This window comes from Pelagibaculum spongiae, from assembly GCF_003097315.1.
Taxonomy (GTDB): domain Bacteria; phylum Pseudomonadota; class Gammaproteobacteria; order Enterobacterales; family Pelagibaculaceae; genus Pelagibaculum; species Pelagibaculum spongiae.
The window spans coordinates 173,014-230,684 of sequence record NZ_QDDL01000002.1; the positions used below are offsets into that span (position 1 = coordinate 173,014).

At 43.8% G+C, this 57,671-nt stretch carries 51 protein-coding genes, 1 pseudogene and 1 riboswitch (1 of these 53 running past the window's edge); of the genes and pseudogenes, 26 read left to right on the forward strand and 26 right to left on the reverse strand.

Annotated elements, in window-relative coordinates; all coding sequences use genetic code 11:
* Positions 1-225 precede the first annotated feature (225 nt).
* Entirely contained in the window at positions 226-1,320 is a 1,095-nt protein-coding gene (locus DC094_RS06750) for a glycerol dehydrogenase (protein ID WP_116686368.1), read from the forward strand.
* A gap of 151 nt (positions 1,321-1,471) precedes the next feature.
* On the opposite strand, the gene DC094_RS06755 is transcribed toward DC094_RS06750, so the two are convergent.
* A complete protein-coding gene (locus DC094_RS06755; RefSeq protein ID WP_116686369.1) occupies positions 1,472-3,100 on the reverse strand; it encodes a methyl-accepting chemotaxis protein in 1,629 nt (542 codons plus the stop codon).
* A gap of 241 nt (positions 3,101-3,341) precedes the next feature.
* Here DC094_RS06755 and DC094_RS06760 point away from each other — a divergent pair, with 241 nt between their 5' ends.
* Both DC094_RS06760 and DC094_RS06765 read left to right on the forward strand, forming a co-directional pair.
* Positions 3,342-4,862 carry a YifB family Mg chelatase-like AAA ATPase gene (locus tag DC094_RS06760; RefSeq protein WP_116686370.1) on the forward strand — a complete coding sequence of 507 codons (1,521 nt, stop codon included), beginning with the start codon at positions 3,342-3,344 and terminating at the stop codon, positions 4,860-4,862.
* Between the two features lie 97 nt (positions 4,863-4,959).
* The gene (locus DC094_RS06765) at positions 4,960-7,362 is read left to right on the forward strand and encodes an efflux RND transporter permease subunit (protein ID WP_116686371.1); all 2,403 of its coding nucleotides are present in this window, start codon (positions 4,960-4,962) and stop codon (positions 7,360-7,362) included.
* A gap of 129 nt (positions 7,363-7,491) precedes the next feature.
* Here the strand turns inward: DC094_RS06765 and DC094_RS06770 are convergent, their stop codons facing one another.
* On the reverse strand, positions 7,492-8,088 hold the full coding sequence (locus DC094_RS06770; RefSeq protein WP_116686372.1) for a GspH/FimT family pseudopilin: 597 nt from the start codon (positions 8,086-8,088) through the stop codon (positions 7,492-7,494).
* Positions 8,089-8,279: 191 nt separating this feature from the next.
* Positions 8,280-10,439: a tropomyosin gene (locus DC094_RS06775; protein ID WP_116686373.1), complete on the reverse strand. Its 2,160-nt coding sequence runs from the start codon at positions 10,437-10,439 to the stop codon at positions 8,280-8,282.
* A gap of 347 nt (positions 10,440-10,786) precedes the next feature.
* Between DC094_RS06775 and pfkA the strand changes: the two genes are divergently transcribed.
* Entirely contained in the window at positions 10,787-11,764 is a 978-nt protein-coding gene (gene pfkA, locus DC094_RS06780) for a 6-phosphofructokinase (RefSeq protein WP_116686374.1), read from the forward strand.
* 511 nt (positions 11,765-12,275) lie between these two features.
* On the opposite strand, the gene alkB is transcribed toward pfkA, so the two are convergent.
* A complete protein-coding gene (alkB, locus tag DC094_RS06785; RefSeq protein WP_116686375.1) occupies positions 12,276-12,923 on the reverse strand; it encodes a DNA oxidative demethylase AlkB in 648 nt (215 codons plus the stop codon).
* A 257-nt stretch (positions 12,924-13,180) separates the two neighbouring features.
* On the opposite strand from alkB, the gene DC094_RS06790 reads away from it, so the two are divergent.
* Together DC094_RS06790 and DC094_RS06795 are read left to right on the forward strand one after the other, a co-directional pair.
* On the forward strand, positions 13,181-14,755 hold the full coding sequence (locus DC094_RS06790; RefSeq protein WP_116686747.1) for a peptide chain release factor 3: 1,575 nt from the start codon (positions 13,181-13,183) through the stop codon (positions 14,753-14,755).
* Positions 14,756-14,920: 165 nt separating this feature from the next.
* The gene (locus tag DC094_RS06795) at positions 14,921-15,814 is read left to right on the forward strand and encodes a hypothetical protein (RefSeq protein WP_133245487.1); all 894 of its coding nucleotides are present in this window, start codon (positions 14,921-14,923) and stop codon (positions 15,812-15,814) included.
* Positions 15,815-15,877: 63 nt separating this feature from the next.
* Here the strand turns inward: DC094_RS06795 and tnpA (DC094_RS06800) are convergent.
* Positions 15,878-16,306, reverse strand: a pseudogene (gene tnpA / locus DC094_RS06800) (IS200/IS605 family transposase).
* Positions 16,307-16,405: 99 nt separating this feature from the next.
* Positions 16,406-17,365, reverse strand: a complete 960-nt coding sequence (locus DC094_RS06805) for an alpha/beta fold hydrolase (RefSeq protein WP_158527242.1) — start codon at positions 17,363-17,365, stop codon at positions 16,406-16,408.
* A 134-nt stretch (positions 17,366-17,499) separates the two neighbouring features.
* Between DC094_RS06805 and DC094_RS06810 the strand changes: the two genes are divergently transcribed.
* Positions 17,500-18,528, forward strand: a complete 1,029-nt coding sequence (locus DC094_RS06810; protein WP_116686378.1) for an NADP-dependent oxidoreductase — start codon at positions 17,500-17,502, stop codon at positions 18,526-18,528.
* 36 nt (positions 18,529-18,564) lie between these two features.
* On the opposite strand, the gene DC094_RS06815 is transcribed toward DC094_RS06810, so the two are convergent.
* Entirely contained in the window at positions 18,565-19,359 is a 795-nt protein-coding gene (locus DC094_RS06815) for a pseudouridine synthase (protein WP_241503984.1), read from the reverse strand.
* 134 nt (positions 19,360-19,493) lie between these two features.
* On the opposite strand from DC094_RS06815, the gene DC094_RS06820 reads away from it, so the two are divergent.
* Both DC094_RS06820 and DC094_RS06825 read left to right on the forward strand, forming a co-directional pair.
* Positions 19,494-19,751, forward strand: coding sequence for a type II toxin-antitoxin system Phd/YefM family antitoxin (locus DC094_RS06820; protein ID WP_116686379.1), 258 nt, complete (start codon positions 19,494-19,496; stop codon positions 19,749-19,751).
* A complete protein-coding gene (locus tag DC094_RS06825; RefSeq protein ID WP_116686380.1) occupies positions 19,739-20,047 on the forward strand; it encodes a type II toxin-antitoxin system RelE/ParE family toxin in 309 nt (102 codons plus the stop codon). Before DC094_RS06820 ends, DC094_RS06825 begins: the two co-directional genes overlap by 13 nt.
* 595 nt (positions 20,048-20,642) lie before the next feature.
* On the opposite strand, the gene DC094_RS06830 is transcribed toward DC094_RS06825, so the two are convergent.
* The gene (locus tag DC094_RS06830; protein WP_116686381.1) at positions 20,643-22,217 is read right to left on the reverse strand and encodes a Na+/H+ antiporter NhaC family protein; all 1,575 of its coding nucleotides are present in this window, start codon (positions 22,215-22,217) and stop codon (positions 20,643-20,645) included.
* Positions 22,218-22,346: 129 nt separating this feature from the next.
* Positions 22,347-22,554, reverse strand: a riboswitch (Lysine riboswitch).
* Between the two features lie 165 nt (positions 22,555-22,719).
* Here DC094_RS06830 and DC094_RS06835 point away from each other — a divergent pair.
* The 3 genes from DC094_RS06835 to DC094_RS23000 all read left to right on the forward strand — a co-directional run bounded on the left by DC094_RS06835 (position 22,720) and on the right by DC094_RS23000 (position 26,403).
* Positions 22,720-23,829, forward strand: coding sequence for a hypothetical protein (locus tag DC094_RS06835; protein WP_116686382.1), 1,110 nt, complete (start codon positions 22,720-22,722; stop codon positions 23,827-23,829).
* A gap of 93 nt (positions 23,830-23,922) precedes the next feature.
* A complete protein-coding gene (locus DC094_RS06840) occupies positions 23,923-24,390 on the forward strand; it encodes a NifB/NifX family molybdenum-iron cluster-binding protein (RefSeq protein WP_116686383.1) in 468 nt (155 codons plus the stop codon).
* Between the two features lie 135 nt (positions 24,391-24,525).
* Complete coding sequence (locus tag DC094_RS23000; protein ID WP_241503985.1) at positions 24,526-26,403, forward strand: hypothetical protein; 1,878 nt, start codon at positions 24,526-24,528, stop codon at positions 26,401-26,403.
* 54 nt (positions 26,404-26,457) lie between these two features.
* Here the strand turns inward: DC094_RS23000 and DC094_RS06850 are convergent, their stop codons facing one another.
* The 9 genes from DC094_RS06850 to ccoN form a co-directional block, all read right to left on the reverse strand.
* Entirely contained in the window at positions 26,458-26,688 is a 231-nt protein-coding gene (locus DC094_RS06850) for a thioredoxin family protein (protein WP_116686384.1), read from the reverse strand.
* 71 nt (positions 26,689-26,759) lie between these two features.
* Positions 26,760-27,737, reverse strand: a complete 978-nt coding sequence (locus DC094_RS06855) for a permease (RefSeq protein ID WP_116686385.1) — start codon at positions 27,735-27,737, stop codon at positions 26,760-26,762.
* Between the two features lie 97 nt (positions 27,738-27,834).
* A complete protein-coding gene (locus DC094_RS06860) occupies positions 27,835-28,563 on the reverse strand; it encodes a hypothetical protein (RefSeq protein ID WP_116686386.1) in 729 nt (242 codons plus the stop codon).
* A 589-nt stretch (positions 28,564-29,152) separates the two neighbouring features.
* Positions 29,153-29,767: a cold shock domain-containing protein gene (locus tag DC094_RS22555; RefSeq protein WP_116686749.1), complete on the reverse strand. Its 615-nt coding sequence runs from the start codon at positions 29,765-29,767 to the stop codon at positions 29,153-29,155.
* A 257-nt stretch (positions 29,768-30,024) separates the two neighbouring features.
* Positions 30,025-31,017: an Abi family protein gene (locus DC094_RS06870; protein WP_116686387.1), complete on the reverse strand. Its 993-nt coding sequence runs from the start codon at positions 31,015-31,017 to the stop codon at positions 30,025-30,027.
* Between the two features lie 442 nt (positions 31,018-31,459).
* Positions 31,460-32,338: a cytochrome-c oxidase, cbb3-type subunit III gene (gene ccoP, locus DC094_RS06875; RefSeq protein ID WP_116686388.1), complete on the reverse strand. Its 879-nt coding sequence runs from the start codon at positions 32,336-32,338 to the stop codon at positions 31,460-31,462.
* Positions 32,319-32,534 carry a cbb3-type cytochrome c oxidase subunit 3 gene (locus tag DC094_RS06880; RefSeq protein ID WP_116686389.1) on the reverse strand — a complete coding sequence of 72 codons (216 nt, stop codon included), beginning with the start codon at positions 32,532-32,534 and terminating at the stop codon, positions 32,319-32,321. Before DC094_RS06880 ends, ccoP begins: the two co-directional genes overlap by 20 nt.
* On the reverse strand, positions 32,527-33,216 hold the full coding sequence (gene ccoO / locus DC094_RS06885; RefSeq protein ID WP_116686390.1) for a cytochrome-c oxidase, cbb3-type subunit II: 690 nt from the start codon (positions 33,214-33,216) through the stop codon (positions 32,527-32,529). The genes DC094_RS06880 and ccoO overlap by 8 nt, the downstream gene beginning before the upstream one ends.
* Before the next feature lie 16 nt (positions 33,217-33,232).
* On the reverse strand, positions 33,233-34,633 hold the full coding sequence (gene ccoN / locus DC094_RS06890; RefSeq protein ID WP_241504001.1) for a cytochrome-c oxidase, cbb3-type subunit I: 1,401 nt from the start codon (positions 34,631-34,633) through the stop codon (positions 33,233-33,235).
* Positions 34,634-35,244: 611 nt separating this feature from the next.
* Here ccoN and hisB point away from each other — a divergent pair.
* The 4 genes from hisB (at position 35,245) to hisF (ending at position 38,165) form a co-directional block, all read left to right on the forward strand.
* A complete protein-coding gene (gene hisB, locus DC094_RS06895) occupies positions 35,245-35,838 on the forward strand; it encodes an imidazoleglycerol-phosphate dehydratase HisB (protein WP_116686392.1) in 594 nt (197 codons plus the stop codon).
* Between the two features lie 47 nt (positions 35,839-35,885).
* Entirely contained in the window at positions 35,886-36,545 is a 660-nt protein-coding gene (hisH, locus tag DC094_RS06900; RefSeq protein WP_116686393.1) for an imidazole glycerol phosphate synthase subunit HisH, read from the forward strand.
* A 94-nt stretch (positions 36,546-36,639) separates the two neighbouring features.
* Positions 36,640-37,389 (forward strand): 1-(5-phosphoribosyl)-5-[(5-phosphoribosylamino)methylideneamino]imidazole-4-carboxamide isomerase, encoded by a 750-nt coding sequence (gene hisA / locus DC094_RS06905; RefSeq protein WP_116686394.1) that lies wholly within the window; start codon positions 36,640-36,642, stop codon positions 37,387-37,389.
* Positions 37,389-38,165 carry an imidazole glycerol phosphate synthase subunit HisF gene (hisF, locus tag DC094_RS06910; RefSeq protein WP_116686395.1) on the forward strand — a complete coding sequence of 259 codons (777 nt, stop codon included), beginning with the start codon at positions 37,389-37,391 and terminating at the stop codon, positions 38,163-38,165. Before hisA ends, hisF begins: the two co-directional genes overlap by 1 nt.
* A 122-nt stretch (positions 38,166-38,287) precedes the next feature.
* Here the strand turns inward: hisF and DC094_RS06915 are convergent, their stop codons facing one another.
* Entirely contained in the window at positions 38,288-38,602 is a 315-nt protein-coding gene (locus DC094_RS06915) for a hypothetical protein (protein ID WP_116686396.1), read from the reverse strand.
* Positions 38,603-38,739: 137 nt separating this feature from the next.
* Between DC094_RS06915 and DC094_RS06920 the strand changes: the two genes are divergently transcribed.
* Both DC094_RS06920 and DC094_RS06925 read left to right on the forward strand, forming a co-directional pair.
* Positions 38,740-39,270 carry a transcription elongation factor gene (locus DC094_RS06920; protein WP_116686397.1) on the forward strand — a complete coding sequence of 177 codons (531 nt, stop codon included), beginning with the start codon at positions 38,740-38,742 and terminating at the stop codon, positions 39,268-39,270.
* A gap of 88 nt (positions 39,271-39,358) precedes the next feature.
* The gene (locus tag DC094_RS06925) at positions 39,359-39,610 is read left to right on the forward strand and encodes a hypothetical protein (RefSeq protein WP_116686398.1); all 252 of its coding nucleotides are present in this window, start codon (positions 39,359-39,361) and stop codon (positions 39,608-39,610) included.
* Between the two features lie 42 nt (positions 39,611-39,652).
* Here DC094_RS06925 and DC094_RS06930 read toward each other — a convergent pair whose 3' ends face one another.
* The 5 genes from DC094_RS06930 to argH all read right to left on the reverse strand — a co-directional run bounded on the left by DC094_RS06930 (position 39,653) and on the right by argH (position 44,565).
* A complete protein-coding gene (locus DC094_RS06930; protein ID WP_116686399.1) occupies positions 39,653-40,237 on the reverse strand; it encodes a GNAT family N-acetyltransferase in 585 nt (194 codons plus the stop codon).
* A gap of 308 nt (positions 40,238-40,545) precedes the next feature.
* Positions 40,546-41,289: an amino acid ABC transporter ATP-binding protein gene (locus DC094_RS06935; RefSeq protein ID WP_116686400.1), complete on the reverse strand. Its 744-nt coding sequence runs from the start codon at positions 41,287-41,289 to the stop codon at positions 40,546-40,548.
* Positions 41,289-41,957, reverse strand: a complete 669-nt coding sequence (locus tag DC094_RS06940) for an amino acid ABC transporter permease (RefSeq protein WP_116686401.1) — start codon at positions 41,955-41,957, stop codon at positions 41,289-41,291. Before DC094_RS06940 ends, DC094_RS06935 begins: the two co-directional genes overlap by 1 nt.
* Before the next feature lie 5 nt (positions 41,958-41,962).
* Positions 41,963-42,763, reverse strand: coding sequence for an amino acid ABC transporter substrate-binding protein (locus tag DC094_RS06945; RefSeq protein WP_178030883.1), 801 nt, complete (start codon positions 42,761-42,763; stop codon positions 41,963-41,965).
* 413 nt (positions 42,764-43,176) lie between these two features.
* Entirely contained in the window at positions 43,177-44,565 is a 1,389-nt protein-coding gene (gene argH, locus DC094_RS06950) for an argininosuccinate lyase (protein WP_116686402.1), read from the reverse strand.
* Positions 44,566-44,996: 431 nt separating this feature from the next.
* On the opposite strand from argH, the gene DC094_RS06955 reads away from it, so the two are divergent.
* The 7 genes from DC094_RS06955 to pepT all read left to right on the forward strand — a co-directional run bounded on the left by DC094_RS06955 (position 44,997) and on the right by pepT (position 54,084).
* Complete coding sequence (locus tag DC094_RS06955) at positions 44,997-46,052, forward strand: sensor histidine kinase (protein WP_116686403.1); 1,056 nt, start codon at positions 44,997-44,999, stop codon at positions 46,050-46,052.
* A complete protein-coding gene (locus tag DC094_RS06960) occupies positions 46,052-46,780 on the forward strand; it encodes a LytR/AlgR family response regulator transcription factor (RefSeq protein WP_116686404.1) in 729 nt (242 codons plus the stop codon). Before DC094_RS06955 ends, DC094_RS06960 begins: the two co-directional genes overlap by 1 nt.
* A 258-nt stretch (positions 46,781-47,038) precedes the next feature.
* A complete protein-coding gene (gene hemC / locus DC094_RS06965; protein WP_116686751.1) occupies positions 47,039-47,983 on the forward strand; it encodes a hydroxymethylbilane synthase in 945 nt (314 codons plus the stop codon).
* Positions 47,980-50,424 carry a uroporphyrinogen-III C-methyltransferase gene (locus tag DC094_RS06970; protein ID WP_116686405.1) on the forward strand — a complete coding sequence of 815 codons (2,445 nt, stop codon included), beginning with the start codon at positions 47,980-47,982 and terminating at the stop codon, positions 50,422-50,424. The genes hemC and DC094_RS06970 overlap by 4 nt, the downstream gene beginning before the upstream one ends.
* Before the next feature lie 11 nt (positions 50,425-50,435).
* Positions 50,436-51,662, forward strand: a complete 1,227-nt coding sequence (locus DC094_RS06975) for a heme biosynthesis HemY N-terminal domain-containing protein (protein ID WP_116686406.1) — start codon at positions 50,436-50,438, stop codon at positions 51,660-51,662.
* 125 nt (positions 51,663-51,787) lie between these two features.
* Positions 51,788-52,747: a GtrA domain-containing protein gene (locus DC094_RS06980; RefSeq protein ID WP_133245488.1), complete on the forward strand. Its 960-nt coding sequence runs from the start codon at positions 51,788-51,790 to the stop codon at positions 52,745-52,747.
* A 98-nt stretch (positions 52,748-52,845) separates the two neighbouring features.
* A complete protein-coding gene (gene pepT / locus DC094_RS06985) occupies positions 52,846-54,084 on the forward strand; it encodes a peptidase T (protein WP_116686408.1) in 1,239 nt (412 codons plus the stop codon).
* Between the two features lie 147 nt (positions 54,085-54,231).
* Here pepT and tnpA (DC094_RS06990) read toward each other — a convergent pair whose 3' ends face one another.
* The gene (gene tnpA, locus DC094_RS06990) at positions 54,232-54,675 is read right to left on the reverse strand and encodes an IS200/IS605 family transposase (protein WP_116686409.1); all 444 of its coding nucleotides are present in this window, start codon (positions 54,673-54,675) and stop codon (positions 54,232-54,234) included.
* 165 nt (positions 54,676-54,840) lie between these two features.
* On the opposite strand from tnpA (DC094_RS06990), the gene DC094_RS06995 reads away from it, so the two are divergent.
* The gene (locus DC094_RS06995) at positions 54,841-55,809 is read left to right on the forward strand and encodes a hypothetical protein (protein ID WP_116686410.1); all 969 of its coding nucleotides are present in this window, start codon (positions 54,841-54,843) and stop codon (positions 55,807-55,809) included.
* Between the two features lie 49 nt (positions 55,810-55,858).
* Here DC094_RS06995 and DC094_RS07000 read toward each other — a convergent pair whose 3' ends face one another.
* Entirely contained in the window at positions 55,859-56,497 is a 639-nt protein-coding gene (locus DC094_RS07000) for a papain-like cysteine protease family protein (RefSeq protein WP_133245489.1), read from the reverse strand.
* Between the two features lie 137 nt (positions 56,498-56,634).
* Positions 56,635-57,671, reverse strand: the 3' portion of a protein-coding gene (gene hisD, locus DC094_RS07005; RefSeq protein WP_116686752.1) for a histidinol dehydrogenase. The gene runs 268 nt beyond the window's last position; the window shows 1,037 of its 1,305 coding nt (coding positions 269-1,305); its start codon lies off the right edge, out of view — the gene reads right to left on this strand; it ends in the stop codon at positions 56,635-56,637.

Consider the following 57,671-nt stretch of genomic DNA (forward strand, 5'->3'; position numbering starts at 1 on the left):
TTGCATCGCTTGCTTATTTCTGTTGATGGTTGCCGATATTTTTGTCGACAACCATTTGATACATATCAAACGCATTTATTTTACTTCTGCCAATCTGCATCTAATCTATTTATACCCAAGCCACCCTAAAATGCAGAATTCAGCTGCAATTAGCTTGGCTATGCAACTGAATTCCCCCCTATCACTCCATAGTGTTGTTCATTTGACACTGTTTCAGGAGGCTTCATGCTCGCAACTGCTATTTTCCCTGGTCGTTATGTTCAGGGTGATAACGCATTATCCGCACTCGGCGAAGAAGCGGCCCGCCAGGGACATAGAGCATTAATCATTGCCGATTCATGGGTTCACCTTCACTTAATGCCAGAAATCAGCGAAGGTCTGTCTGATTACATGCCGTGGCTGGTTGAAACTTTTAGCGGTGAATGTAGTGATGAAGAAATTGACCGACTAGTTATCCAAGCCGAAGACGCTGACTGTGATGTCATTATTGGAATAGGTGGCGGCAAAACCCTCGACACTGCCAAAGTTGTTGCTTTCATGCACGGCTGTCGACTGGTTGTCGTTCCAACGCTCGCTTCTAACGATTCTCCTTGTAGCTCGCTGTCGATCATTTACTACAAAGACGGCCGCTTTAAACGATATCTGCAACTGCCAAGAAATCCCGATGCCGTGATTGTCGATACCGGTGTTATTGCCAGAGCGCCCCTTCGCAGTTTGGTCGCAGGTATGGGCGATGCGCTAGCGACGCTTTATGAAACCGAGGACTGTCGCCAGTCAGGTAAATCTAATCAAGCCGGGCGACGGCCACCATTAATTGCCACCGCGATTGCCAAGCTATGCCATGAGACTTTAATGGAATGGGGAGAGTTAGCCGTCGACGCGGCAAAGATTCAAGTCGTAACACCGGCATTGGAACACATCGTTGAAACCAATATTTTACTGAGTGGTTTAGGTTATGAAAGTGGCGGTTTAGCAGCAGCACATGCCATTGGCAATGGGCTGACAGCACTACCTCAAACCCGCCAGTCGATGCATGGTGAGAAGGTTGCATTCGGCGTGCAGGCAATGATGTTTTTAACCGGTCGCAGTCGAGATGAAATAGATCGTGTTTATAGTTTTTGTCACCGGATAAAGCTGCCAATGACTTTGGAATCACTCGGCTTGGCTGACCCGTCAACAACAGAATTACAAATGATTGCCGAAGCTGCCTGTAGTAAAGGCGAATCGATGGACCATGAACCCTTTGCAGTATCAGTTAAGCAAGTTATTGACGCGCTTAAAATGGCCGATAGCGAAGGTAGAAAATGGCTGAAAAAATAGCTATCGCGTTTAAAGTAACAATATCCGCACTGGCATCCATGCCTCTTTGCGGTATACATTCCGTCCTTGGAAATAAAAACCTCGATAATTAATTATTGAGGTTTTTTTCGATTTAACAACTTTCCAAATCCGCTATTTTAAAGCCTATTTCCTAACAGCGATACCTACTAATTTCCTTGCGTAATTTTTCAGCCAAATCAGCTACCTGATGACAGCTATTTAATGTTTGATCGCAGCCAGACAAATTCTCTCGAGACATTCCGCTGATATTTACCAGATTACGGCTAATTTCTTCAGCAACTGCCGTTTGTTCAGTCGCCGATGCTGATATTTGCTGGCCTAAACCTGAAGTAAACGACAACTTTTTCAACACTTGCTGCAGTTGCTGGCTACTTTCGGCCACTACCTCAACAGATTCACGAGTAGATGTTGAGCTGGTTTGCATTACCTCAGCAGCCTGATTAGCCTGACTCTGCAATTGTTCAATGATCCCTTGAATTTCTGTAGTCGACTGGCGAGTATTTTGCGCCAACACACGCACTTCATCGGCAACCACCGCAAAGCCCCGACCAGATTCACCTGCTCGCGCTGCTTCAATTGCAGCATTTAATGCTAATAAATTAGTTTGTTCAGAAATCTGATTAATCACCGACAGCACTTCGTTAATTTTTTCAGTGCCTTCTCGTAACGCCAAAACCACTGTTTCCGCCTGACCAATTTGCTGCGATGCCAAACTGATTGAATCACTGGCTTTATCTAGTTTTTGCCCGGTTTGTAACCCAAGCTGATTACAGGTTTCTGTTGCATCCGCAGATTGAGTAATATTTCTATCAACTTCTGCAATCGCCGCTGCCATTTCTTCTACCGCACTGGCAATATTATCTACTTCTTGTGATTCATTTCTAGCATTGCGATTAGTTTGCTCTGCAACTGCTGTCACATCTGAAATAGTGCTATCCAGATCATTGGTCGAATGACCCAGCTGCTTCACCAGTGCTGACATACTCTCTAACATAGAATTAAACGCATCGGCCAACTGACATAATTCACTCTTACCACAGCTATTTAAACGATGAGTTAAGTCACCCGCAGCAGATTTTTGAGCCAGACCAACCATCATTTGCAATGGCATGGTAATCGATTTGGCAATCGCCAGACTTACCGCAATAAAAGCTATTGCCAGTAGTCCAATAATTAGCAATGTAGTTCGTAGTTTCGAATAAAATAGCGCATCAATATCATCGATATAAACACCGGTTGCTAAGACCATATCTAGCTTAGGAAGATATTTTAGCAAGGTCGCTTTTGGGTGAGGTTCGCCACCCGAATTCTTTGGATAATAATATTCAATATAATTTTCACCATTATCAACCAAACCCCACATATCTTTAAAAATTCGTCTGCCATGGGAGTCTTGCCAATTAGCAACATTGGTTCCTAATAAAGTTGAATCATCTCGCGTGGCACGAAGCTGATAGTTCCTGTCAAGAATAATGAAATATCCAGAGCCTTTTGAATATCGATATTTACTCACCTGACCAAAAGTCATATTTAGCGATTTATCAATAGGTATACCCGATGCCTGCATACTTTTTAATTGCTGGTCAATTACGCCGTCCATAGTTTCTAATTGCGTTGCTAGTAAACCAATTCGTTCCTGCCTCATTAAGTTTTTTTGATCAACTAGCGCAGAAACAGATAGCCCAGCCATCATAGCTAAAGCTATAAAAACTAAGCCAAACAGTCGTTTCTTTACTGTCATCGTCATCAGAACCCGCATGATTCACTCCAAGATATCCAGATGCCACATTGTTATAAATGCTGACTTTCTGATAAATTTATTTTGTTACTCATGTAACAAATAGCGCCCAGTCAAATGATGAAAAAGCAAATATTACTTTTAAATTTACTGGCTAAGCATTTATCGGCATTCACCAACAAATGTTTAGGCAAGAATGTCGCCTTTTAAAATACTAGCCGGGGTCTAAACTTGAAGCTCATACCCTTAAAGTTTTTTTCTTATGAGCCTCGCCCAAGTTACCAGCAGAGCAGCTGGTCTTGATGCACCGTCGGTATTAGTTGAAGTTCACCTCAGCGGTGGCTTGCCCGGCTTTACATTGGTTGGCCTTCCAGAGACAGCAGTCAAAGAAAGTAAAGAGCGCGTTAGAGCGGCCTTGCTTTCATGTGGCTATGAATATCCTTCCGAGCAACGAATCACCATTAACCTTGCACCTGCCGATTTACCCAAGGATGGTGGTCGTTTTGACCTGCCGATTGCCGTGGCACTTTTGCTAGCAACCAAACAGCTTTATGTGCCCCAACTAGAACATTGGGTATTAATTGGTGAGTTGGGGTTATCGGGTGAAGTTCGCTCGGTTGATAGTGTTTTGCCTACCGCTTTAATGTGTAAAAAGAAACAACAGGCACTGATGCTGCCATCAGCTAATGCGGCAGAAGCAGCACTGGCCAACGGTGAAAATTTCGCCGCTTCTAATAATTTGTTGCAAGTATGCGCTCACTTATCCCAGCAACAATTACTGCCACCTTTATGGAGCGAACAGTTATCCAGTCAGCAATCTTTGGCGCGCCACCACAAGCAACTACCTGACATGGCCGACATTCAAGGGCAGTTTCAAGCCAGAAGAGTGTTAGAAATTGCTGCTGCCGGCAATCACCATCTCCTAATGTCAGGCCCTCCCGGTAGCGGAAAAACCATGTTGGCGAGCCGACTAGCAGGAATTTTACCGGCAATGACCGAACGAGAAGCACTGGAATCTGCGGCGGTTCATTCGCTGCGAAATCCTTTTAATGCTGATTTGTGGGGTATTCGGCCTTTTCGCAGCCCACATCACACTAGTTCTGCAGTGGCTCTAATTGGCGGCGGTAGTAAGCCCTTACCCGGCGAGATTTCTCTGGCTCATCACGGGGTATTATTTCTCGATGAACTGGCAGAATTTCCAAGAAAAATTCTCGATACATTGCGCCAACCATTAGAAGCCGGTGCGGTAGAAATATCTCGCGCCAGCCAGCAAAAACGCTACCCAGCTCGCTTTCAGTTAGTCGGCGCAATGAACCCATGCCCTTGTGGCATGCTCGGCCACCCCAAACAAGCTTGCCAATGTAGCCAGGAAAACATTCAGCGTTATCAATCTCGAATATCTGGCCCACTACTCGATCGATTTGATTTATCAATTGAAGTACCGGCTCAGCCACTACAACAAATTAGCCAGACCAGCCTCGGCGAAGCAAGCGAGCTAGTTCGACAGCGAGTAATCGCATCTCGGCAAATTCAGCAACAGCGGCAAAATATTCCAAATGCACGGCTGTCGGTAAAACAGATCAAACAATTCTGTCAATTAACTACTGAGGACTATGATTTCCTATGCCAATCACTGGATAAATTAGGGCAATCTGGCCGAGCCCTTCACCGCACCTTACGGGTGGCAAGAACCTTGGCGGATATGCAACAGCTGGCGCAAATAGAACGACCGCATCTATTAGAAGCGTTGAGTTATCGGCTTAGCCTTAAAAGTAATCACTAACTCATCCCAATTTTTGAAAAATTCAACATCGCCAAAAGACTGCTCAATCGGTAGAATCTTTGGTCACAGCTAAAAATAACAAAAACAAAGGCTGGCTATGTTGCAGCGTTATACCGATTGGCTTCTACAGCGGCATAAACTGATTGTGCTGTTTTCACTTCTAATTATTCTGGGTTTGTCCTCCGGGCTGGCTCTACTAAGCATCAGTTCTGACTTGCGTATCTATTTCGACAAAGACAATCCATGGCTGATGGATCTTGAGCGGATGGAGCAAGATTTCACCGGTCAACATAGCTTGGTTTTTTACGTCGAGGCCGATAATGAAAAGTTTCCACAGGGTATATTCAACCCGCAAACGCTGGAGCTGGTTTATCAACTGACCGAAGCGAGTTGGCAGTTACCCTTCGCCCAACGCGCATTCTCTTTATCCAATTACCAGCATACGGTGGTTGAGCAAGATGATTTACTGATTAATCCGCTGATTGAAGACCCGTCGGACTTATCAGTAGAGAAAGTCGCATATATTCGAAAAACATTGCTACAAGAACCAGAACTCAATGGCGCATTGGCTAAAGATAATGGCAAAGCCACCGTGGTATTGGTGACCTTTGTATTGCCAGAAGAAGACAGTGAAGGCGCAACCACCAAACAAGTGGTGGATGCTGGCCGGGCACTGCGCGACCAAATGCTAGCGCAGTTTCCAGGTAATAAAATTCTACTGGCTGGCACCACCATTTCTAACCAGAGCATGAAAGAAGCGATCGAGCAAGATTTACAACAACTCACTGGGCTTAGCTCATTAGTGATTATTTCCATGCTGTTTTTACTACTGCGTAGCCCTTCTGGAGTTATTTTAACCTTGGCAATTATTGCTAGCTCAGTCGGCTTGGCAATGGGAATTTGGGGTTTAATTGGTGGAAAACTAACCCCAGTTTCTGGCTTTGTCCCTACGGCAATTATGACCATTGCAGTGGCCGATGCAGTTCACCTGCTAGTAAGCTATTACCAGAGCTTGCAGCAGCAAAATATTCGGCTATTAAGACGGGCATCCGAATGGTCATCACAACAAATTAAATTCGCTGCGATTAAAGAAACATTACGACTTAATTTCAGCCCAGTAGTTATTACCAGCATAACTACTATTATCGGCTTGCTGTGTTTAAATACTTCAGATTCACCACCCTATCGGGATATGGGCAACCTAATCGCAATGGGGGTGTTTATGGCAATGGTGTTATCACTATTTTTATTGCCAGCATTACTTGCTTGGTTACCACTTCCAAAAGGCAAACTAGCAACCAGTGCTAATGCATCGAACACCACCAATCAGCAAGTGCATATTATGTCACGCTTCGCCGATATAGTGATTCGCTGGCGTAAAGGTTTAATGCTGGCAACTATTGTTGTGGTGCTAGGACTCGGTAGTTTTGTACCGCAAAATACTCTGACCGAAAACTGGCACCTCTATTTCGATGAAACCTTCGAAGCCAGACAATCCATTGAAGCAATGAATCAAAACCTGGGCACTGGCCACCGCATTCATAAAATTGTCGATTCTGGCAAAGAAAATGGCATTAATGACCCTCAATATTTGCAGCAGTTGGAAGAACTTGCCAATTGGTACCGTCAGCAGCCTGAAGTGAGTCATGTTGAAAGCTTGGCGGATATTATCAAACGGCTAAATCGGAATATGAATGCCGATGACCCCAAGCTATATCAGATACCAGAAAACCGACAATTAACCGCTCAGTATTTATTGCTGTACGAATTATCGCTGCCAATGGGTTTAGGGCTGGATAATTTATTAACCATGGATCGCGCCGCCAGCCGAATGGCCATTGTACTGAAAATGACCGATTCAGAAACCTTGCTTAATCTCGATCAGCGATCGCAAATTTGGGCAAAAGCAAACCTACCATCGGTTATCGTCTCCGATGCTACTGGACTGGAAATGGTCTTCGCCCGATTAATGCGTACTAACATTCAAGGCTTGGTACAAGGCACCGGGCTGGCGTTGCTTATGATTTGTATCGTCATGGCATTTGCACTTAAATCGGTAAAAATGGGCTTAATTACTTTGGTGCCGAATATTTTCCCAGCATTATTGGCTTATGGTGTTTGGGGAATTGTCGCTGGATATGTCGATACTGCAGTCGCGGTGGTGATCTGCATATCGCTTGGCATAGTAGTCGATGATACAGTGCATTTTTTGAGTAAATACCTGCGCGCTAGAAACGAACAAAACCTCGATGCTGCCGATGCGATTCGCTATGCATTTAAAACAGTCGGGGTAGCTTTGATTATTACATCTAGTGTTTTAATTGCCGGATTTTTAGTGATGCTAACCTCTCACCTTAATCCGACTCGCGATTTAGGTATTTTACTTTCAATTACCATCGGTTTTGCATTGATGGTTGATTTATTATTCCTACCGCCGCTATTAATTTGGCTAGATAGAAATAAAGCAGTAAAAGTAGACGCGTTTCAGAAGGCTGCTTGAACAAGAGACACGATAGGTTTCTTTGAGCTAAGGCGAAGCGTGGCAGTTATATCTTGTCGCGTTTCGCTGCGTGAAAAATGACCTGTATTCTTTTGAATATCAATACCTACCAAGAGATTGCAAAAAAAATCACTTACACGCTATTGCCGCCCCACTAGAAAAATATTCCTGAACACCGTCACCATCTCCATCGATAGTTTCTCTGGCACGGCCACCTTTGTTAATACTCAAGCCTTTAAATTTATCTGCAGCGACCGATTCGGCACAAAAAACAAAGGTGCCGTTCATATCATTACTGCGACCCAGAGCTGAATATTGAAAATAATTGGATGATGGAAAACCACGATAATCTAGTTTGTCTGATCGACTTAAACTATCTCGAATGAGAAAAATAGAATCATTAGCATCAACTTGCCTATTTGAATTCCTATCTAAAAAGGCAATCCTACCGACACTCCAACTTCCTCGGCTTCCATTACAGCTGGCACCATCACTACTAGAGCAAATCGTCACAACAGAAGCATTTTTCATTGCTTCAGAACGTGCTAGACGGAAATCAGTTTTTAGATCAGAAACGGTAGTTTTGATTCGGTTACCCACCATAAAGCTTTGAAAAGAAGGAATCGCTACACCGGCCAAAATACCCACCAAGGCAATAACAATCATCAATTCAATTAGGGTGAAACCATTTTTGAAAGGGTGTGGAACGATTTTTTGCAGCGCCATAACAGATCAAACCTGATTCAAATTATTATTTAAAAACAGCATAGACCAAGCTAGAATACATGGCGGTTCATTTCAAAATACAAGACCTTAAATACCTGTATTGTAACAATAAACAAAACCCAAAACACTCTCTGGCACTAATTAGCCAGAGGGTGCTAGGAATTTTATTTTTTGAGCTTACATCTGATTAATCAGATATTAATTCGGATAATCAAAAAGCCAATCCTTACCAACGCACTTAAACTCAGCGCTTCACCATAAGCGGCTTGCTCAGCTTCCAATGTCAGTGCATCGATGCCAGCCATGCTCAGAGTTATATCCAAGTTCAAGTGATCAATCATCTGCACCATTTGCTGACTATCTTGCGGCGAAAGCTGGCTTGATAGCGTTGCATTACCTTGAATATCTAACTGGGCATTCGGTAGAACTAACTGGCCATTAATAGAAAATGCATTGCTCTTCCAACTGTCAGAAACTTTCTGTGCCGAGATTTGTAAACTAGCTTCAAGAGTCGAACCATTGGTTGCGGCAAAATCTAGCTCACTAGCTGTTAATCGATCTGCACCTTTAGTTACCTGAATAAAATAGTTTTCCACCGACTGTCCAGCAGCTGGCGTTAATTCTAGATAATTCAAACTGGCTTGCTGTGTAACGACACCCTCAGTTTCTAAAGACATTTTCAGCAGCGCAAAATCACCGTTAAAAATACTCTGGCTACCTTGTAACAATTCACCGTCAAGCTGCAATCCAGAAAACTTATCCCACACTCCCAGAGGTAGACTATCGGTTGCACCGAGTAAATCTTCAATTGCTGGCAAGCTATCTAATCGACTAATTAATTGAGAATCAGCGAGCAAATTCCCCTGGTCACTTTGCACCTTGAGGTTCCAGCCACCACTCCAACTTAGAGGATTTTGTTGACCAAGTTGGCTGATAGTTGCCTGGGCCGACATTTGATATTGGCCGCTGGCAATAAAAGTTAAATCACCTGAATCAAACACCACCGACAAATCATTAGTCGTCAGTTGATTATTAATATTTTCGCTTTGCTCTAATTGCCAATTTCCAATGCCATCTTGAAGTGCTTGCAATGAATCACCTAACAAACTCATTTCAATATTGGTAGTAGAACCAGAAACCGTAATCGAGCCATTAATAATTAATCTTGTGTTATCACCAGCAACAGCTGCAGTAATAGTGCCGTCGGCCGATGCATTGGGTAACCCTAGACTAGTTAATAAATCCGCTAAATTAACCGTAACTGCATTATTTACCAGATCAACACTCGATACCGCAGCCAACAGTTGTAACAATAAAGAAGCTTGCTGCTCAGCACCGGTTAAAGGCTGCATTTTCTCTCGCCAATCTGCTTGGCGCTGATCTTCCGCTTGGCTACCTTGCTGTAGCTGCTCGGCAATAGATTGTTTTAAATTGCTCGAACTATCTCTTACCTGATTGACCGCCGAACGTGAAGTAACCCGCGTAGCATCGCCATTCCAATTCGTTGAATCTGACTGACGCGCTTGATCACGCATTTGCTGTAAACGATTGGTCGCCGCATGGTTAGTCGGCAAAATTTGCATTGCCGCTTCGGATAACTCAGCAATCGAGTGGCCATCATCTGAATCTGCAGGTAATTGGCCGTCAGCTGAAAAATCATTTTTCATTTGCTGTAAATAAACACTCAGAGATAATTCTTGCTCCGCAGCTGCTCGAGCAAACGCGGCCATTAACGCCATTTCTCTTGCTTGATCCGCTTGTGCAGAAAGTAGCCCAGCAAACCCTGGCAGCATTTCTGCTTCGGGAGGTAAATCAAAATATAATCGGGCTTGCTGATTTTGCTGACGGATATCGTCAGCCGAGAATACCGCTTGTTGCTCAATTCTAGCGGCTGCCATATCGCTGATGGGGGTAATCAGTTGGAAATCATCGGCAGATGCCATATAAGCTTTTAACTGAAAACTGGCTTGGTGAAAGTTAAAAAATTCACCCATAGCAACTTGGCTATTTCCACCATTATTGTCACTCTCACTTTCACTACAGCCAAGAGATAATTCACATTGCATAAGAGTGTTTGCAGTGGTGCTTAAAATCAGAAGTACCGGCCCGCTCCAATCTGACAACGGTAATGAATAGTTTCCAGTGATATCGGTAGTAGTGCTAGCAAGTGCGGTGCTATCTACTTGTCCATCGCGAATTGCATAAGCTGCAACCTGCGCATTATGCAATATGCCTTTAACGGCCTGACCTTGAATAATGCCAGGTGTAAATTGACTACTATTTGAGCCACCACAACCAGCAAGCATAATTGCCAGTGCAAGGGTGATTGAGAATCCAGCAAGCCGCAACATCATTACATCTCCATCAGCGGAAAAATCATTCCTGATCAGAGCCTAAAAGCAACAGTTGCGACTTGCTTGATCTTCGACAGCAAACTGAGAGGACAAAACCTGACAAAATAACTAACTGTGAGACAGCGCCCATGATTCATATCCATTCGCCAAAATGTGAGTTCTGCACTTTGAAGTGGTTTGGGTATCGCTGGATCTGGTAAACTCGCTGTAAGAAAATTCATTTACTTTAGATTTTTAGTAGCAAGCAACGGTATCTGAGCTAAGACTTGGTAGCTGATTGCGCGCAAATATATGACATCTAGCTGAATTCAGCGGTGCCAAACCACATTAGATTAGAGGCAACAATGGCTAAACCTTCTATTGCAATATTAACTTCTGGCGGTGATGCTCCAGGTATGAACGCAGCAGTTCGTGCAGCGGTTCGTGCTGGTCTAAATGCTGACGTCGACGTATACGGCGTTCGTTGCGGTTATCAAGGATTGATCGATGATGACTTCATTCCAATGGATGCTAAATCTGTCTCGCACATCATCAACCAAGGCGGCACTACTTTACTGTCAGCCCGCTGTGAAGATTTCCGTACCGAAGCTGGCCGAGCCACCGCAGCTGAAAACCTAAAAAAACGAAATATTAAAGGTCTGGTTGTAATCGGTGGTGATGGCTCTTTTACCGGCGCCTTAAAAATCGCTCAAGAACACGGCATTTCAGTAGTCGGTGTTCCAGCTACTATCGATAACGATATTTACGGCACTGACTTCACTATTGGCTTTGATACCGCGGTTAACACGGTAATGGAAGCGGTGGATAAAATTGACGACACCGCAGAATCCCATAACCGTTTATTTTTTATCGAAGTCATGGGCCGAGATGCGGGCTTTATTGCATTGCACGCTGGTATGGCTTCTGGCTGCAGCGAAATTCTGATTCCAGAAGAAGAAACCGATGTGAAATATCTGGTTTCTCGTTTGAATGATCTTCACTCACGCGGCAAACGTTCAATGATTGTGATGGTTGCCGAAGGCGATCAGTGTGGCGGCGTATTCAAACTGGCTCGCCAAACTGAAGATGCATTAAAAGATATGCAGGTTCGAGTTACTGTATTAGGTCACTTGCAGCGCGGCGGTTCACCGACTTGTGCCGATCGAGTTTTAGCTTGTCGATTAGGTGTGGCCGCAGTAGAAAAATTATTGCAAGGCGTAGGTGGTGTAATGGTCGGCACTCGGAACCAGCAAGTAGTGACGACGTCTTTAGCAGAAGCGATCGAGAAAAAATCTAAGCCGGATGAAGATATGATTCGTGTGGCTCACACCATTACTTACTAGTTTTACTAAGTAAGCATTTTAAAATACCTGCTCCCGAGCGGGTATTTTTTTGTCTGGTGGCTTCCGCAACTGAGATTTTTGTTTTACTTGTCATTTAACTCGCGTCGCTGATTCATCTCTCACTTGTTATTCGCCGCCAGTCCGGTAGTTATAAAATAGCGCAATAAAAAAACTCCGATGCGTCACAGATAATTCAGGCTCAAGCGAAATTAGTTAATTGTTGGAACTAGTCCGATAAAAACTTTGGCTCTGAATAAGATAAAAGAAGTTTGGACTCAGTTTTAATCGAATTATTATTTAGTAACTTTATTCGACAACAGACCATTGCAGACTAGTCAAATCTGAATAACCCAGCAGATTCAATTCAGCGAGACAAAGCTTTACCTTGGGCCGATGCCATAGCTAAAAGCACCTTCGACAGCGCAGCCAATTACTAGGCTGCCTGCAGTTTGTTATTTTATCTATTTCCTCAGCTCGAAATTACTCCGCCAAGCAAAAGAATAAAATTAATTCAATTTGATTTTCTAAACGTCAAATTAATTCTCTGCCCCCCGACTAAAGGATGCTGTGCTTGCTTTACAGTGAGCACGCCATGATAACGCAATCGATCTTCGCCACCCCAAACCAGTACATCTCCATGGGCCAAAGGCACCTTCAGCTTTGGGCCAGTTCGAGTAAATCCGCCTAATTGAAATACTGCATCAATTCCCAGCGAGACAGAAACAATCGGCGCTGTCATGTCTTGCTCATCTTTATCTTGGTGCAATGACATTTTACAGCCAGTTAAATAACGATTAATCAAGCAAGCATCCGGTAGAAACGAATCAAACCCTGCAGCTTTTGCTGCACTCACTGCTAAGTCGAATAATGATTCCGGAATCGCAGGCCATGAACTGCCAGTCTGAGGATCTGTTGCTGAGTAACGATAACCGCTACGATCACTGACCCAACCATAATCACCACAATTGGTCATCGCTACCGACATAGTTTTGCCACCCGGTATTTGCATTTGTCGCAGCGCTGCTTGAGCAATCACCGTTTGAATATCAGCCCACAACTGCTGGTCAACCGAGCAAGCAAAAGCGGGCAATAACCAAGCTTGTGCTTGTAACTGGATCGCTGGTTGAGGCTGTGAGGCAAAGAGATCATCGGTCAACATGATTTTTCCGTTAGAAAATGGCTGGCACAAGCTTGATATACCGCATCTCAAGGGTTTAATTCTTCACAGTTTATAGCGATTGGCCAACCACTTGCGATATGAGATTTGTTTCGCGCGGCAAGATCAGCGAAAATGGCCGCCGTTTATAGATTCGACCAATGTTCACGGCCTAGGCAGAACCACTGCCGCACCGTTCGGTCATGGTTTGAGCCAGATAGAAGGCAGACATGTCACAACCCACTTCAAATACTCAAGTGATGCCAGAAGAAATCGCCCAGCGACGAACCTTTGCCATCATCTCTCACCCAGATGCTGGTAAAACCACCATGACTGAAAAATTGCTGTTACACGGCAAGGCAATTCAGGTGGCAGGTACCGTAAAAGGACGTAAAAACACCAAGCATGCCACATCCGACTGGATGGAAATGGAAAAGCAGCGTGGTATTTCTGTAACCACTTCGGTGATGCAGTTCCCTTACCATGACTGCACAGTTAATTTGCTCGACACCCCCGGTCACGAAGATTTCTCAGAAGATACTTACCGGACTTTGACCGCAGTTGACTCAGCTTTAATGATGATCGATGCGGCAAAGGGTGTAGAAGCACGAACCATCAAACTTTTAGATGTATGTCGGTTGCGCACCACACCGATTCTGACATTTATAAATAAACTCGATCGAGATACACGAGATCCTATCGAGCTGTTAGATGAAGTCGAAGACGTTCTCAAGATTAAATGTGCCCCTGTGACTTGGCCAATTGGCATGGGTAAATATTTTAAGGGTGTTTATCACCTGTTAAATGACGAAATCATTTTGTATGAAGGTGGCCACGGCCATGAACGTCATGACTACCGTCGTATCAAAGGGCTCGATAGCGCCGAATCGCGTGAAGCCATTGGTAGTGAAACGGTTGATGAAATCATCGACGAGATCGAATTGGTTCAAGGCGCTAGCCACGAATTCGACTTAGACATGTTCCTTAAAGGTGAGCTAACGCCAGTATATTTCGGCACGGCAATGGGCAATTTTGGTATTGACCATTTCTTGGATGATTTTGTAAAAATTGCGCCACCACCTCAGCCCCGTGAAACAGAAGATCGAATGGTTCAAGCCGGCGAACAAACCATGACCGGCTTTGTGTTTAAGATTCAGGCAAACATGGATCCTCAGCACCGAGACCGTATCGCTTTTATGCGCATTTGTTCTGGCCAGTACACTAAAAGCCTTAAAATGCGACATGTGCGGTTAAAGCGTGATATTCAAATTGCTAACGCATTAACCTTCATGGCTGGCGACCGTCAACATCTAGAAGAAGCTTGGGCTGGCGACATTATCGGCTTGCATAACCATGGCAATATTCAAATTGGCGATACCTTTACCGTCGGTGAAGATCTCAAATTCAAAGGCATTCCAAACTTTGCACCAGAATTGTTTAAGCGAATCCGTCTACGTGATCCACTGAAAAACAAAGCATTGCAAAAAGGTTTGATCGAGCTATCTGAAGAAGGGGCAACTCAAGTATTCCGCCCGTTAAACAGCAACGAACTAATCGTTGGTGCGGTTGGTGTATTGCAGTTTGATGTGGTTGCTCACCGCTTGAAGGCTGAATATAAAGCAGAAGCAATTTATGAAGGTGTTAACGTTGCCACTGCTCGCTGGGTAGAGTGTGATGACCCAAAGAAATTCGAAGAATTTAAAAAGAAATGCTTCGATAACCTAGCACTCGACGGCGCAGATAATTTAGCCTATATCGCACCCACCCGAGTTAATTTGAGCCTGACTGAAGAACGTTGGCCTGAAGTAAGATTCTTCGCAACTCGCGAGCATTAACAAAGAATGCCTATCAGCATCAGGGCCTTTTTGTAGCACCTGATGCTGATTGAGTACTGCCTACTACGGATAGCACCAAGCAATACTTTTTCCTTTCCCTTGCAGCATATGATAATCATCCACTAAAGTTCACTTACTTACCTTTTCTATTTAAAAATGATTTTCATGGATGATAATTATTCTGTAGCTGGTGCTCCTGAAGCCATTTACAGCTCACAGCCCATACAATCAGAATACAATGCAGCTGAAATGAGTAAGGGTGATCTCCCTATCCTTCCCAAAAAATTGATTTTAGGTGGCTGCGATGCAATACACAGAAAGATATCTATCCATCTAAACGCCTTATGTGACCAAAAGTTAGACCCTTTTATGTCAGCAACTCTTGCATGCGCATGTTTTATTTCTGCCAAAGGAGAAATCGATACTGTATTTAGCACCATACAAGGGGGTGCACATAAACATTTGACCCAAGATAGAATAAAATCAGCTGGAGCACTCATCGCAAGTTGCAAAGCTGACAAAGCTGTTGCTTACATCGGAAATGTTTGGGCAAATACAGGGTTACTCTTAAATCGTGTGTCAGGTGGTGAGTTTAATATTAACCCCGAACACATCGTCATTAACGGATCAATCAATGGTTCTATGTTCTCCCCTGAAATGTCTGGCTCATATAGTGATAGCGGAGCAGGCGCCAGTACTCTTTCTTTTGAGCAATTAACCCATCAGCAAGATTGTGCAGTCTTCTTTTTTCTCCACAATGAGCAAAAAAACAAGGTACTTAGTATTGCAACTACTTTCTTCAGGAAACAATTTCGGATCATCGTCCCTGATCAAGTGATCGCGACTATCAGAAGCCTCAAATCAGCGCAGATTGGCAGAGTTATACCTATCGCACTATCAAGTGTATATTCTGATTTAGATAAATTTACAGCATTTATTTTTAAAGCAAACTCCAAGTCCCCTATGCTTCCACCAGGAATGTCCTCCCCCCCCTTAAGCACCAGAGCTCCCGCACCTCCAGTTGCACCTAAACCAAAAAACTCAACAACCACCGGCTAAAGCCGGTGGGTTCGTCTTACGGACTGAAAGTCCGGATACGGGTCCAAGACCCGTTGCTGGCGATTAACATTCCGTTCGGAAATTATCTGCTACTTTTGGCTCGAAATGATGCTCTAAATATTCCTTTATCATTTCTTCCGTCACATCACCTGAAGTCACACAAAAATAACCCCTCGCCCAAAAATGCCGACCCCAGTATCTTTTCTTCAAATCAGGAAAACTCTCAAAAAGCTTTGTTGAGCTTCTTCCTTTGATTCGACGCATGATTTCGCTTGCAGCTATATTGGGTGGCGCAGACACAAAAAGATGGACGTGATCTTTACTAATCACACCTTTCAAAATTTCTATTTCAAAAGCTTGGCAAGTTTCTCTTATCAACTCTCTAGCTCTTAAACCTACATCACCTTTGAGTACCTAATAACGATATTTCGTTACAAATACAAAGTGATATTGAATTTTAAACGCAGTATGACTTCCGTAGCGATATTCCAAAACACTGCCCACCCAGCCCTTCAAACGAAACGCTAAATTATCATAGCTAAAGCTGACCGGCTAAAGCCGGTGGTTTTAACCTTCTCATTGGAGAATAAACTAATCATTCTTCTCAATAAAACCCATTGCTGCCTGTGCCGATTTTTTCGGCACTTCCAGTTGAGGCATATGCCCTACCCCTTCAAAAATCACCAAATCGATATAGGGTAAATCTTTTTTCCACATAGCCGTTTCAATATCTGCCGGGAACCATGGATCTTTTTCACCCCATTGTAATTGCACCGGCACTTGAATATTGGGAATTTGCTTAAGCATTGCTTCGCGTTCTTCGAGCATTTTTGTTAAATAACGAAACACATCGACATAAGCAGAGCGATTACCCTGCAAAGTACTTAAATCAACAAAACGCTCTACATCTGCCGGATTAATATTATCTGGATTTCCAAAAACCTGTTTTACTCCCTGACGGAATATAAATGGTGGCGTGCTATAGCGCATCACTGAACCAATTAATGGCGTAGAAGCTAAAGTAACGGGCCATGGTGTGCCGTCAACTGCATAACCTGCCGGGTCGATCATAACAATGGTTTTGACACGTTCGGGCCGGGCAACTGCCAACTGCCAAGCAAAACCGCCACCCAAAGAATTACCCACCACATGAATTGGTTGATCAATACCGATTTTGTTTAGGAACTGGTCAAAGAAGGCCAGCCAACGCTCTTTTGAATATTCACCATCTTGCCAGCCGCCAGTTAAACCAAAACCAGGGTAATCGAGGCGAACGATTCGATAGCCTTCACCAAATTCTTCGATCCATTTGTCCCAAGTGTGAAGTGAATCCAATATGCCATGCAGCAGCAACAAAACTGGCCCTTCGCCCTGATCCCGGTAATGCACCTGCAAACCATCAATCTCAATAAAGCGCGAGCCGGTGGTTTGGTCTGCATACTTTTGATTCATTTCCTGCTGGGTAACGCTGTTCATCCCCAAAGTAGAACAACCTTGTAGCAGCATAATCATTGATAGAAGCAAGCTGATCGCAAGTTTTTTCAGTAACATAGCGTGACCTTTATTTTTATTAGTTCTTGTCATATTCAGCCGACTGGCCAACAAGTCGCTTACCGAGCAGGCAAACCAAACAATCTGTGCATAGAATATTCTTAATAGTCATTAGATTAAATCGGAGATTAATCATGCAGAGCCAGGAATTTCACCTGACCAGCTATCCACAGGGTAAACCTTCCCCGAATAATTTCCGTTTGTGTACTAAAGAACTACCACCGCTAAAACAGGGCCAGCTGTTAATAGAAAACCAATGGCTATCGGTTGATCCTTACATGCGTAGCCGCATGGTCAAAACCGCTGCGGCTAGCCCAAACAATCTAATCGGTGCCGGGGCAATTGCGCCTTTTTCGCTGAATCAACCAATGGAAGGCGGTGCGATTGGTAAAGTGATTGAGTCACAACATACAGACTTTCAAGTCGGTGACCTGGTCAATAGTTTTCATGGCTGGCGAAACGCTTTTGTCAGTGACGGTCGGGGCTTGCACCGTTTGCCAGAAAGCAACTTACCGACTCAAAGTTATCTCGGTGCAGCAGGTTTATCTGGATTAACTGCATGGGCAGGCTTGTACTGGATTGGCGGCTTGCGAGAAGGAGAAACTGTTTTAATCTCCGCAGCTTCCGGCGCAGTCGGCAGCATGGCTTGCCAGCTCGCCAAGTTGCATGGCTGTACTGTAATTGCAACCGTAGGCAGTGACGACAAAGTACAATGGCTAGAACAAGAACTTGGGGTCGATAAGGCGATCAATTATAAAGACACAATCAATCTAGGCGCGGCTTTAACTGATGCATGCGAAAACGGTATTGATGTTTGTTTTGAAAATGTTGGTGGCGATCATTTACAAGCCGCAATTAATTTAATGAACCGACATGGTCGAATTGTCCTTTGTGGCCTGCTTAGCCAGTACAATAGTGAAACACCTGCGGCTGGCCCAAACAATTTAAATCAATTAATTAATAAAAGCCTGCGCATGGAAGGGTTTGTTGCTTCAGATTTTTGGCACATGTACCCACAATACATCACCGAACTCAACCAATGGAAAGCCAGAGATGAAATTCAATGGCAAGAAACTATTGTTGAGGGTTTAGAAAATGCACCGCAGGCGTTTATTGATTTGTTCGACGGAAAAAACATCGGAAAAATGCTGATTAAAATCTAATAAATAAAGATTTATGACACTTAAAAAATGCCCAATTCAATTAGGAATTTTTATATTTAAACCTGCCAAAGCCTTTGTGAATCTTTCATCTAATCCTGCAGTAATTTCTAACCGCTCACCAGTTATGGGATGATCAAACGCCATCATCTGGCAATGCAATAGCAAACGATCAACTGCCAAGTTTTCTGCAAACCACCGGTTATAATTACCCTTTCCATAATTAGCATCACCAATAATTGGCTGGGCAATATGCTTTAGATGTCGGCGGATTTGATGTTTTCGACCAGTTTTCGGAGCAATTTCCAGCAGCGAAAAACGACTTTGTGGATAACGATCAATCTCGGCTTCTAACGTTCCCTGAGCCAGTGAACGATAAAACGACAGTGCCGGTTTTACTTCAGCTGGCTGACTTTTATCTTTATCAGCAATCGAGTCAGCTTTATCGGCAAACGGATGATCAATTTCAATCCAACCCTTGCTATCGGCGGCATCGAGCTTTTGCTGCTGCACCCAACCACGAACAATCGCTAGATATTTTTTTTCCAGCTGATGCTCAGTGGCATTTTCACGAAACCTTTGCCCCATCATGCTGGCTACTTCTGCCGACAAGCCAAATACCAAGACGCCTGAAGTTGGTTTATCTAACCGATGCAATGGCCAAACATATTGGCCAATCTGATCTCGAACCATCTGCAGGGCAAACTGATGTTCATGACGATCAATCGGCGACCGATGCACCAATAAATCGGCAGGTTTGTTTATCGCAACTAGATATTGATCCTGATACAGAATCTCTAGCGGCTGATCAAATTGGCAAATTTTGCTGTTCAAATGTAGTTTCCGGCGGACGATAAAGAAGCATATCGCGGCTATTGTAATCAGTAGTAGCAAACACACCAGAGAGAATTGACTGAGTGGTTGTAACTAGCTAGTATCACTTAAGTATCACTTGCAAGGCAGTCACCATGAAAGTCGAATTAGTCACCACACTTAAGCGCCACGCCACTAGAATTTTATCTGAACTTCGACACTCCAAAGAACCCATTTTAATTACAGAGCACGGCCAACCTTCTGCTTACCTGGTGGATGTCGACGATTACCTATTGATGCAACAACGACTGCAAATTCTGGAAGGTATCGCCAAAGGGGAACGCGCCATTGAGGAAGGGCGAGTAGTCACCCAGCAGCAAGCCAAGCAGCAAATGTCTAAATGGCTCAGTTAACTCAAATAATCTGGACCAATCCAGCGCTTGATCAACTGAATGACTTAGCAGAATATATTGCTCTAAATAATCCACTAGCCGCAAAAAAACTGGTAGCAACAATCTTTGATAGCGTGAAACATCTTGAGCAATTTCCGTTATCTGGAAGAAAAATTCCTGAGTTTTCCAGCCCATCATATCGAGAGCTAATAGTTAATCCTTGCAGAATTTTTTACAAAATAGATTCAAGCAAGGTTTACATCGTTCATATCATGCGGCAAGAACAGCAGTTAAAGCGATATACTATTGATTCATAAGTGCAGCAAAGCTCACCCACTTCAACACGCCGACACAAATCATTCATTCTGAAAATACCCATCGGCTATATAAAGAAATCAATATTTTGCCGTATGCAGCAATCATCACCAAAGATGGGAACATAGATTATCTGTCACGATTAAACATTCCAGCTTTAGAGGCAGAAATTCAAAAAATACTATCACAAGGGAAATTTATTCTAATAAGCGGTATATGCATAAAAAAAAACACTCGGGAAACTTGAATTAAAGCCAACTTTTTAAAACCTATATTAAAAAACAAAAGCAATAATCTGTGATTTCGATAACAATCATATTACTAACCTTTGGCTCGATGGCTTACATATTGATGATTATAAAAAACAGACCGGATCTTGCAATACATACTCATTAGAGCCTTATAAAAGCGAAATGTTTTACCACATCAGCTTTGAACCCCATAAAAGCGCAAATATTATTTTTGAGCGAATTGATGATCAATAAAAAAACCCGACTCCCTTTTCAGGAAGCCGGGCCGCTTGCTCTCCGGATTTTATTTTTTAACCCGACCGTCATGGTGTCGGTGCTCTGCATTACATTTTGTAATTTACAGCACTTAAGCCTTGGCGATTGTATCGGTGTTAGTTCCGGAATTTTTCGATTTGATGATCAAAGCGATCACCAACATCAGTACTAGCCCAGCCACCCCGCTGAGTAGAACAGATCCGCTATAACCCAGTATCAAATAACCGACCAAAGCACATGCAGCAACCAGCAATGCATAAGGCAGCTGTGTCACAACGTGGTCAATATGGTGGCAAGAGGCACCGGTTGAAGAAAGAATCGTAGTATCTGAAATTGGAGAACAATGGTCGCCGAATACTGCACCTGCCAGTACTGCGCCCATCATCGGTAAGATCAGACTAATTTGAGTTCCGGCAGCTAAATCACCAGCAATTGGCAACATAATGCCAAAGGTGCCCCAGCTAGTGCCGGTAGCAAATGCCATCGCGCCAGACAAAATAAACAAAATAGCTGGCAGCAAGCGTGGGTCAATATTGCCGTTAGCCAAGGTAGATAAATACTTACCAGTTTCCAAAGAACCAATCGTGGTACTTAACATCCAGGCCAGTGTCAGAATGTAAATGGCTGGCAACATCGACTTAACGCCGGTTAAAGTGCTGCTCCATAAATCTGAGCTAGCAGGCTTACGACGCAACAACATTAACAAGGTCACCGCCAAACCTACCGCACCACCATAAACCAGTGCTTTTGCCGCGTCGGTATTTTCAAAAGCGCCTAATAAAGTAAACGGCCCTTCTAATGCTTGAGCACCCACCCAAACAATCGCCGTTACCGTTGCAGCAACTAACGCAATAATTGGCACCAATAAATCTGCAACGGATCCGCCAGATAATGCTTTCATATCGCCAGCACCAGGAGGTGTGCCACGCGACATATCATAAAGCTCACCCATTTCAGCTCGCTGGGAATGCTTTTTCATTGCACCAATATCAAGACCGGTCGCTGCAACAAAAAACACCATAACTAACGCCAAAACTGCATATAAATTCATTGGTACAACTTGCAAGAAAGCGCTGAATGCAGAAACGTCAGTTACATTATGCGTCACTAAAATACCGCCAATCAAAGCGATGATATAAGCGCCCCAACTGGAAATTGGTGTGATAACACACATAGGTGCCGCGGTAGAATCAATTAGATAAGCCAGTTTGGCGCGAGATACACCATGACGATCCGTTAACGGGCGACTAATACTGCCCACTGCCAGACTGTTGAAATAATCATCGATAAAAATAATCACACCTAGCAAAACGGTGACTAATTGAGAACCTTGCTTGGTTTTGACTCGCTTACGCGCCCACTCGCCAAAAGCTTGCGCACCACCGGCTAGAGAAATCCAGCTGGTCATAACACCGAGAATAAGCAAGAAAAACAGAATGTTGGTATTCCAGCTATTTAATCCGCCGTCATCCCAAAAAACACCCGCTAAGGTATTCCAAGTATGTACCACTGCATCAACCGGGTTACCGCCAGTGAGCAATAAAATTCCGGTTAAGATTCCGGCAAATAATGAAGGTAAGACTTTTTTAGTCGCAATCGCCAATCCAATGGCAACTAATGGCGCTAATAGAGAAAGCGCTGAATCGTTATAAGCTATGAGTTCCATACTACACACTTGGTGTTATTGCCGAGCCACTAAAAAAAAGCGAAAACCCTTTTGCTTAAATTAGTTAACTAGGCGAGAAATGACGGAAAACATGGAGACGGAATCGAAGCTGGCAATTGCCAAAAGAAGGATTCCGGTAGCGCTCCATGGTGAGCCAAGATGACTCCCGTAAACATTCCAATCGTTTACGGCCATGACAGTGTGAGGCCTATTCGGCGACACCCCAGCAGCAAGAGCTGACAACTCATCACTACTTCGGCGCTATTTCCTTTCACTTGTCTTCAACGGAGTCACCCTCGGACAAACTACTTTTAAACAGCGCACCTCTACCTGATAGCCGCATTGTTGCAGACATTGTTCTGCATTAAAACCCTAACTTGTCATTTATTTATTCAGATCAAGTTTTCTTTTTTGCGGCCGATATAAATAGCCAAGTCACTGCAAGATCTTAAATGCGTATTTTGAAGTGGTTTGGCTATTATTTGGGGAGAATTTTCATACCATGCGCTTGTTAGCTTTCTGTTTATTATTTTTTGGACTATTGGTAAAACCAGTATTTGCCGGTGATTATTTAGGCTACACCCGAACTGCATCGGGCGACCTTCCCCTGCCTCAAAACATTACCTACCTAGCACCACAGCTACAGCTCAACCTTCGCTGGGGAAGGCATGAAGGCTGGAAGCAGCCAATTGAAGTCATGCCGGTTAAATTTATTGACGCCAGTCAAAAAAATACCGTTACACCCGTTACTCAACAAAATATTAATCAGCAACTTAATTTTTCATTAACCCGCAGCCAGCGCTTAAATACTCGGCAGAAAAAAATCGCTCGCTGGCAGTTATTCACTGAAATAGTTTACGACCCTGCCGTTAAAAAAACATGGTTCTGCAGTTCATTCAATTGCCAAAACAACAATTACCAAAACATCAATAAAAAACAACCGGCAGAATTAATTGCTCGCTTTAAGTTAATTGAAAAAAATAGCGATTCTCACAGCATGGTTTCATCCAATGAAATGCTATTTGAAAAGCAATATCGGATTGGCCGCCATGATGGCTTACAGCTTCTAATCAACAGCGATCCCGAGCAATATCAATGGCTACACAGTGCCCGCGGCTTGCAATACCAACTGCTATTCAACCGAATGAGCTGGGATCTGTTACAGGCCATGGCTCCGGTCGGCGATTACATTCCTGTTTATATGGTCAAGAACGACACCATTTATTTAGATGTTGCGCCAAAACGCTATCAAACCGGGCAAATGCTCACCGCACTTCACCAGCCAAGTGATATCGGCTTGGACAGCCAAGTAGTTAACACCGGCCCGCTTCGTTCGATTGGTTATGTACAAGTAATTGCTTCTGGCCGAGAGATTATTGCAGAGCCATTAGATTTTCGAGCCGATATGATGCGCCCCGGTGATTTAGTGATGGACCCTGGCCCTTGGTTAAAACCGCTCTTTGCTAGAGCGGGTGTTATGCAGCCTTCTAACCGACTACCGAAAGCTCAGATGAAATTTCGACCAAAAGCGGTCACCGGTGATATTCAATTATTAAGCTTTAACCAACCTACTCCAGCAGAACGGTGGCTAACTCAAAGTAGTCGCAAGTAAATAAGCTTTTATTTGCCTGCATCAGGGCAAGCAATCGCACTTCAATCCACAATGGGCGGGTCGAAGAATTATCGAATTTAGCGTTATAGCAAAATGAAAAAAATTGCCGTTTGTAGTCAAAACCGCCGTGGCGTTACCGGCTATGCTGCTCGCTGCCGCAACTTTATGATGTTTGTGGTACAGACAGAGCGAAAGCGGATTATTAGCCGCGAACCCTATTCACTGTATAAAGAAGAAACCTTCTTTATGACCGAAGACGACAAAGCGCATCCGCTAGATGAAGTCGATGTGTTGATTAGCGGTGGCATGGGCAGTGGTTTACAGCAGTCGTTAGCCAAGCGAGAAATCACTGGCCTGGTCACCAACGAAATCGACCCTACCAAAGCGGTCAAACTCTATTTAAAAGGTCAGCTGCCTTTAGTCGAAATTGAAGATTTTCATGACAGCGATGAATACATCGAAGATCTTTCTAAACTGCCACCCGAAATTCGCAACAAATGCTGTGGCAACACCGATGCCAGCGGTGGCTGTTGTGGCAAGGGATTGAAGGGGTTAGTTTAAAATAGTCAGCACGGAAGGTAAGTAAAACAGATCTTCAAAAAGATATATATCTACCCAAAAATATTTTGCCTAGCTTTACTGTTCACGACATAATGCTACACATTGTCAACTTTAAAAGGTTAGAGCAGAACACACATGGCATTTGATTACGGATCAATCGACCTGGGCTTGAAAAACCCATTCAAAAAGGAAGGCTGGGCAGTTGTTGTGCGAGGCACTTTAATTAGCTGCCTTGCCTTATTTTTACTCGTAAAAGCCGCCGCAATTGTAAAGGGAAATGCTGGGGTTGGGTGGATTCTAGCTGTTTTTGGAGTATTACTTTTATCTAACGGTATTTCATCGCTAGCATCAGGAATAATGGCACTGCTGCGCTATTTTGTTGGTCGAAACCATCCAACCTCGCTGGCTAAAAACTTTAGTCGGTCTGAATCGAGCACCGCCCAGGAAGAGGCTCAGCATGTAGCTTATAGTCGACAAACATTAATCGAAATGCTGGTCGGCAGAAAAAATGCCACCTTTATAGAGCCGAGAGGATTTTTAACACGTTTCGTGCATACCCTTTTTCCTCGGCTCACTTATATGCCCTATCCCATTCGCAACTTGGCCCAAATGGTTTTTAGCACATGGATAAAAACCATCACCGCATTGGTTGCATATGCATTGGTTGCTTTTGTTTCTCTAGCTGGGTTTGCTGGCCAGCTCGGTACAATAGCTTTTCCTGCCTATTCAGTCGTATTGGTTCTCTATTTATTAACTACTTGGCGGTCAGTAGCCAATCGAGCTGAAAATACTGCACAGGCGACTATTTCATCCCTTGGAAAAAAAGATCTGGTAAAATTAATATCCGGTGCTTTTATTTTTCCTATTTTAATTAGCTTTGGCTTAAGTGCCATAGTTCAAAGGATTGGACTGACAACATCTGAATTGAATGAACTCATCGCATTGCTTCCAAATAGTTATGCATTTGTATACATTATCAGTATTTTAATTTTCTCTGCGCTAGCAACCGGGATTATTTCATTCCTACTCAGAAGTCGATTGCAACACACCGACCCCAAGGTAGAAGTTTCTGAATTAAGAGAAAACTGGCAAGAGTCAGTTCATCCAAATGAAATTTTCATAAATCTTGACAACCTGGTAATGGCAAATCGACGGTTTAAAGAAGTTCCTAACCGCGTGTACCAGGAGTTAGAACCAAAACTTCAAGAACAAACAGAAGGAAAAGGTTCATTTTTTGGAGAAATCATTCAGGAGGTCCAACCAAAGTTTCGGGAAATGAAATTTGGGAAAACTTTCAATATTGTAAGACTGGTTTCTTTGGCGGCAGGCAATGCAATGCTGGTGATAGCAGCACTCCTCACCACGCTACTTGCATTTCAGGTGGGTGATTTATACCAATTTGCCAGCCTATTAAAAACAGCCTCCCTAAGCATCAACAACATAGATCTGTTAACACGTTTTTCTGCAGAGTTAGAGCCTGTAATTCATCTGATTTTGTTTGGTTTCCTGATTAAGTCCATAGCCAAACTACTGAGCAATACTGCACATATTTTCTTTGCAGAAATGCAGTTTGAATCATCTCTTATTTATTTTAAATGTGAAGGGACATTCACAGAATCGACCATTTCAACAGGTTCTGGCATTTATGATTCTACTCGCTCAGAAAATACATTAGTTCGGTCCAGCATTACCCCATGGATCATTGTTACAAAAGTCATATCAAGTACTTTTGCATCAACAGGAATGAAAAACCTTGAACACCCACGATTCATTTTGGAAATGCACAAAGACGATACCGAGCTGGCATCTATCAGGCGTGATGTAGTTAGTTTCCTAAAAGATCGTGAGTCAATTGCATCAATCACCAGTGAGCGAGATCTGGGGAATGCTGCACAAATTTATGAGATTAACCAACAGTCCCGAGCGGCGCCTGTTCAACAAGAAAAATTAGCAAATCATGATGTCGAGGCAGCAGCTCGAATTCAGCAAGAAGCCCCTGAACCCAGCACATAACACTAATAAATAAGACTCAATGCACACCCCTTTTTGGAGGTGTGCATTGCATTATTAAAACCAGCTTTTAATCTGATCTACCGTTGGCATTCCGCCACTCCAAACTACCTTGCCATCGATAACCACACCCGGCGTTTTCATTACCTTGTGCTCAACCAATGCCATCGGGCTGGTTTCTTTGCTGACTACTGCTTGCACACCCATATCAGTGACCAGCTTGCGAACCAGTAGCTCTAAATCATTACAGCGCGCACAACCTGGGCCCAATACCAAAATCTTTTTCATTATATTTCTCCCACTACTAATTAATAATCTGACTGGCAACGCAGGTTATCAACCTGCGCCACATAATTCATTTAAATCACAAACCCTATGCCGTTAAACAACCAGCCCACCAAGGTAAATGTGGTCAATAGCATGAAGAACAGCATAATCAGCAAAGGCAATTTCATGACTTGTTTGAGCAGAATAAACTCTGGGAAACTAGCACCGACAATACTCATGCAAAATGCCAATGTAGTGCCTACCGGCAAGCCTTTTAACAACAAGCTTTCCATTACTGGAATCACGCCGGTGGCATTGGCGTACAGCGGAATACCCATCACAACAGCGACCGGAACCGACCACCATTGACCAGAACCTAATTGTTCTTCCACCCATTGCTCTGGCACATAACCGTGCAGTAAGGCACCAACACCTACGCCAATAAACACCCACTTCCACACGCGAGAAAAAATCGCTTTTAATTCATAACTGGCAAACTGGTGGCGGGCTTTTAAATCCCAATCTTTACTTTGTGCTCGTGCACCGGCATTTTGGCCGAATGCATCTTTAACAAATGGCTGTACATATCGCTCAGCCTTAATCGCATCCATAAATGCGCCGCCAATAATACCAACCACCAAGCCAACCAACACATAGACCAAAGTAAACTTCCAGCCTAACAATCCCCATAGCAAAACAACCGCTACTTCATTAATCAGTGGTGATGTCAGCAAGAAAGAAAGCGTAATACCAAACGGAATGCCGGCGGTGGTAAAGCCAAGGAATAGTGGAATGCTTGAACAGGAACAAAACGGCGTGACCGCACCAAACATGCTGCCAGCGAAGTAGCCAAAGAAGCGGTTCTTCCGTGCCAGAATATCGCGAACTTTTTCGGTGTCTAGCGACGCTCGAACAATCGCCAACAGGTAAATCATCACCACCAACAACGCCAAAATCTTAGTGGTATCTTCAATAAAAAAATGAATCGCAGAACCCGCTTTGGTTTGCGGGTCTAGCCCCATCAACTGGTACGTCAGCAGATCGGCCAGCCAACTGAATACTTCTAGCATGATGACAACCTTATCTGATATTGGCTCAGACTTTATTTAATATACTAACATTGTATTCGCTTGTTCATATATACGGAATGCCGTATATCAAATTAACTTAAACTTCAGTTTCAAAACCCGTCCTACCAATTGAACCCACATAGTCACCAGGATACAAACTATCAGCTACGTGGAAATTTTTATTAACTTCCAATCGCCCTCCTTCAATCCACTCCCCCAAAATATGGGAGCCTGGAATACTATGAAGATAATTAACTTCATCATATGGAGGGTTTTGACGCCCGGTAAACCATTCTTTCCACGAGGCAGGTCGCTCGACTGTATTAACTACGTCAATAATAACGCCATAAAATTCCCTTGCATCGATCAAATAAACATGTCCATCTCGCTTTGCAAACAACTTAGCAATATAAAGCTTTGTAGTTGTAGATATTCCATAAGATAAGGTGAAGTGGCCTGAAGGATCTGCTCCGGTTGCAAGAGCAATCTGTTTACTGGACTTTTCTATATCATCTCGATATCGATTAGCTTTTTTTAATTTTTCAATTTCTTCATTATTTAAATCGTGAAATTTATTTGCTTCTTTTATTAAAAAACCATCTTCGAATACTTCTTCTTTACTACGCCTATCTGCTCGCAAGACAAACCCTCTAAAGTATCGGCGCGGACTAAATAAATAAGGGCGTATAATGTTTGGATATCGTTGCATTTCCACCATACTAGGAGCACTGAAGTCTTCAGTACCATAAATCACTGCTGGATTATATGTGCTTGGCATTATGCAGGTGTTTTGAAAAAATATACTTGGTAGTTTAATAACAGTCATTAAATACAGCATTCCATTGCTAAGAGGAGAGTTATCTAACACAGAGAATACAAACCATCTCTGCACACACATTGATACTTTAGTTGAAACGAAGACCAGAAACTCAGTCAACCTAATATTTATAGCATGTGATCAACCTTACCTGATATTGGCTCAGTCTTTATTTAATATATCTACACTGTATTCGATTGTTCATATATACGGAATGCCGTATATCAAGCAAAAGAACATACAACCGGCGTAACTTGCAGCAAAGCGCAAACCACTGATGCATCAACAAAGGTAACCTTCGCTTTAAAAAGAAATTTTTACCATGAAGAAAATCAAGGGTTGAGTGAACGTGGTATCAGTTTCAGAACTCGGAATCTATAAATTATTCTGAGCTCTGTAGGTTGTATCGCGGCTACGATGAGCCACATTTAAAATAAAAGCACACATTGTAGCTCACAGATATTGATGAGAGGCGTTGTGGTTCGCTGACGCTCAGCACAACCTACGACAGACTTAATCTGGGTGATTATTAAATCCTAAGAAGAGTCTCAATCAACTAGATTCTGCTTAGGATTAAAAAACATTAGCCATATATTAATCACCCGCCACAAAACTGCCTCTCACAGGGAATGCCATCGCCATCACCGTCGATTTTTACACCGGGGCAATTGCTTAAATAAAACATCGCTTCCGAGCAAGAGTTCATTTGAGAGCAATGAACCTTACCTGAACAGCTATAGCCAGATGCTGTTTCTTGACTGTCAAATGATGAAAATGACGAAGATGAAGACGAAAAACTTGAACTGTCTTTCACTGGCCGATAGAGATCGGTCATCGGCTTTCGTTGGGGATAAGCTTTTTCAGCTACTTCAACAACCGCATCTGGTTGCTTTAAATCAAGCACTTTATAGCCAATACCTACTGCGATCACTAGCAGCAACAAGACCGACTTAATACTGACACCTGTCGACTTAGGAGCCCGATTCACTTTCGGTGATGAGCTAGCAACCCCTTGCAAATAACAGTTCACTGCCCGCTCTTTTCCATCATCCAGTCGATGAATTTCAAATTGGATCAAATCACCAACAATTGGTTTTCTCACATGATGCTTGAGCGCTGAAATATGAATAAAAATATCTGCAGCACCCGAATCTTGCTTAATAAATCCAAAACCTCTCTCGTTGTTCCAGATTTTTATTGTTCCTTTAGGCATGTAATTTTTTAACTTAATCCATTAATGCCGACATTCTATGGCAATGCATCACTTCTAGCAAAAGACTTCATATACACAAGCATCTTCAAGGTGTGCGCTCAGGATCTCTGAACGAATCATGATCGAGACGCATCTTTTTATTTCCAAGGATGGAATGTATGCAGCAGGAAGCATGGATGTTGGTGCGGATATTCATGACTGTTCCCTTAAAAAAGAGAAGCAACGAAGCGCATGATTTGTCGTTTTCTGCTATTGAATCAGGCTATAAAGTGATCGATATTACAACCTTCAGCAGGAATTCCCATTGAGGATTTGTAGCATATTGGAAGATTAGGAAAAGAGTCCATCTCTTGGATAATATGTTGAATCCAATCTGAATTAGGCCCTATCTTCTGCACCAAGTACCAGATAATAACAATTAAACTAAATATTTTTTTCTTATTATCCTGTGCAAAAGGGAATCGAGAGAAATATTGAGCATCTTCAGCATTTCCAGTCGGTATTCCTATTGGATTGTTAGCTGTTTGATTCCAGATTCTAGTATGATGAGCACATCTATTTCGAAGAATATTCATTTCTTGAAGCCAGCGAACTAAGAGTGCTGGGTTACTGACACCGAGTCTATTTGCAATTTTATTTTGGTGCGTTCTTTTTAATAGCTCGAAATACTTTGATAAGGTGCCAAATGACCAAGCTTCAACAACAACCCAAATAGGCATTTCCCGACCTGAGTTCTTGTGCCACATGATGCTATCTTCTTTGCTACGTGATAGCTCAGAACCTTGTCGGCGACTCCATTCATCCCACGCATTTTTTCTCTGATTATTCCGGAAATAATCTTTTAATTGATTGGGATTGATAAAGTCTGAATTTTGGTAGGCTAATTCATCTATTCTACCGAGTTCGTGAGCTAAAACTGTTTTCAAGTTAATTTCTATTCGTTCGATTGCATCTAGAAATAACAATCTCAGCCTTTTATCGAAGAGATATAGCTTAAACACTTCATCAAAATCTGTTTGAGGTAAAAACTTTTCGAGCCTTTTAGGCTTGCGATGAAATATGACTACATCACCGTTTTGATCGCGCTCGATCTCTCGACAGGAGTACCAGAAACCACTCAGTCGATAGTACCCAACTTGGGAGAGTTTACGAGATGCCCTCTCATGATCAATGATAAACATTCCTCTACTATCTAAGGAATTGACTAACTCACGATATTCCTTGAATGGTTTCGCAACAGTGAGAGCCAAGCTTTCAGACCTCTAGAAACAAGAAGGCCCAGCCGTAAAACCAACTTGTACTTCACAGTTAAGGAAGTCTTTGTTGATAACAGAGGACTGGGCGCGATTGCTTTCAATCTTAACTTTCATAACACCGTTGTCAAGACTCAAGGGCATGTAGTTCATAGTTATATGAAGCAATGCTCATACAGATCCATTTCACACGCTTAGTATGCTAATTAGCAGTTCAGTCACCAACCTTTAATCATCCACGCAACATATTGGATGTGCCGTAGACTGGATAAGCAGAGCGCAATCCAACAATCTATCCACGCCCATAAAAAAACCCCGACCACTTTTCAGTGATCGAGGTTTTATGTCCATGGATGGACTGTTTTTCACAAGGCGCACCACTCAAAACAAGCCATGGCAATGTGACTATTAACCCGCTATCGCAGGTTAATATCGGTACTTACGCACCACCCAAGCTCTTGACGTAAACCGCCAGCTTTCGGATTTCTTTTTCGGTCAACTTCTCACCAAAGGCAGGCATTACCGCGTTGCGGCTTCCTTCACCTGTGTTCACACCGTATTTAATGGTGTACTTGGCAGATTCAACCAACTGCTCGCGGTAGTTGTCACCGTCGCCTGGCTGGAAGCGCCAGATGGCGTCAGTCAGGTTGGCACTACCTAAAGCAGCGATACCTTTTCCATTCATGCCGTGGCATGCAAAGCAGGCTTTTTCCTGGAACAGGTTGGCACCCTCAGCGTTTGCTTTGCCTTCGGACAGATCAACTACATAGTTAGCCAGCAGGGTGATTTCTTGCTCAGTCATGATGGCTTCATGAGCGGTCATCACACCTTGGCGACCATAAGTTAAGCTGTGCTCGATGGCAGCAACGTCGGCACCGTACAACCAATCATCATCGGCCAGAACCGGGAAGTTAGGCCCACCGGCTCCGCCTTTACCATGACACGCTGCACAGTTATCACCGAAGATCACTCGGGCCGAAGCCAGGGTGTATTCCTTCAGTTCAGGGTTTGCCAAAATCTCTTCGGCAGTTTTGCCTTCAAGCTTGGCTTCCCAAGGGCCACGTATTTCTTCTAGCTCTGCTAATGACGCTCGATATTCTTTAATCGAGCTCCATTCTGTTACTGCCTTTGCACCACCGGGCAATGGAACTGCCGGATAGATGATGAAATAGGCCACGGCAAAGATCCACGAAGCATGGAAACAAATGATCCACCAAGTGGGCGGACTATTGATCAGCTCACGGATTGCGCCATCGTCCCAAGAGTGCCCAGTGTCGGGCACCTCCGTGACGTCAATTTTATTGCCTTGCTGACTCATGGTTTTCTCCGTCAGATTCTTCATCAAAGAGCATGAATTTATGCTGCTCGTTTTCTTCCCTGTTTTTTGGATTTAAGTAGCGAATCCATGCCCATGTAATCAGAACAAAGGTAATAATTGTCCAGATCAGGCCAACCCAGTCTTGCCCAGTCATTGCAGCCCAGTCTGTTGAGAAGTATTCGGCTAGCTTATTCACGATAATCCTTGCCCTCGTCAAACTTCACCAAAGTGCCCAGCATTTGCAGGTAGGCCACCATCGCTTCCATTTCAGTCTTGCCATCAAATGCTTCAAACGCTGCGTCGATTTCTTCGTCGGTGTATGGAACACCAACTGCACGCATTGCTTGCATTGATTTAGTTACATCTTTGCCATCGATGGTATTGGTGGCAAACCATGGGTAACGCGGCATGACTGATTCAGGCACAACTGAGCGTGGATCCATCAAATGCTGAATTTGCCACTCATCTGAGTACTTACCACCAACACGCGCCAGGTCAGGACCGGTACGCTTGGAGCCCCACTGGAATGGGTGGTCATACTGAGACTCTGCTGCCAGAGAATAGTGACCATAGCGCTCTTTTTCGTCACGGAATGGACGAATCATTTGTGAGTGACAGGTATAGCAGCCTTCGCGTAAATAGATATCACGCCCCGCCAGCTCAAGGCCGGTGTAAGGACGAATACCCTGCAGCTCAGGATTCTTTAACGTGCCATCAGGATTCTTCTGACGATCTTCTAGTGTGTCTTCGAGGTAGAACAGTGGAACGATTTCCACGATGCCACCAATTGAAACCACCAAACCCGTCATCAGAATCAGCGCGAAAATATTCCGCTCTAAAAAATCTTGTAAGCGGGTGGAGTAAATTTTACCTGCCATTTTTTATCTCCTCGCTTTACGCAGTGGCCAGTTCAGATTCTTCAGTGCCCTGGCGTGCTCTTTCAAGCCCACCTTCGCGAACGCCCTGACGAATCGTCATGATGATATTAAACAAGCCAATGACTGCACCGCTCAAGAATATAAAGCCACCTACTGCACGCATTGCATAGTAAGGATGCATTGCCGCAACCGATTCAGCAAAGCTGTAAACCAGCGTGCCGAACTGGTCGTATGCACGCCACATCAAGCCTTGTTGAATACCAGAAATCCACATCGCCAAGATGTAAATAAGGGTACCGAAAGTTGCCAGCCAGAAGTGCCATGATACTAAGCTGTTGCTCCACATCTGACCGCCTTTAACGTGCCATAAACGTGGCACTAGGTGATAGATTGCGCCCAGCGATACCATCGCTACCCAACCTAACGCGCCAGAGTGAACGTGGCCGATAGTCCAGTCGGTGTAGTGAGATAATGCGTTAACTGTTTTCAGTGACATGACCGGACCTTCAAAGGTCGACATGGCATAGAAAGCCAACGAAATAATCAGGAATCGTAAAGTTGGGTCAGTACGCAACTTGTCCCATGCACCCGATAAGGTCAGCATTCCGTTCAATGCACCACCCCATGAAGGAATGATCATCGCCATTGAAATACCTGCGCCTAAAGAGCCGGTCCAATCTGGCAATGCGGTGTAGTGTAAGTGGTGAGCACCCAACCATACATAACCAAACATCAGTGCCCAAAAGTGCAGAACTGATAAGCGATAGGAGAAGATCGGACGACCCGATTGCTTAGGAATGAAGTAATACATGATAGCTAGGAAACCAGCAGTCAGGAAGAATCCTACCGCGTTGTGTCCCCACCACCATTGAATCATCGCATCCTGAACACCGGCAAAAATCGAGTAAGACTTAAACAAGCCCACTGGAATTGCCAAAGAGTTCACTACGTGCAAGTAGGTGATCATGATCATCATGCCAAGGAAGAACCAATTCGACACATAAATGTGCGAGCTCTTACGGACATGAATCGTCATGACAAAGTTATAGAAGTAAGACAACCAGACCACCGCAATTGCGATATCGATTGGCCACTCCAGCTCTGCGTACTCTTTAGCTTGGGTGAAACCCAGTGGCAGAGTGATAACAGCAGCTACAATAATCAGGTTCCAGCCCCAGAAGGTGAACCATGCCAGCTTGTTACTCCACAGGCGAACGCCGCAGGTACGCTGAACCGTATAAAATGCAGTGGCCATTAAAGTAGAGCCACCAAAACCAAAAATCACCGCATTGGTGTGCAACGGACGCAAACGTCCGAAACTGAGTTCAGGAATGTCGAAGTTTAGAAATGGCCATGCCAGTTCTGAAGCGATGTAAACACCTACTCCAGCACCAACGACCAAATAAACTGCCGCCATGACTGCAAACCAACGCACAACATCAAAGTCGTACTTGCGTTCCAGCGAAGCTTCCACTGACTGTCTCCTCTGTCTATTTTCTGATTACCCGGCTGGAGATTGACCAGGCCTGATAAAGCTAGAATTGCTTGCAGCGGTTATATCCTTAGCATTTGAAATTACAGGGTGTTGGCTTCATTTGCTTGCCAACTACCTGCACATCCAATTACTTTTTACATAAGACCGATATCGTTTCCCTAACGATTAGATGCAAAACAACCACACGATTAATGGTGTCTATATCTCAGATTCAAATATTGACTTAAGTCAACATGTTTTCTGTTAAAGAAGAATTAGCAATATAGATATGCGTCTAGCGTCGTTTACACACTGTAAGCGCGCGACATTCTAACCATCAGAGCGCGTTTATGCCATAAAAGATCTGCCGAAAAAGGGTCATATACCCCAAAATAGGTAGGGTTTTTTATCTGAGGAGTTGACGCACATCTATCTGCGACCCTTGATCTGGGTTCGTTGAGTACTCTGTTAAATTGATTCGAATCAGCGATAAAAAGTGCACAACCTATCTGTCTGCTTATGGTTATAATGCTTTTCTTAACAAGGAGAAAAAGATGTCCGAGCGTAAGGCGAGTGTGCAAAGAGACACTCTGGAAACCAAAATCCATGTCTCAATTAATCTAGATGGTACCGGCCAGTCAAAACTGAATACTGGCGTGCCATTTCTTGATCACATGTTGGATCAAATAGCCCGCCATGGCTTGATTGATCTAGAAGTTCACGCCGACGGCGATACTGAAATCGATGACCACCACACGGTCGAAGATACCGGCATTACGCTGGGCATGGCTTTGAAAGAAGCGCTGGGCGATCGTAAAGGCATCTATCGATATGGCCATGCTTATGTGCCATTAGATGAAGCGCTCTCGCGAGTCGTTCTCGATTTTTCTGGTCGCCCTGGCATGTTTATTAATGTTGAATATTCGCGAGCCAGAATCGGCAGTTTCGATGTCGACTTGTTTAATGAGTTCTTCCGAGGACTAGTTAACCATGGTCAACTGACGCTGCATATCGATAATCTCAAAGGCACCAACGCACACCACCAGGCTGAAACGATTTTCAAAGCGCTAGGTAAAGCATTGAGAATGGCCGCTGAGCGGGATCCTCGCATGGCCGGGCAGATGCCTTCTACCAAAGGCTGCCTCTAATCGATTATCTTTTTCAAACAGGGTGCTAAAAGAAAAAGGTTCTAAATATGAAACTGATTGCTGTTATCGATTACGGCATGGGCAATCTTCACTCGGTAGCCAAGGCAGTAGAACATGTTGCCGAACATGCCCGAGTTGAGATTACCCGCGATGCCAACACCATTCTTGAAGCCGATCGGGTGATTTTACCCGGCGTCGGTGCCATTCGAGATTGCATGGGCGAGCTTTGCCGACTGGGTTTAAATCAAACCGTCTACAAAGCCATCGAACAAGGCCAGCCATTATTGGGCATTTGTGTTGGCATGCAGATTTTACTTTCCCACAGCGAAGAAAACGGTGGCGTAGATTGCCTAAACCAGCTGCACGGAAAGGTAAAACGATTCGATGAACATATGAAAAACTCCCAAGAGCAGCAATTAAAAGTGCCGCACATGGGCTGGAACCAAGTACAACAAATCCAGCGTGAAGATGAAGTGCATCCTTTATGGCACAACATCGAAGACCAGAGCCGCTTCTATTTTGTTCACAGCTACTACGCCGAGATGGAAAACCCGGCCGACGTGATTGGTCGCTGTGACTACGGTATTGGCTTTGATGCAGTGCTGGCCAGAAAAAACTTGGCTGCGGTGCAATTCCACCCAGAAAAAAGCCACGACGCTGGCTTGCAACTATTAAAGAATTTCCTGCAATGGGATGGTCAGGCATAAGCCGCCTCCCTTGTTTTTGCATGATTTAATGGCACAAAAAAGTTGAATCATCGATGTTCAGGCGAGTCATTCGATGATTCAAAAGAGGTGAAGTATGCTGATTATCCCCGCGATTGATCTGAAAGACGGTCAATGCGTTCGACTCCGTCAGGGCCTGATGGAAGATGCCACTGTATTCTCTGATGACCCTGTCGCCATGGCAGATCAATGGGTAGAACAAGGTTGTCGCCGACTGCATCTAGTCGATTTAAACGGCGCCTTTGAAGGCAAACCTGTGCATGCTGGTGTGGTGCAAGCCATTACCAAAAACCACCCAGATCTAGAGATTCAAATTGGCGGCGGCATTCGCACCATCGAATCAGCACGTACTTATATTGATGCCGGCGTCAGCTTTATTATCATCGGCTCAAAAGCGGTTTCTGACCCTGAATTTATTTATGACTTATGTCGCGAATTCCCCGGAAAAATCATCGTTGGCCTCGATGCTAAATCTGGCATGGTCGCCACCGACGGTTGGGCAGAAGTCTCTGACCTACATGTAATCGATCTGGCAAAGAAATTTGAATCAGCCGGCGTTAGTGCGATTGTTTATACCGACATCGCTCGTGACGGCATGATGCAAGGCCTCAACTTAGAAGGCACCGCAGAATTGGCCCGCGCCATTTCTATTCCGGTAATCGCTTCTGGTGGCGTCACCAATAATGATGATGTTCACGGCCTGTGCAAATTAGGCGACAGCGGCATTGTTGGCGCAATTACTGGCCGTGCTATTTATGAAGGCACTTTAGATTTAGCTGAAGCCCAGGCATTGGCAGATCAATTAATTTTGTCCGGAGCGAAGTAATGGGACTGGCCAAACGTATTATCCCTTGTCTTGATGTTGAAAATGGCCGAGTGGTAAAAGGGGTTAATTTTGTCGATATTCGGGATGCTGGCGACCCGGTAGAAGTCGCCCGCAGATATAACGCCGAAGGCGCAGACGAAATTACCTTTCTCGATATTACTGCCAGCCATGAAGACCGCGATACTACGGCTGAGATGGTCGAGCGTATCGCTTCAGAAGTCTTTATTCCTTTAACAGTAGGCGGCGGAATCCGCAAACTGGAAGATATTCGAAAAATGCTCAATGCTGGTGCCGATAAAGTTGGTATTAATACCGCTGCAGTATTTAATCCGGATTTTGTTCGCGAAGCCGCCGAGCGTTTTGGTTCACAATGTATTGTGGTCGCGATTGATGCCAAGCAGGTAGAACCGAATGCCGATGGTTCATCTCGCTGGGAGATCTTTACCCACGGCGGGCGGAAACCAACCGGACTAGATGCCATTGAATGGGCCAAAAAAATGGTCGATTACGGCGCCGGAGAAATCCTGCTCACTAGCATGGATCGCGACGGCACTAAAAATGGCTTTGATTTAAAACTGACTCGCGCTATTTCTGATGCCGTTAACGTGCCGGTAATTGCATCAGGCGGTGTCGGTACCTTGCAGCATTTAGTCGATGGTGCAAAAGAAGGTCGAGCAGATGCCGTTCTTGCAGCCAGTATTTTCCATTTTCAGCAACATACCATTGGTGAAGCCAAACAAGTGATGGCGGATGCCGGGTTGGAAATGCGGTTGTAATTGAAAAAGTTTGTTTAAAAAACCATCGCTAGAAAGCGGTGGTTTTTTTTGGCCTAAGTGACACTAAAATCTGGCAGCGGCTTTAAGCTAAATATGTAGCTTACATCAAAATTTAAATCCTGCTATTGAATATTACCTTTATCAATTTCTTGCATCACAACATTAAAACTATCACGTACTTCAGTCAGCCAAAACAAAACCTCTTCTGGCGCGTCAGTTTGACTGGCAATATTTTCAATTAACAATAGTGTGGTTTTCATCCGCTGAAAATTACGCACTGATTCCCAACTCATCGCTTCGTGTATATGAAAAATAAGCTTGTCGCAGTCTGTAAATGAAAAATCATCAGCGACTGCTTGTTTTAAGTTTTCCCATGCGCCTTGCAAGTCAGAAACAGCTGTTTTTATATAACCGGTTGGCTCGGTATTAAAACTCATATTCATTTGCCTTTATTGGCTAATTCAGTACTTTGGTTAATATGACTAAAAGCAGCTGCAATTACTGACATGCATACAAATCAAGCGAGCAAGGTATAATCCCTCCATCGCCGTCATTCATCAGCACCCCACTCCATATGTTAAAGATTGATAAGTCAAAGTTATTACAGAAAATCATCGTCCAACTACAGCAGGTACAGAAAACTGCAGCGCAAGCAGCCGAGCAGGCACATTCTACGGCGACCCATGGCGAGTCCGTTGCCAAGAGCAAGTACGAAACCTTTGGCTTGGAAGCTTCCTATCTGGCCCAAGGCCAATCACAACGGGTCACTGAGTGTGAGCAGGACTTACAAGCAGTCAGTAAGCTGGTGATCAAAGATTTCAGTGATGAGCAGCCAATTGCCCTTGGTGCGTTGGTGAAAATTGAAACATTAGATACACCTGAAACAACGAGCCAATGGCTGTTTGTTTCGCCCGGCGCCGGCGGCGGCGGTATTTTAGTTGACTACTGGGTTAACGACCTTCTGCAGCAAACCAGCTTAACTATTACTCTAGTTACTCCTCAGGCGCCGCTGGGAAAGTCATTGCTCGGTTTATATTGTGATGATGAGTTTTCAATCAACCTAGCAGGCCAGCAAAAAAGCTATCAGATAACTGCTGTAATTTAGCTATTTTTGCCGCTTTAGCTTTGCAAAACTTGCCGCTTATGGCACATTTTCCGCAGCAAGCAGAATAATGATAAGCAAGGAGTAATGCATGGTCGATACAACAAAAGAAAGCAGAGACTATCTGGAAATGGCATTCCGCAGTGTTCACTGCTTTGCCGATGATGGAAAACTGTTGATCGATGAGCTGGAAGAGCTGATATCGATTGCCACTCGAGATGGCGTAGTTGATAACAATGAAAAACGAGTGTTGAGAAATATTTTTAGCCGCTTATCTCCAGCAGAATTAACACCAGAAATGCTAGAAAGAATTCAACAGCTACGCTTAGAATATAAAATATGACTTTAAATTTGGCATGGCAGCTTGTCTTGCCAAATTAATCCATCAAAAACTACGCCTAGTTAATACTAATATTGTAACTTCAGCTGCAGGATATAAATCTGGTCGCTGCAACCCTAACTGCTGGCAGCTGTTCATTCCCAGCTTTTCTAACACCCTGAGTGAATTTATATTTTCGCTGCGTGCTACACCGAAAATATAGCTATCACGCCCTAATGCAAAGGCAAAGTCGATGCAGGCTTTCCCAGCTTCTGTTGCAAAGCCATAACCAGAAAACTCTGGCAATAAAGCAAAGTGTAATTCAACGTATTGGGTGTTTCCTGCGACTACCTCAACAGCAACATAACCGATTTTTCTTTGCGAGCCTTTTTGCACTAGAGTAAATGCACCAAAACCGTAGCGCTGCCAGTGCGACAATCTTTGTTCCAGTGTTGCTATGATTTCTTGCTCTGAAAAGACTGACTGGTTGATCAAATATCGAGTAGCCTGCTCCGATTGAAACAGCTGCTGGTAAAAATCCAAATCCTCTGACATCACTCGACTAAGCAACAGCCTTGATGTTTCCAAAACATAAGGTCGACCTGGAGCGCAGATAATTTGATGCGATGGCAGCAAAGCAGTATTTTTCAAAGTTGTCAGACTTGCCGTTATTGAAAACCTGATAAAATTACATTTATATTTAGTTAATTTTCACGACACGGGTCAAGTCTAGGTTGGTTTTCCTTAAATATTTCCGACCAATTCCTAGCATTCATACACGCTTGATAGCAGGGCATACATCTAACACGAAGTTATTTTGCTGCTATACACCCCAAATAATTGGCGATATTGGTGAACAGCAAAGTAGCCGGCACTCGCGAACATTCCAGCACCACAGCTATGGATGCAAAAAAAAGCCCGAGCTAACTAATGTTAATCCGAGCTATTTTACTTTGAACTTATGACAGAACTCGACGCAGAAAATCTTTGGTACGAGGGTCTTGCGGGTTATCTAGTACTTGCTCTGGTGTGCCCTGCTCAACGATTCGACCACCATCCATAAACAGGATCCGGTCAGCGACCTTTCGAGCGAAGGGGATCTCGTGGGTGACTACAATCATAGTGCGACGCTGCTCAGCTAGTTGCTGCATCAGATCCAGCACCTCATGAACCTTTTCTGGGTCCAGTGCTGAGGTTGGTTCGTCGAATAGCATTAAATCAGCATCTAATGCCATGGCGCGACCAATACCAATTCGCTGTTGCTGGCCACCTGAAAGTGCCGAAGGCCAAGCGTTTTCTTTATCTGAAAGCCCAACATCGGCCAGAATTTTCTTGGCGCGTTCGGTGGCCTTAGATTTATTAATACCTTTTACAACAATCAATGCTTCGGTAATGTTTTCCAATGCCGTCTTGTTTTTAAACAAGGCATAGTTTTGGAAAACAAATGCTGTTTTACGACGCAGTTTTAAAATTTCCTTTTGAGAAATCTTTTCAACATTGACTTGCTGGTCGGCAATTCGGATTTTGCCTTTTTCTGGCATTTCCAGAAAATTCAAACAACGCAATAAAGTTGACTTGCCACTGCCCGAAGGCCCTAGCACTACCACAATTTCGCCCTGCTCAATTGATAAATCAATTCGGTCCAGAATCAACAAATCATCAAACGACTTACTAAGATCTTTTACTTCAGCTAAAACGCTCATTAGTAAGCAGCTCCCAGTCGCTTTTCTGCGTATTTTTGCAGCCAAGTCATCATCACTACCAGCACCCAATACACCAGCGCCAATACTAAATAGCTTTCAAGAAAGCGAAAGCTCGAAGCAGCCTCAAGCTGTGTTCTAGCCATGATTTCAGCAACACCAAGGGTGAATGCTAACGAAGTGCTTTTTAACAGGTCGATAAAACTGTTCATTAAACCGGGTATCGCAATTCGCGATGCCTGGGGCAAAACAATCCGTTTCATCGCCGTTAAGCGATCCATACCAATGCTCAGCGCAGCTTCCATTTGGCTTTTATCAATACCTAAAATAGCGGCACGAATGGTTTCGGCCATGTAGGCAGCAAAGTGAAAACCGAGTCCAAGGGTTGCCGCCTGAAATGCGGTCATGGCAGTTAAACTGGGAAATATTTGTGGTAAACCGTAATAGAGCAAAAACAGTTGAACCAGCAGCGGTGTACCTCGAAAAAATGAGATATATAAATCAGTTAATTGGCGAAACACTGGTAATTTGAAAACTTGGGTTAATGCAAGCACAAGCCCCAGTGACAGCGATAGCAATAACGCCAGACCTGACATGCCCAGCGTAATTGGCAAAGCACCGACCAGCTGAGACAGCAGGCCGGTGCTAAAATCGAGATCAAACCCATTCATTTAGATTAATCTTTTTTGGTGATATCGCTGCCAAACCATTTGACTGCGATTTTGGCCAGAGTGCCATCTTGACGAATTTCAGCCAGTTTTTGATTCACTTCGCTGCGTAACGCATCAGATTGCTCATTTTTCAAAAATGGCCAAGCATTTTCTATCACTTCAAATGGTTTGCCAGCTGCTTTTAATGGCAGACCTGATTTTTTAACCAATTCCGCTGCTGATAAACGATCCATGATAAATGCATCAGCACGACCTAAAGCTACTTCCTGCTCGATACCGGTATCGTAGGTAGTGATTTGAATTTCACCGTTGACGTCGTGTTTACGCAACAATTCTTCAAAGTTTGAACCTAAGTTCACTGCAACTTTTTTACCCTTCAGATCTTCCAGGGTGTTAATTGTATTAGTTTTGTTATTGACGGTAATCTGCGCACCGTCATAAACATATGGATTGGCAAAATTGTACTTTTCCAATCGTGCATCGGTAATCGTAATCTGATTAGAAATGGTATCGATACGGTTACTTTCCAACATGCCAAACAGGCCTGAGAAAGGTGCCGTAACATACTCAACTTTACGATCGAGACGCTTGCCAATTTCATTCCACAGATCGACTTCAAAACCCTGCAGCTTGCCATTTTCTACATAAGTAAATGGATAGTAGCTACCCGACATACCGATACGAACTGAAGCTTGTTCAGCTGCTGGCTGTGCAGTTTCTGAAGCAGCTGGATCTTGGCTGGAGCAAGCCAACAGAGCGGCGGACATGACAACAGCCAAACTTGCTGTAACAAAACGACGTAACATGGGAATTATGCCTCTAGGTGCAACATTGGCTGCACTGGTTCGATGAAGGAAATCTGTTTCTAAAATCAGATAATAAATAGCCAAGCTAGAGGTTTATTTGGGGGAAGCAATAAACAACATAATAAGCTTTTTGGCGAATCGCTAACATAGTCGCTGTTATATAGATTGAAAAGGAATATTTATTTATTTTTATATATCTAAAACGAATAAGAGATTTGCTTTCTTTAGCGATTACTTATAAGCAGCTGAATTCAAATACCACTATTCAAATGACAATCAAATCACTAGCCTGCAATTTCATTATCAAATTAATTTTTAGTCACAAAAAACGCGCCCAGCCGAAGCAAAAGCGCGTGGTTTATTAGTAAAACACTAACTGGTAAAGCCAGTCGTTTGATCAGCCAATTAAGGGATCATTCTTGCAACCGTTTCTGTCCACGAATCACCGCAGCACGAACTTGTGCTGGTGCGGTGCCACCAATATGGTTTCTGGCGGCAACTGAACCTTCAAGGGTCAGCACATCAAAAATATCTTCACTGATTTCGTCAGAGAACTGTTGTAGCTCTTGCAGACTCATTTCAGATAAATCTTTGTTTTGCTCGATACCATAAGCAACTGACTTACCAACAATTTCATGGCTATCGCGGAAGGCAACGCCCTTACGCACCAAATAATCAGCTAGGTCAGTTGCGGTGGAATAACCGCGACGCGCCGCTTCGTACATTGATTCTTTCTTTACCTGCAGTGCTGGCACCATATCGGCATAAGCTCGCAAAGAACCCCGCAAGGTATCAACTGTGTCGAACAGCGGCTCTTTGTCTTCCTGGTTGTCTTTGTTGTAAGCCAGACATTGCGCTTTCATCAGGGTCAACATGCTGATCAAATTACCGGTAACTCGACCGGTTTTTCCGCGCACCAATTCTGGAACATCCGGGTTTTTCTTCTGCGGCATAATTGAAGAGCCGGTACAGAAACGATCTGGCAGCTCAATGAAATTAAACTGCGCACTGGCCCACAACACCAGTTCTTCAGAAAAGCGTGACAAGTGCGTCATGATTAATGCGCCAGCGGCACAAAATTCAATCGCAAAATCTCGGTCTGAAACGGCATCTAACGAGTTTTCAGCCACCCCATCAAAACCCAGCAGTTCGGCAGTGTAATGACGATCAATTGGATAGGTTGTACCGGCCAAAGCCGCAGCGCCCAATGGCAGAATGTTGACTCGCTTACGGCAATCAGCCAAGCGCTCACGGTCTCTTTGCAACATTTCAAACCATGCCAGCATATGATGACCAAAAGTCACCGGCTGAGCCGTTTGTAAATGAGTAAAGCCCGGCATGATAGTGTCAGCTTCTCGCTCAGCTAAACCCAACAAGCCTTGTTGCAAGCGCACCAGCTCTAAATTGATCAAATCAATTTCACTGCGCAGATACAGACGAATATCAGTGGCAACTTGGTCATTTCTCGAACGACCTGTGTGCAGCTTTTTACCTGCAGCACCAATCAAAGCCGTTAGACGGGCTTCGATATTCATATGTATGTCTTCTAGCTGAATCGACCACTCCAGCTCACCCTTTTCAATCTCGGAAGTAATTTCATCCAATCCAGAAAGGATCTGGCTCAACTCATCGTCGGTTAGCACGGCAACTTTGTTGAGCATTCGGGCATGCGCTCGAGACCCTTGGATGTCTTCTCGCCACATACGCTGGTCGAACTGGATTGATGCGGTAAAGGCTTCGACAAAAGCATCGGTGCTTTCACTGAACCGACCACCCCACAGCTTGTCTGCTTCTTTATTCATTATGCTGACCCTGATTCGGTAAAAAGAGCTTTCTGAAAACTGCTCGCCACAGTTTCAACTTGCAACCAAACTAACTCAAGATATAGGAAACTCACATCTTGGATTGATTTGGGTACCCATCTGTTATCACTAAAGATAATTCAGTGCCACAGATGCTTTGACCAGAAAGTTGTGGCGATTATAACAGCCTGACAGGCTTTAGCAGCCAGTTCCGCTGAACTGTTAAAAGTTGACCGCCTGTATCGAACATTGATTCAACTCATTTTTTATACAAAACAGCATGCCGTACAGATGTTTTTTTTATCCTTTTGGGAGTAGTCTTCGTGGTCGCCGAAATTCAGGCAACGCAAATTAGCGAGAAAATCATGGCATTCTGTTACTTTTCAGTTTGTTGAGCTCTATGCTGATGAAGCATTCCAGGGAAAAGCGATATGGATAACAAACATCAGGCCGATGATTTCTTCCTGCCAGACTTTTGCAGTGTTTACCCGCTGTTGATTTTGGTTCTGCTGGTAGAGCTGGTTGCGGTGATGTTAGCGATGGTTTATCCGTTAGGTGGGCCTGAATTTTGGAATGCGCTGGCAATGAACTCATTATTTGCACAATGGGTGACCATAACCAGTGCAGCACTACTATGTTGGATGAGAAGCTGGCTACAGAAAATTTCGATCGCTTCGGCGGCAGGAATCAGTTATGGCATCGTTTTATTTCTGACATTAATTTTCTCAATATTAGGCATTTGGTTGATCAGTGTCGCAGAAGGCAGCATTTACCACCTAGATTGGGAACGCTTACTAAGGAATCTGTGCATTAGCGCAATTATTACCTTGGTAGGTATGCGCTACTTTTTTATGCAACAACAATGGAAACAGCAACTGGTTTCCGAAGCGGAGTCAAAGTTAAGAGCTTTGCAGGCAAGAATCCATCCGCATTTTTTGTTTAATAGTATGAATACCATTGCCAGTTTGACACGGAGTCAACCAGAACTGGCTGAGGAAGTGGTCGAAGATTTATCTGAACTGTTTAGAGCAAGCTTTTCAGATCAAACTCTGGCCCCATTCATGGATGAAGTGACGCTTTGTCGTCGATATATGCATATTGAAGGGTTGAGATTTGGTGATCGTTTAACTGTCGATTGGCAGCTAGATCCATTACCAGAAAAAACTCTTTTGCCGCCGCTGATTATTCAGCCGCTGTTGGAAAATGCGATTAATCATGGCATTTCCAGGCTGGAGCAAGGAGGGGTGATTCAGGTAGCGGCAAGACTGGTTGATGAAACGGTTGAGATTGAGGTAACCAATCCTTACAACCCAGATCCATCCAGTCGCAGGCCCGGCAACGGCATGGCACTGCAAAATATCCGTACTCGAATTGAAGTGATGTACGGAGAGCAAGGCCAGCTAAACGTCCGGGAAAAAACCGGAGCATTCTGTGTGATTTTACGCTTCCCGGTAGTACCACCGGGTAAGCAGCTGAAGGAAAAGTAATGAAAATTCTGATCGTCGATGATGAACCGCTGGCACGCGACCGTTTGATCCGCTTGCTGGAAGAAAACGATGGCGTGGAGGTTGTCGGTCAGGCAGGTGGTGGGCGTGAAGCACTAGAAAAAGTGCAGCTGCTGCAGCCTGAAATCGTCATGCTGGATATTAGTATGCCGGGCATGGATGGACTGGAAGTTGCCAGACACCTGCAAAACCTCGAGCAAGCGCCAGCGATCGTATTTGTCACAGCATATGACGAATACGCGCTACAAGCGTTCGAAGTTGAAGCACTAGATTATCTAGTCAAACCTGTGCGTAAAGAGCGCTTAACTGCTGCTTTAGAACGCGCTAGCAAGCCAAGTCTGGCTCAGTTGAAAGCTGCTAATGGTCAAGCTGGACACAGACGTAGCCATATCAGTGCCCGTCACCGCGGTGGCATTCAACTGATCCCTCTGGATGATATTTTCTATTTCCAGGCCGACCATAAATACGTCACCTTACGCCACAAAGGCGGTGAAGTATTAATTGAAGAGCCGTTGAAAGATTTAGAAAATGAATTCACTGATCTGTTTATGCGGATTCACCGTAACGCCCTAGTTTCCAAGCAGCACATTGTGCGCATGGAAAAAGGTCAAGACGGTCGTCACCGTATTTGCTTCCGCGATATGGATGACCAGTTAGAAGTCTCTCGCCGCCATGTTTCTGGCGTGCGCAAGATGATGCAATTGCTGTAATTCAGCAAAAGCAAAAAAAGATTTTTCAAGCCGTCAGGGTAACCTGACGGTTTTTTTTGCCTGAAGAAAACACCAGCGCCCCCCAAACCAAGCAAAAATCAAGAAAAGGTCAATATGCCTCTTTAGGTAGATAGCGCTATCGATGCACTACTGAGAAAATCGCGTACTATAACCAAGCTACTTTGAAATGCGTGCAGTCCAGCAGCTTAAGGTAGTTTAGGTATATTGGTTCTCACTCGATTTGATCAGGTTTTATTCATGACACAACAGACATTGCGTATCGCTACCCGTACCAGCCCACTCGCTATGTGGCAGGCAGAGCATATTCAAGCCCGCCTAGAAGCGATGCATCCGGGTTTAAAAGTAGAGCTGGTCGGCATGAAGACCAAGGGCGACAAGATTCTTGACGTACCTCTGGCTAAAGTGGGCGGCAAAGGTCTGTTCGTTAAAGAGCTGGAAATTGGAATGCTGGAAGGCAAAGCCGATTTAGCCGTTCATTCGATGAAAGATGTTCCAATGGAATTCCCTGAAGGTTTAGGACTTCCAGTTATCTGCGAGCGTGAAGATCCGCACGATGCATTTGTATCAAACCACTTCGATAACTTTGAGCAATTACCTAAAGGGTCAGTTGTCGGCACTTCTTCAATGCGCCGTCAGTGCCAAATCACCGCAGTTCGCCCAGATCTAGAAATTAAGTTTCTCCGTGGCAACGTCAATACTCGCCTAGCCAAGCTAGATGCCGGTGAATATGACGCGATCATTCTGGCTGCAGCAGGTTTAAAGCGCTTGGGCTTTAACGATCGCATTCGCAGCGAAATGTCTCCAGAAGAAAGTTTGCCTGCCGGAGGCCAAGGCGCAATTGGTATTGAATGTCGTAATGACGATCAAACCACTATCGATCTAATTTCAGCATTGAATCATCACGATACTGCTGATCGAGTCATCGCAGAACGCGCCATGAACAAGCATTTGAATGGCGGCTGTCAGGTTCCCATTGGCTGCTATGCCCTGTTACAAGACGGCGACCAGCTTTGGTTACGTGGCTTGGTTGGTCATCCAGACACTGGTGAAATTCTTCGTGCAGAAGCAACGATGCCGCGCACTGAAGCAGAAGCACTCGGAATTAAAGTGGCTGAAATGTTACTGGCACAAGGCGCTGGACGCATTCTCGATGCCGTCTATGGCAATCAACCTCGTTCATGAGTCAATTGGCCGGGTTGAACATATTACTGACCCGTCCTGCGGGTCAGAACGAACTCTGGCAACAGGCACTAGAAGTTTCCGGTGCCCGTTGCTTTCAATTGCCACTGATTGAAATCACGTCAACACTTTCCAATGCCAGCTCTAATTCCAGTAAAACTCACAAATCATCGTCCAGTGATTGGCTGATTTTCGTCAGCCCAAATGCAGTGCGCCACGGTTTGCCTTCGCTCGAACCACTCGCTAGCAAGACTCAAATTGCAGCCGTTGGCAAAGCAACTGCTCGCATGTTATCTGCTGCCGGCATTGCCAATGTGGTGCAGCCGAAATCTGAGCAAAATAGCGAAGGCTTGTTAGCGCTGGATTGTTTTGCTCAGATCGAAAAACAAAACATTTTGATTGTTCGAGGCGATGGCGGACGCGACTTGCTAGCTAACGCGCTAACTGAACGTGGCGCCAAAGTTGATTACTTCGAGTGCTATCAGCGGAGTTGTCCACAATATGAAAAATCAGATTTTCAGTCGCTGCAGATAAATTCCGACAGCGACAATCCATCTGACGAGTCATCTGACAAATCCAACGATAACAGCCTAGTTTTGCTCACCAGCAATCAATCGATTGATCACTGGTTTCAGCTAAAACAGCAACTGCCGCTGTATTGGCAGCAATCGCCGTGCATGGTGATTGGCCAGCGACAGCTGCAGCACTTTGAACAAATGCAGCAAGACGTTCAGCAACAAGTGCAGCAAAAAATACCAAAAGAAGCACAGGAAAAAACGCAACAAACCCAAGCGAGCGACTGTCACAAAACAGCAACAGGGGCAAGTGCCCTAGTCGCAGCGCAAGCGGATATTTCGGCCATACAGACCAGCATCAATCACTGGTACAATGCGCCACACAATAAGATGCCACAAGAATTGCCCAAACTGGCTGAATCTGAATCAACCGGAACTGACCGGAGAGAACCGGATATGAGTGAACAAAGCAAAAACCACGACTCAACCGCCACAGATAAATCGCCACTTGATGCCGCTAGCTCGGCAAACAAGGCAACAAAAAAATCAGATAATATGACTCAAAAACCAGCAAAACCTTCATCCGATAGCTCACCTAAAACCAACCTGACTTCTAATAAAACAACGTCTAGCAAAACCGCTTCTAACAAAAAGAGTGGCGCTGGTGGCATTGTTTTATCTTTAGCTGCTTTGGCCGTTTCCGGCGCACTGGCTTTTGCTGGCTGGCAGCTTTGGCAACAGCAGCAGCAAATTTCACAAATTGCCGCCGAAGAAGCGTTGATGATTGATAGCAAAATCAATCAACTGTCGGCGGATGTTTCTCGCCAAACAGCACAGCTGACAGCGGCCAACAGCCAACTGATTAATGCAAACAGTCAATTGGCTGATGCACAAAATACATTACGCCAGCAACAGCTAAAAGATCGTGCCACTTTACAAAAAGTGCTCGACGTTGCCGGTCGCCGCCCTAATAGCTGGGCGCTTTCTGAAGCAGAATATTTAGTTCGACTGGCTAATCGCCACCTAGCGCTCGACCAAGATTTGCGCACCGCACTGGCATTATTACAAGCAGCCGATCAAAGCTTGGCCAAGCTAGACGACCCACGTTTAATTCGCCTGCGTAGTTTACTAAACCAAGACATTAACCAGTTGAAAAGTATTCGCCCGGTTGATATCGAAGGGGTGGTATTTAAGCTTCAAGGCTTAATTGCTCAGGTGAATCAATTGCCATTGGTTAGCCCAAAGCCATTTGCTAAAACGGAATCTAACCAACCGCAATTTTTGCCAGTTTGGGGCAGCCAATGGTTGGCTAATTTAGAAAACAACGCTTCAGCAGCATGGCAAAAAGTGTCTGACAATTTCATCATTCGCGAATATCAGGGCGATACTCCCGCCTTGCTAATGCCTGAACAGCGGGTTTATTTAAACCATAATTTGCAGCTGCAATTGCGCCAAGCTTCGTTAGCCGTTTTAAAAGGTCAGCAAAAGGTTTACAGCCAATCATTGGCAGAAACCGAACAATGGATCGGCCAATATTTGGATGCTAACTCGCTACAAGCGCGGGCATTCCTTGAAACACTGGCTGAGTTAAAACAGGTCAAACTGGAATCCGATCTGCCACAAGCAACCCGCGCAGTCGATGAGCTATACAAAGCAGTTAATGGCTTACTAGACCAAACACCGGTTAATTTAGGGTTAAATACAGCACGGCCAACACCAGAAACGCCAAAAGCAACTGCGCCCAAACTAACGCCAGCTTCAAAAGCTTTACCAGAAATTGATCCACCGAAAATGATAGAAAACCGTGCTCCAGTGGTTGTTCCTCAACCTCCTGGACCGACCTCTCCTGATGTGAAATCGTCGCTACAACAAAAAGCACAGAAAGTGCAAAAAGTGACCCGCCCATCAACCAATGACCAAGCGGTGTAGGAGAATCGGTGATGATCAAATTACTGTTTTATATTTTACTGCTGGCCGTTGCGATTACCGCCGGTGTATTAAGCGCTGACGCACCCGGTTATTTAATGCTGGTCATGGCTGGAAAAAGCATTCAAATGCCAATCTGGTTAGCAGTTTGTGGTTCATTAAGCATTTTCTTCCTGCTTTATTTTACCGTCAGAATTTCCAGTCGATTAATCGGTGCATTATCTGGCGACGGTTTATTTGGCAAGGTTAAATCTCGCTCAGCTCGCAAGAAAACAGCTAGAGGCCTAGTGCTATTAACCGAAGGAAATTGGGCTAAATCTGAAAAAATGCTCACTGCCGCCGCGGAAAAAACTAGTAAACCCTTGCTAAATTATTTAGCCGCCGCCAAAGCAGCACAAGAACAAAATGCCAGTGACCGCCGCGATGAATACCTGAAAAAAGCTTTTGAAAGTGAATCAGGTGCCAAAGTTGCCGTTATGGTGACCAAGGCGCAAATGCAGTATGACGCAGGCCAACTAGAGCAAAGCCTGGCAACCTTACAGGAATTGCGTACAAGCCATCCCAAACATGGCCATGTATTAAAACTGTTAATGAAAGTCGCTGATTCATTGCAAGACTGGGAGCTGCTAATGAGCTTGCTACCAGATTTACGCAAGCAAAAAGTGGTTTCAGCTGACGACCTGTTAATCGTTGAACAACATGCATTAACCGGTTTATTAGAACAGGCTGGCGAACAGAAAAATGCTGAACAAGCATTAAAAATCTGGAAGAAATTACCTTCCGCTCGCCGTCAGGAAAACAAGCTAGTTCGCTTATATGCCGAAACGCTATTACAGCTAGGTAAGCTGCAAGATGCCGAACAGTTAATTCGTCAAAGTCTCAACCATAGCTGGAGCGACCGACTGGTTGCACTCTATTCCCGCACTGAAGCGAAAAAGCCTAAAGAGCAAGTGAAACACGCCGAAGCCTGGTTGAAAAAGCGCCCAGATAGTCACGCATTATTACTGACGCTGGCACGGATCTGCCAAAAAGAAAAACTGTGGGGCAAGGCGCGTAACTATTACGAAAGCTGCATTAGCTTATCGCCTGATTCCGCAATTTATGCTGACCTTTCACGGTTACTCGAAGCCCTCGGCGAACAGAAAGCCGCTGACGAATGCGCCCATAAAGGCCTGAAGTTAATGGCCGGCAGCGATAGCAATTTACCGTTACCTGAACAGCAGGTTGCGGTAGCGAGTTAGGTTTTTAAGCTATTTTTAAATAGAAAAAAGGGAAGGCTTGATGCCTTCCCTTTTTTATTAATTGAATGCTTGAAATAATTAGAGCAAAATACGGTTTAATACAGTCAATTACCACGGCGCGTCAAGTGAAAATCAATAATAAGATCATATTGTTTGTTGCTACTGTTTCTGTAATCGCAACTATCAGTTCTTACGCAATTAACTTTGGTTTTACTTTTTCTGATAATCATCAGCGCTGGGGTGAGTTTGGTGCCTACCTCGCGGGCACACTCGGCACTTTCCTAAGCTTAGCTAGTATTCTTTATGTATTTCACTCCAACAACCAACAAATTAAAGAAAACAAGAGGCAAAGTAACATAGAAAACTATGTTGATCAGGCAAATAGAATACTCGATTCATTGCAAAGTATAGACAACAAAATTATCTCACCTCACGTATACATCACAAATATTATTGAGCATCAAAGTTGGGGAAAAGATCACGTTGAAATTCGAGAAAATGAAAAAGGTAATACGGTAGAAATTGCTAACATCACAAAAGATTTATCTTTACACTTCTCAACCACAAGTCCCATCGAAATAATCAACACCTATTTGGGATATTTGGAGTATGCAAATAGCCCAAACAAAATAGCCATAACAAAAGCATGGATTGAAAAAGATTGGCAAATAAAAGGGAAGTTAATCAAGTACAGAGCTTTGACTGGGCACCTAGTTAAAATCGTAACTCAACTATTAGATCATAATTATGATTTATATTTAGCACAACAGATGCTTACAAATACCTACAGTCAAATAATAATACTAAATAAGATTGATTATGCTGACAAAAAAATATTCAATATTCTTGGGTTACTCTTATCTATTCCTGACAAGGGAATGAAGTTTAATCCAAAAGAGCTTGTCTCCAATTTGGTCGAAGACTTGAATAAATCATTGAACCTTTGTTATCAAGAAAATGAATTAAAATTCGTAACTAGCAAGAGGGTGTCGAATTCAACAGGCCTACATGAAATCACTTTACAGCACATAAAGACTCAAAATATTTATGTCCGAAGTGTTAGTGGGGAGTGGAAAGAAATCTGATTTATATCAATTGACCACAGAAGCACCCTGAGCGGGGATCAAGGAATGGATTAGATCACTCATGGTAATGTGCCATCATTATTACTTGGTGCTTAATCATGAAACAAACCTACCTCAACCGCTTTCTTCGCTATATCGCTATTGATACTCGCTCCGATGAATCTAGCAGCACCGTTCCTAGTACTCCAGGGCAAATGGTACTGGCACAGCAGATTGCTAGTGAACTGAAAGCGATGGGCCTTGACCGGGTGCTGCTGGATGATAAGGGTTATATTTCTGCCTGCTTACCGGCTAACACCTTTAATACCCACAACCCAGTTCCAGCGATTGGTTTTATTGCTCACATGGACACCGCACCCGATGCATCGGGAAAAGATGTAAAACCACAAATCATTGAAAATTATTCTGGTGAATCGATCACCCTCAATCAAGCATTGAATATTCAGCTGTCACCTGATGAATTTCCAAAGCTAAAGCAATATATCGGTAAAACACTGATCACTACCGATGGCACCACTTTGCTGGGTGCAGACAATAAAGCCGGTATTGCCGCTATTTTGTGTGCGGTGGAATATTTACAGCAACACTCAGAAATTATTCATGGCGATATTTGCATTGGCTTTACTCCCGACGAAGAAATTGGCCGAGGCGCCGATCATTTCGATGTGGAAAACTTTGCTGCCGAATGGGCATACACCATTGATGGCGGTGAGCAAGGCGAGCTGGAATGCGAAAGCTTTAATGCCGCCAAAGCAACTGTGACGGTACAAGGGCGTAACGTTCACCCGGGCACCGCTAAAAACGTCATGATTAACGCAGCAACCATTGCCCGCCAATTTGCCAATCAAATGCCTGCAGATGAAGTACCCGAGCAAACAGATGGCCACCAAGGGTTTTTCCATTTACACCATATGGCAGGAAACGAGTCGACCGCTACTTTGGATTATCTGATTCGTGATTTTGACAAAACATCGTTTGCGCAGCGTAAAACATTAATGCTGAATATCGCAGACCGTATTAATACTGAATTAGGCGAACAGCGAGTTAGCGTTGAGATTGTCGATCAATACGCTAATATGCATGAAGAATTAGTGAAGCTGCCACATGTGATGGATATTGCCCGCGATGCATTAAACAATTGCTGCGTAACACCGATTGAAAAACCAATCCGTGGCGGCACCGATGGTTCACGCCTTTCCTTTATGGGACTACCAACACCCAATATTTTCACCGGCGGCCATAACTTCCACGGAATTCATGAATATTTGGTCGTTGAGTCCGCATTAAAAAGTGTTGAAGTGATTGTTGAGTTGGCAAGATTGACTGCTGAACAATAGTAGTAATTTTGGCAAGACTTAAGTCAGCCTAAAGTTACTAACAGAAAAGCAAGGAGTCTGAAATGGCTCCTGTTTTTAAAATTTAGAAAAAGTATTATCAAAATGTAACGAAACTAGATAAAAAACTCGGCCGCAAGCGACCGAGTTTTAAAACAACCCGAGCTGCTGGCTATGCTCTTCACCTTTATCCATATGCACTAACTGCTCTTGTACATATTTACGAATAACATCTTCAGTTGCATTACCAATAGTTTCGACAAAGTAGCTTTGCGTCCATAATTTACCACCCCAAAAGAAACGCTTTTTAACCTCAGGATGAAGGCGAAAGAATTCTATTGCCGAGATGCTTTTGATTATTTGCATGACATCTGCAGGTGACATTTTAGGCTCGGTTCTAACAACCATATGAATATGATCTGTCGGTATTTCTAACTCAACAATTTCAATATCATAGTCATAACCAATCTTTTCAATGATGCTTTTTAAGTTTTCCCGATAAGGTTCTACAAACACTTTTCTTCGATATTTTGGAATCCAAACAAAGTGATACATCAGGCGAAAGACATGATGTGAATTTCTACGCACTTCCATAAACTGAACACCCGCACAATGACTACGTCATTGTACGCTATTCAGCTCGGGGGCAAGCCCCCGAGATTTTCGCTTCGCTGGTTAAAACAAAAAAAATGCCGACTTTCCTTTACATTACCGTCACAGAATAAGCGTCACTATCAGATATAGTTCCCAGCAATCAACATGATTGCCAGCGAGAACTCCCCAATGAAAAATTTACTATTTCCAATTCTCAGTAGCGTTTCTATTGCTGTTTTGGCCACAGGCTGCAGTAGCAGTAATAATGACAGCGCCGTTATCGCTGGTGCTTTGGATCAAAACATCACCAAGGCTGAAGTCAGCAACGATAATATTTCAGGCCTATGGCTGCAATATAGTGACGTTTCAATAGAGCCAACGTCTGAAAATTTGACAGGTAGTGCACATCAAATTTCCAGTACGGTAGTCAAGATTGTCGAAAAGGATGGTGAGTTTTATCTCTCTCGCTGCTCCGGCGAAAACCAAGATGATTACTCTGAAGAAAAAATCAGCCTAGGTGAAGACAATAAATTCACTGCTGACTATCGCACCGGAACAATTACTGACAATAAAAAAATAGATTTGATAGTCAACATAGATAATTTCTATCGTTTCATTGGCCCTGTCGGCCCAACTTTACAAAAAAATCCTCAAGCATCAGATGATTTCGATACTAAAATCATCAATGCAAATGCAACCCTATATAAAGTAAGAGATAATACTTTATCTTCTATCGGCAAAACATCGATCAATGATCAAGAATATCCAATCTACTGCATGGACTTAGTGTGGGCACAAGGCCAGTCTGAATACAAAGATACTCAAGAATCTTATTTCGAAGACCGGGTAAGATTTAATTTTGAAGACTATATGAGGACCGGATTGGAATTTAGCTGGAAAACCGATATCGAAAAAGAGCCTGGATACTACGAAAATTCTTCAGAAGAACGTTTACGAGCCATGACTAATAGCGAAAACAACTATTCATATTTCAGAGGTGAAATTCCAAATGAATTTTATCAAGCAACCTCTGCCTTCTCTAACTACAAAGCAGCAGGAACGCTAAAGACAGATGAAGGTGGTGATGTACCCGTTTCTCTTGAAATAGATGTTATGAAATCATTTCCTGAATAAGAATTAAGATTTACTTATTAAAAGGCGGGATCGAAAACCCGCCTTTTACTTATTGGACTCGTACTAGACTTTTTTTAGTGACTGCCATTCTGTTAATAAAAACCTTGTTATCTTCATTGTCACAAAAACAAAAAATATACTCAGGTTTATCTCGAACTGATTTCCCAGCTTTGATTGACATATACAGATAAACCTTTCTATACAAACCTTCCTTGCTATCACCTAGGTGTTTATTCATCTTTTTCAATTCATCACGTACATAAAAAAATGTTGAAGCCATGCAAGATGCTTCTGAAACTTTTGCTTCAGATTCTTCCTGATCAAAACCAATAATCAATGCAGCATGAGAAACCCCTTTGGCATTGGTAGTAGAGATGGCGACAGGGCAATTGCTGCACAGTTGTTTAATGATGAATTTTTCAATCTGGGAAATACTTATCAAAGGGATTTCTTCCTGAAAAAGCCCCATTTGATTTAATGCACTAAAAGTCGGGTAACTTTTTCTATCTTTTGTCACAAATAAATGATGACGGACTTTCTCTGCACTTAGCCAACGGCCTCTACGACTTAAATTTGTACCATAGAGATGCCAGTTATAGAGAATGGCACAGCAAACTGCCCAGCATGCACGGTCATCGCCCCTATAATTGAGTAACGCTACCGTATTCATATTTCCGATAAAGAGCACTCAACATCCCTGTTTTTTCATTCAAGCTATCTCTTAGACTAGCAAACAAATATATTCTTACCTGCCATGAGTCATAACAAAAACTCACTGCAAAAAAAACGGGCTATTTAAGCCCGTTTTTTATTTGAAATAACTAGTTACTTCAAACTATCTAATCTTAATGCGACGGCATTTTTGTGGGCATCTAACAGTTCAGCTTCAGCTAATGTCATTACTGCTTGGCCTAAGCCTTGCAAGCCTTCTGCTGTCAGTTCCTGCACGGTGAACCGTCGGCTGAAATCTGCTAGCGACAATGACGATACCGAACGAGAATAACCATAAGTCGGCAGAACATGATTGGTGCCACTGGCGTAATCACCGACCGACTCTGGCGTATAAGCACCTAAAAATACTGAACCTGCAGCACGAACATTCTTTAAAATATCGCGTGGCGCTTTAGTTTGTATAATTAAATGTTCCGGCCCATATAAGTTAGAAACCACGGCAGCCTGCTGCATGCTTTCTACCAGTAAAGTGCGGCTAAATTGCAACGCCTGCTCTGCTACTTCTTTACGAGATAACTGAGCTAATTGCTGTGACAGCGCTAAATTTACCTGCTCAGCAATATCAGCTGAATCGGTAACCAGAATCACTTGTGAATCTGGCCCGTGTTCTGCTTGAGATAATAAATCTGCGGCAATAAATTGTGGATTCGCTTCAGCATCGGCAATGACTAACACTTCCGACGGCCCGGCAGGCATATCAATACTCACCACAGCCGATTTTCCAGCAAAGCTACTGCCCTGTGACACCTGACTTTTGGCTTCAGTGACAAACCGATTACCTGGGCCGAAGATTTTATCCACAGCGGGAATAGTTTCGGTGCCAAGTGCTAGTGCAGCGACGGCTTGGGCCCCGCCAACTTGATAGATTTCATCAATACCGCAGGCATTAGCGGCATAAATAATCGCATCATTAATTGGCGGCGGGCTGACCAGTACTCGCTTTTCACAACCTGCTATTTTTGCCGGAATCGCCAACATTAATACGGTAGAAATTAGCGGAGCTGTGCCACCTGGAATATATAAACCGACCTTTTCAATCGGTTCATTGCGTAGTTCACACTGAATGCCCGGCTGAGTCGTCACTTCAATTGGCTGAAATTTTTGTGCAATATGAAAGGTTTCAATATTGG

What these genes read in the sequence shown, in the direction of transcription:
- DC094_RS06750 (WP_116686368.1), top strand. Translation starts at nt 226, where the DNA reads ATGCTCGCAACTGCTATTTTCCCTGGTCGTTATGTTCAGGGTGATAAC.
- DC094_RS06755 (WP_116686369.1), bottom strand. Translation starts at nt 3,100, where the DNA reads ATGCGGGTTCTGATGACGATGACAGTAAAGAAACGACTGTTTGGCTTA.
- DC094_RS06760 (WP_116686370.1), top strand. Translation starts at nt 3,342, where the DNA reads ATGAGCCTCGCCCAAGTTACCAGCAGAGCAGCTGGTCTTGATGCACCG.
- DC094_RS06765 (WP_116686371.1), top strand. Translation starts at nt 4,960, where the DNA reads ATGTTGCAGCGTTATACCGATTGGCTTCTACAGCGGCATAAACTGATT.
- DC094_RS06770 (WP_116686372.1), bottom strand. Translation starts at nt 8,088, where the DNA reads ATGGCGCTGCAAAAAATCGTTCCACACCCTTTCAAAAATGGTTTCACC.
- DC094_RS06775 (WP_116686373.1), bottom strand. Translation starts at nt 10,439, where the DNA reads ATGTTGCGGCTTGCTGGATTCTCAATCACCCTTGCACTGGCAATTATG.
- pfkA (WP_116686374.1), top strand. Translation starts at nt 10,787, where the DNA reads ATGGCTAAACCTTCTATTGCAATATTAACTTCTGGCGGTGATGCTCCA.
- alkB (WP_116686375.1), bottom strand. Translation starts at nt 12,923, where the DNA reads ATGTTGACCGATGATCTCTTTGCCTCACAGCCTCAACCAGCGATCCAG.
- DC094_RS06790 (WP_116686747.1), top strand. Translation starts at nt 13,181, where the DNA reads ATGCCAGAAGAAATCGCCCAGCGACGAACCTTTGCCATCATCTCTCAC.
- DC094_RS06795 (WP_133245487.1), top strand. Translation starts at nt 14,921, where the DNA reads ATGGATGATAATTATTCTGTAGCTGGTGCTCCTGAAGCCATTTACAGC.
- DC094_RS06805 (WP_158527242.1), bottom strand. Translation starts at nt 17,365, where the DNA reads ATGTTACTGAAAAAACTTGCGATCAGCTTGCTTCTATCAATGATTATG.
- DC094_RS06810 (WP_116686378.1), top strand. Translation starts at nt 17,500, where the DNA reads ATGCAGAGCCAGGAATTTCACCTGACCAGCTATCCACAGGGTAAACCT.
- DC094_RS06820 (WP_116686379.1), top strand. Translation starts at nt 19,494, where the DNA reads ATGAAAGTCGAATTAGTCACCACACTTAAGCGCCACGCCACTAGAATT.
- DC094_RS06825 (WP_116686380.1), top strand. Translation starts at nt 19,739, where the DNA reads ATGGCTCAGTTAACTCAAATAATCTGGACCAATCCAGCGCTTGATCAA.
- DC094_RS06830 (WP_116686381.1), bottom strand. Translation starts at nt 22,217, where the DNA reads ATGGAACTCATAGCTTATAACGATTCAGCGCTTTCTCTATTAGCGCCA.
- DC094_RS06835 (WP_116686382.1), top strand. Translation starts at nt 22,720, where the DNA reads ATGCGCTTGTTAGCTTTCTGTTTATTATTTTTTGGACTATTGGTAAAA.
- DC094_RS06840 (WP_116686383.1), top strand. Translation starts at nt 23,923, where the DNA reads ATGAAAAAAATTGCCGTTTGTAGTCAAAACCGCCGTGGCGTTACCGGC.
- DC094_RS23000 (WP_241503985.1), top strand. Translation starts at nt 24,526, where the DNA reads ATGGCATTTGATTACGGATCAATCGACCTGGGCTTGAAAAACCCATTC.
- DC094_RS06850 (WP_116686384.1), bottom strand. Translation starts at nt 26,688, where the DNA reads ATGAAAAAGATTTTGGTATTGGGCCCAGGTTGTGCGCGCTGTAATGAT.
- DC094_RS06855 (WP_116686385.1), bottom strand. Translation starts at nt 27,737, where the DNA reads ATGCTAGAAGTATTCAGTTGGCTGGCCGATCTGCTGACGTACCAGTTG.
- DC094_RS06860 (WP_116686386.1), bottom strand. Translation starts at nt 28,563, where the DNA reads ATGACTGTTATTAAACTACCAAGTATATTTTTTCAAAACACCTGCATA.
- DC094_RS22555 (WP_116686749.1), bottom strand. Translation starts at nt 29,767, where the DNA reads ATGCCTAAAGGAACAATAAAAATCTGGAACAACGAGAGAGGTTTTGGA.
- ccoP (WP_116686388.1), bottom strand. Translation starts at nt 32,338, where the DNA reads ATGAGTCAGCAAGGCAATAAAATTGACGTCACGGAGGTGCCCGACACT.
- ccoO (WP_116686390.1), bottom strand. Translation starts at nt 33,216, where the DNA reads ATGGCAGGTAAAATTTACTCCACCCGCTTACAAGATTTTTTAGAGCGG.
- ccoN (WP_241504001.1), bottom strand. Translation starts at nt 34,633, where the DNA reads ATGGCGGCAGTTTATTTGGTCGTTGGTGCTGGAGTAGGTGTTTACATC.
- hisB (WP_116686392.1), top strand. Translation starts at nt 35,245, where the DNA reads ATGTCCGAGCGTAAGGCGAGTGTGCAAAGAGACACTCTGGAAACCAAA.
- hisH (WP_116686393.1), top strand. Translation starts at nt 35,886, where the DNA reads ATGAAACTGATTGCTGTTATCGATTACGGCATGGGCAATCTTCACTCG.
- hisA (WP_116686394.1), top strand. Translation starts at nt 36,640, where the DNA reads ATGCTGATTATCCCCGCGATTGATCTGAAAGACGGTCAATGCGTTCGA.
- hisF (WP_116686395.1), top strand. Translation starts at nt 37,389, where the DNA reads ATGGGACTGGCCAAACGTATTATCCCTTGTCTTGATGTTGAAAATGGC.
- DC094_RS06915 (WP_116686396.1), bottom strand. Translation starts at nt 38,602, where the DNA reads ATGAGTTTTAATACCGAGCCAACCGGTTATATAAAAACAGCTGTTTCT.
- DC094_RS06920 (WP_116686397.1), top strand. Translation starts at nt 38,740, where the DNA reads ATGTTAAAGATTGATAAGTCAAAGTTATTACAGAAAATCATCGTCCAA.
- DC094_RS06925 (WP_116686398.1), top strand. Translation starts at nt 39,359, where the DNA reads ATGGTCGATACAACAAAAGAAAGCAGAGACTATCTGGAAATGGCATTC.
- DC094_RS06935 (WP_116686400.1), bottom strand. Translation starts at nt 41,289, where the DNA reads ATGAGCGTTTTAGCTGAAGTAAAAGATCTTAGTAAGTCGTTTGATGAT.
- DC094_RS06940 (WP_116686401.1), bottom strand. Translation starts at nt 41,957, where the DNA reads ATGAATGGGTTTGATCTCGATTTTAGCACCGGCCTGCTGTCTCAGCTG.
- DC094_RS06945 (WP_178030883.1), bottom strand. Translation starts at nt 42,763, where the DNA reads ATGTTACGTCGTTTTGTTACAGCAAGTTTGGCTGTTGTCATGTCCGCC.
- argH (WP_116686402.1), bottom strand. Translation starts at nt 44,565, where the DNA reads ATGAATAAAGAAGCAGACAAGCTGTGGGGTGGTCGGTTCAGTGAAAGC.
- DC094_RS06955 (WP_116686403.1), top strand. Translation starts at nt 44,997, where the DNA reads ATGGATAACAAACATCAGGCCGATGATTTCTTCCTGCCAGACTTTTGC.
- DC094_RS06960 (WP_116686404.1), top strand. Translation starts at nt 46,052, where the DNA reads ATGAAAATTCTGATCGTCGATGATGAACCGCTGGCACGCGACCGTTTG.
- hemC (WP_116686751.1), top strand. Translation starts at nt 47,039, where the DNA reads ATGACACAACAGACATTGCGTATCGCTACCCGTACCAGCCCACTCGCT.
- DC094_RS06970 (WP_116686405.1), top strand. Translation starts at nt 47,980, where the DNA reads ATGAGTCAATTGGCCGGGTTGAACATATTACTGACCCGTCCTGCGGGT.
- DC094_RS06975 (WP_116686406.1), top strand. Translation starts at nt 50,436, where the DNA reads ATGATCAAATTACTGTTTTATATTTTACTGCTGGCCGTTGCGATTACC.
- pepT (WP_116686408.1), top strand. Translation starts at nt 52,846, where the DNA reads ATGAAACAAACCTACCTCAACCGCTTTCTTCGCTATATCGCTATTGAT.
- tnpA (WP_116686409.1), bottom strand. Translation starts at nt 54,675, where the DNA reads ATGGAAGTGCGTAGAAATTCACATCATGTCTTTCGCCTGATGTATCAC.
- DC094_RS06995 (WP_116686410.1), top strand. Translation starts at nt 54,841, where the DNA reads ATGATTGCCAGCGAGAACTCCCCAATGAAAAATTTACTATTTCCAATT.